This window comes from Allobosea sp. P4_H5 (genome assembly GCF_056400825.1).
This window is the reverse complement of the sequence record NZ_JBFUKM010000003.1, coordinates 1-55,744: the sequence shown is the minus strand read 5'-3', so window position 1 is coordinate 55,744 and position 55,744 is coordinate 1. Positions and strand designations below refer to the sequence as shown.

The 55,744-nt window shown below is 66.7% G+C and carries 52 protein-coding genes, 1 pseudogene and 1 riboswitch (1 of these 54 cut by a window edge); of the genes and pseudogenes, 29 read left to right on the top strand and 24 right to left on the bottom strand.

Annotated elements, in window-relative coordinates; genetic code table 11:
* On the bottom strand, positions 1 to 573 hold the 5' portion of the coding sequence (aroC, locus tag AC1DS0_RS06755) for a chorismate synthase (RefSeq protein WP_476813610.1). Its footprint begins 546 nt before the window's first position; 573 of the gene's 1,119 nt are visible here — the first part of the coding sequence; its start codon is at positions 571 to 573; the stop codon falls past the left edge of the window.
* 387 nt (positions 574 to 960) lie between these two features.
* Between aroC and AC1DS0_RS06750 the strand changes: the two genes are divergently transcribed.
* Positions 961 to 1,722 (top strand): pseudouridine synthase, encoded by a 762-nt coding sequence (locus AC1DS0_RS06750; protein WP_476813609.1) that lies wholly within the window; start codon positions 961 to 963, stop codon positions 1,720 to 1,722.
* 7 nt (positions 1,723 to 1,729) lie between these two features.
* Here the strand turns inward: AC1DS0_RS06750 and AC1DS0_RS06745 are convergent, their stop codons facing one another.
* Both AC1DS0_RS06745 and AC1DS0_RS06740 read right to left on the bottom strand, forming a co-directional pair.
* Positions 1,730 to 5,737 (bottom strand): Pls/PosA family non-ribosomal peptide synthetase, encoded by a 4,008-nt coding sequence (locus AC1DS0_RS06745; RefSeq protein WP_476813608.1) that lies wholly within the window; start codon positions 5,735 to 5,737, stop codon positions 1,730 to 1,732.
* 223 nt (positions 5,738 to 5,960) lie between these two features.
* On the bottom strand, positions 5,961 to 6,557 hold the full coding sequence (locus AC1DS0_RS06740; RefSeq protein WP_476813607.1) for a histidine phosphatase family protein: 597 nt from the start codon (positions 6,555 to 6,557) through the stop codon (positions 5,961 to 5,963).
* A 144-nt stretch (positions 6,558 to 6,701) separates the two neighbouring features.
* On the opposite strand from AC1DS0_RS06740, the gene folP reads away from it, so the two are divergent.
* Genes folP through folK form a run of 3 tightly spaced genes read left to right on the top strand, consistent with a single transcriptional unit; the run spans position 6,702 to position 8,421 of the window.
* The gene (gene folP / locus AC1DS0_RS06735; RefSeq protein ID WP_476813606.1) at positions 6,702 to 7,535 is read left to right on the top strand and encodes a dihydropteroate synthase; all 834 of its coding nucleotides are present in this window, start codon (positions 6,702 to 6,704) and stop codon (positions 7,533 to 7,535) included.
* On the top strand, positions 7,532 to 7,900 hold the full coding sequence (gene folB / locus AC1DS0_RS06730; RefSeq protein ID WP_476813605.1) for a dihydroneopterin aldolase: 369 nt from the start codon (positions 7,532 to 7,534) through the stop codon (positions 7,898 to 7,900). The genes folP and folB overlap by 4 nt, the downstream gene beginning before the upstream one ends.
* Complete coding sequence (gene folK / locus AC1DS0_RS06725; RefSeq protein ID WP_476813604.1) at positions 7,897 to 8,421, top strand: 2-amino-4-hydroxy-6-hydroxymethyldihydropteridine diphosphokinase; 525 nt, start codon at positions 7,897 to 7,899, stop codon at positions 8,419 to 8,421. The genes folB and folK overlap by 4 nt, the downstream gene beginning before the upstream one ends.
* Here folK and AC1DS0_RS06720 read toward each other — a convergent pair.
* The 5 genes from AC1DS0_RS06720 to AC1DS0_RS06700 all read right to left on the bottom strand — a co-directional run bounded on the left by AC1DS0_RS06720 (position 8,409) and on the right by AC1DS0_RS06700 (position 11,472).
* Positions 8,409 to 8,729: a type II toxin-antitoxin system PemK/MazF family toxin gene (locus AC1DS0_RS06720; protein WP_476813603.1), complete on the bottom strand. Its 321-nt coding sequence runs from the start codon at positions 8,727 to 8,729 to the stop codon at positions 8,409 to 8,411. The two genes, folK and AC1DS0_RS06720, sit on opposite strands and share 13 nt — an antisense overlap.
* On the bottom strand, positions 8,723 to 8,977 hold the full coding sequence (locus AC1DS0_RS06715; RefSeq protein ID WP_476813602.1) for an AbrB/MazE/SpoVT family DNA-binding domain-containing protein: 255 nt from the start codon (positions 8,975 to 8,977) through the stop codon (positions 8,723 to 8,725). The genes AC1DS0_RS06720 and AC1DS0_RS06715 overlap by 7 nt, the downstream gene beginning before the upstream one ends.
* A 109-nt stretch (positions 8,978 to 9,086) precedes the next feature.
* Positions 9,087 to 9,926, bottom strand: coding sequence for an enoyl-ACP reductase FabI (fabI, locus tag AC1DS0_RS06710; protein WP_152015450.1), 840 nt, complete (start codon positions 9,924 to 9,926; stop codon positions 9,087 to 9,089).
* A gap of 106 nt (positions 9,927 to 10,032) precedes the next feature.
* Entirely contained in the window at positions 10,033 to 10,947 is a 915-nt protein-coding gene (locus tag AC1DS0_RS06705) for a DnaJ C-terminal domain-containing protein (RefSeq protein WP_476813601.1), read from the bottom strand.
* A gap of 84 nt (positions 10,948 to 11,031) precedes the next feature.
* Complete coding sequence (locus AC1DS0_RS06700) at positions 11,032 to 11,472, bottom strand: RT0821/Lpp0805 family surface protein (protein WP_476813600.1); 441 nt, start codon at positions 11,470 to 11,472, stop codon at positions 11,032 to 11,034.
* A gap of 160 nt (positions 11,473 to 11,632) precedes the next feature.
* On the opposite strand from AC1DS0_RS06700, the gene pdxH reads away from it, so the two are divergent.
* From pdxH to AC1DS0_RS06675, 5 genes are all read left to right on the top strand, one after another.
* Entirely contained in the window at positions 11,633 to 12,235 is a 603-nt protein-coding gene (gene pdxH / locus AC1DS0_RS06695) for a pyridoxamine 5'-phosphate oxidase (protein WP_476813599.1), read from the top strand.
* A 71-nt stretch (positions 12,236 to 12,306) separates the two neighbouring features.
* Positions 12,307 to 13,029, top strand: a complete 723-nt coding sequence (locus AC1DS0_RS06690) for an SDR family NAD(P)-dependent oxidoreductase (protein ID WP_476814016.1) — start codon at positions 12,307 to 12,309, stop codon at positions 13,027 to 13,029.
* Positions 13,026 to 13,520, top strand: a complete 495-nt coding sequence (locus tag AC1DS0_RS06685) for an NUDIX hydrolase (RefSeq protein WP_476813598.1) — start codon at positions 13,026 to 13,028, stop codon at positions 13,518 to 13,520. The genes AC1DS0_RS06690 and AC1DS0_RS06685 overlap by 4 nt, the downstream gene beginning before the upstream one ends.
* Positions 13,517 to 13,963, top strand: a complete 447-nt coding sequence (locus AC1DS0_RS06680; RefSeq protein WP_476813597.1) for a TIGR02301 family protein — start codon at positions 13,517 to 13,519, stop codon at positions 13,961 to 13,963. Before AC1DS0_RS06685 ends, AC1DS0_RS06680 begins: the two co-directional genes overlap by 4 nt.
* A gap of 287 nt (positions 13,964 to 14,250) precedes the next feature.
* Positions 14,251 to 14,520, top strand: a complete 270-nt coding sequence (locus AC1DS0_RS06675; protein ID WP_244543908.1) for a hypothetical protein — start codon at positions 14,251 to 14,253, stop codon at positions 14,518 to 14,520.
* On the opposite strand, the gene AC1DS0_RS06670 is transcribed toward AC1DS0_RS06675, so the two are convergent.
* Positions 14,521 to 14,868, bottom strand: coding sequence for a winged helix-turn-helix transcriptional regulator (locus tag AC1DS0_RS06670; protein WP_476813596.1), 348 nt, complete (start codon positions 14,866 to 14,868; stop codon positions 14,521 to 14,523).
* A gap of 84 nt (positions 14,869 to 14,952) precedes the next feature.
* Between AC1DS0_RS06670 and AC1DS0_RS06665 the strand changes: the two genes are divergently transcribed.
* Complete coding sequence (locus tag AC1DS0_RS06665) at positions 14,953 to 15,930, top strand: NAD(P)-dependent oxidoreductase (RefSeq protein WP_476813595.1); 978 nt, start codon at positions 14,953 to 14,955, stop codon at positions 15,928 to 15,930.
* 31 nt (positions 15,931 to 15,961) lie between these two features.
* On the opposite strand, the gene AC1DS0_RS06660 is transcribed toward AC1DS0_RS06665, so the two are convergent.
* From AC1DS0_RS06660 to AC1DS0_RS06645, 4 genes are all read right to left on the bottom strand, one after another.
* Positions 15,962 to 17,230 carry an RNA polymerase sigma factor gene (locus AC1DS0_RS06660; protein ID WP_476813594.1) on the bottom strand — a complete coding sequence of 423 codons (1,269 nt, stop codon included), beginning with the start codon at positions 17,228 to 17,230 and terminating at the stop codon, positions 15,962 to 15,964.
* Between the two features lie 42 nt (positions 17,231 to 17,272).
* Positions 17,273 to 17,695 carry a YciI family protein gene (locus AC1DS0_RS06655; RefSeq protein ID WP_476813593.1) on the bottom strand — a complete coding sequence of 141 codons (423 nt, stop codon included), beginning with the start codon at positions 17,693 to 17,695 and terminating at the stop codon, positions 17,273 to 17,275.
* Between the two features lie 81 nt (positions 17,696 to 17,776).
* Positions 17,777 to 18,199, bottom strand: coding sequence for a YciI family protein (locus AC1DS0_RS06650; RefSeq protein ID WP_476813592.1), 423 nt, complete (start codon positions 18,197 to 18,199; stop codon positions 17,777 to 17,779).
* Between the two features lie 118 nt (positions 18,200 to 18,317).
* A complete protein-coding gene (locus AC1DS0_RS06645; RefSeq protein WP_476813591.1) occupies positions 18,318 to 18,980 on the bottom strand; it encodes a dihydrofolate reductase family protein in 663 nt (220 codons plus the stop codon).
* A 289-nt stretch (positions 18,981 to 19,269) separates the two neighbouring features.
* Here AC1DS0_RS06645 and ygfZ point away from each other — a divergent pair, with 289 nt between their 5' ends.
* From ygfZ to AC1DS0_RS06630, 3 genes are read left to right on the top strand one after another with little or no spacing between them, the layout of a single operon-like run.
* The gene (gene ygfZ / locus AC1DS0_RS06640) at positions 19,270 to 20,157 is read left to right on the top strand and encodes a CAF17-like 4Fe-4S cluster assembly/insertion protein YgfZ (protein ID WP_476813590.1); all 888 of its coding nucleotides are present in this window, start codon (positions 19,270 to 19,272) and stop codon (positions 20,155 to 20,157) included.
* Positions 20,154 to 20,789, top strand: coding sequence for a DNA-3-methyladenine glycosylase I (locus tag AC1DS0_RS06635; protein ID WP_476813589.1), 636 nt, complete (start codon positions 20,154 to 20,156; stop codon positions 20,787 to 20,789). Before ygfZ ends, AC1DS0_RS06635 begins: the two co-directional genes overlap by 4 nt.
* A 16-nt stretch (positions 20,790 to 20,805) precedes the next feature.
* On the top strand, positions 20,806 to 21,405 hold the full coding sequence (locus tag AC1DS0_RS06630) for a YfbR-like 5'-deoxynucleotidase (protein ID WP_476813588.1): 600 nt from the start codon (positions 20,806 to 20,808) through the stop codon (positions 21,403 to 21,405).
* 188 nt (positions 21,406 to 21,593) lie between these two features.
* Here AC1DS0_RS06630 and AC1DS0_RS06625 read toward each other — a convergent pair whose 3' ends face one another.
* Entirely contained in the window at positions 21,594 to 21,881 is a 288-nt protein-coding gene (locus AC1DS0_RS06625) for an SH3 domain-containing protein (protein WP_476813587.1), read from the bottom strand.
* A gap of 198 nt (positions 21,882 to 22,079) precedes the next feature.
* Here AC1DS0_RS06625 and aceB point away from each other — a divergent pair, with 198 nt between their 5' ends.
* Entirely contained in the window at positions 22,080 to 23,687 is a 1,608-nt protein-coding gene (gene aceB / locus AC1DS0_RS06620; protein WP_476813586.1) for a malate synthase A, read from the top strand.
* Between the two features lie 216 nt (positions 23,688 to 23,903).
* Here aceB and AC1DS0_RS06615 read toward each other — a convergent pair whose 3' ends face one another.
* Positions 23,904 to 24,881, bottom strand: coding sequence for a quinone oxidoreductase family protein (locus AC1DS0_RS06615; protein ID WP_476813585.1), 978 nt, complete (start codon positions 24,879 to 24,881; stop codon positions 23,904 to 23,906).
* 83 nt (positions 24,882 to 24,964) lie between these two features.
* On the opposite strand from AC1DS0_RS06615, the gene AC1DS0_RS06610 reads away from it, so the two are divergent.
* The gene (locus AC1DS0_RS06610; RefSeq protein ID WP_436151380.1) at positions 24,965 to 25,534 is read left to right on the top strand and encodes a CGNR zinc finger domain-containing protein; all 570 of its coding nucleotides are present in this window, start codon (positions 24,965 to 24,967) and stop codon (positions 25,532 to 25,534) included.
* Positions 25,535 to 25,964: 430 nt separating this feature from the next.
* Entirely contained in the window at positions 25,965 to 26,939 is a 975-nt protein-coding gene (argC, locus tag AC1DS0_RS06605) for an N-acetyl-gamma-glutamyl-phosphate reductase (RefSeq protein WP_476813584.1), read from the top strand.
* An 83-nt stretch (positions 26,940 to 27,022) separates the two neighbouring features.
* Here the strand turns inward: argC and AC1DS0_RS06600 are convergent, their stop codons facing one another.
* From AC1DS0_RS06600 to AC1DS0_RS06590, 3 genes are all read right to left on the bottom strand, one after another.
* Positions 27,023 to 27,526 (bottom strand): hypothetical protein, encoded by a 504-nt coding sequence (locus AC1DS0_RS06600; protein WP_476813583.1) that lies wholly within the window; start codon positions 27,524 to 27,526, stop codon positions 27,023 to 27,025.
* Positions 27,527 to 27,751: 225 nt separating this feature from the next.
* Positions 27,752 to 28,126 carry a hypothetical protein gene (locus tag AC1DS0_RS06595; RefSeq protein WP_476813582.1) on the bottom strand — a complete coding sequence of 125 codons (375 nt, stop codon included), beginning with the start codon at positions 28,124 to 28,126 and terminating at the stop codon, positions 27,752 to 27,754.
* A 13-nt stretch (positions 28,127 to 28,139) separates the two neighbouring features.
* Positions 28,140 to 28,508, bottom strand: a complete 369-nt coding sequence (locus AC1DS0_RS06590; RefSeq protein WP_476813581.1) for a hypothetical protein — start codon at positions 28,506 to 28,508, stop codon at positions 28,140 to 28,142.
* 485 nt (positions 28,509 to 28,993) lie between these two features.
* On the opposite strand from AC1DS0_RS06590, the gene AC1DS0_RS06585 reads away from it, so the two are divergent.
* The 3 genes from AC1DS0_RS06585 to AC1DS0_RS06575 all read left to right on the top strand — a co-directional run bounded on the left by AC1DS0_RS06585 (position 28,994) and on the right by AC1DS0_RS06575 (position 31,654).
* Complete coding sequence (locus AC1DS0_RS06585; protein WP_476813580.1) at positions 28,994 to 30,025, top strand: DUF3616 domain-containing protein; 1,032 nt, start codon at positions 28,994 to 28,996, stop codon at positions 30,023 to 30,025.
* Positions 30,026 to 30,074: 49 nt separating this feature from the next.
* Positions 30,075 to 30,638 carry an NUDIX hydrolase gene (locus tag AC1DS0_RS06580; RefSeq protein ID WP_476813579.1) on the top strand — a complete coding sequence of 188 codons (564 nt, stop codon included), beginning with the start codon at positions 30,075 to 30,077 and terminating at the stop codon, positions 30,636 to 30,638.
* 119 nt (positions 30,639 to 30,757) lie between these two features.
* Complete coding sequence (locus tag AC1DS0_RS06575; RefSeq protein WP_476813578.1) at positions 30,758 to 31,654, top strand: hypothetical protein; 897 nt, start codon at positions 30,758 to 30,760, stop codon at positions 31,652 to 31,654.
* A gap of 3 nt (positions 31,655 to 31,657) precedes the next feature.
* Here the strand turns inward: AC1DS0_RS06575 and AC1DS0_RS06570 are convergent, their stop codons facing one another.
* Positions 31,658 to 32,773, bottom strand: coding sequence for a PLP-dependent cysteine synthase family protein (locus tag AC1DS0_RS06570; protein WP_476813577.1), 1,116 nt, complete (start codon positions 32,771 to 32,773; stop codon positions 31,658 to 31,660).
* Positions 32,774 to 32,871: 98 nt separating this feature from the next.
* Positions 32,872 to 35,259 carry an AI-2E family transporter gene (locus AC1DS0_RS06565; protein WP_476813576.1) on the bottom strand — a complete coding sequence of 796 codons (2,388 nt, stop codon included), beginning with the start codon at positions 35,257 to 35,259 and terminating at the stop codon, positions 32,872 to 32,874.
* Between the two features lie 141 nt (positions 35,260 to 35,400).
* On the opposite strand from AC1DS0_RS06565, the gene AC1DS0_RS06560 reads away from it, so the two are divergent.
* The 9 genes from AC1DS0_RS06560 (at position 35,401) to AC1DS0_RS06520 (ending at position 48,298) form a co-directional block, all read left to right on the top strand.
* On the top strand, positions 35,401 to 36,156 hold the full coding sequence (locus AC1DS0_RS06560; protein ID WP_476813575.1) for a GntR family transcriptional regulator: 756 nt from the start codon (positions 35,401 to 35,403) through the stop codon (positions 36,154 to 36,156).
* 49 nt (positions 36,157 to 36,205) lie between these two features.
* A riboswitch (cobalamin riboswitch) is annotated at positions 36,206 to 36,403 on the top strand.
* A 120-nt stretch (positions 36,404 to 36,523) separates the two neighbouring features.
* On the top strand, positions 36,524 to 38,467 hold the full coding sequence (locus AC1DS0_RS06555; RefSeq protein WP_476813574.1) for a TonB-dependent receptor plug domain-containing protein: 1,944 nt from the start codon (positions 36,524 to 36,526) through the stop codon (positions 38,465 to 38,467).
* Positions 38,464 to 39,324 (top strand): ABC transporter substrate-binding protein, encoded by an 861-nt coding sequence (locus AC1DS0_RS06550; protein WP_476813573.1) that lies wholly within the window; start codon positions 38,464 to 38,466, stop codon positions 39,322 to 39,324. Before AC1DS0_RS06555 ends, AC1DS0_RS06550 begins: the two co-directional genes overlap by 4 nt.
* A complete protein-coding gene (locus AC1DS0_RS06545) occupies positions 39,321 to 40,346 on the top strand; it encodes a FecCD family ABC transporter permease (RefSeq protein ID WP_476813572.1) in 1,026 nt (341 codons plus the stop codon). Before AC1DS0_RS06550 ends, AC1DS0_RS06545 begins: the two co-directional genes overlap by 4 nt.
* A complete protein-coding gene (locus tag AC1DS0_RS06540) occupies positions 40,346 to 41,137 on the top strand; it encodes an ABC transporter ATP-binding protein (protein WP_476813571.1) in 792 nt (263 codons plus the stop codon). The genes AC1DS0_RS06545 and AC1DS0_RS06540 overlap by 1 nt, the downstream gene beginning before the upstream one ends.
* Positions 41,134 to 42,141, top strand: coding sequence for a DUF6925 family protein (locus tag AC1DS0_RS06535; protein WP_476813570.1), 1,008 nt, complete (start codon positions 41,134 to 41,136; stop codon positions 42,139 to 42,141). Before AC1DS0_RS06540 ends, AC1DS0_RS06535 begins: the two co-directional genes overlap by 4 nt.
* A gap of 88 nt (positions 42,142 to 42,229) precedes the next feature.
* The gene (locus AC1DS0_RS06530) at positions 42,230 to 43,837 is read left to right on the top strand and encodes an FMN-binding glutamate synthase family protein (protein ID WP_476813569.1); all 1,608 of its coding nucleotides are present in this window, start codon (positions 42,230 to 42,232) and stop codon (positions 43,835 to 43,837) included.
* A 164-nt stretch (positions 43,838 to 44,001) separates the two neighbouring features.
* Entirely contained in the window at positions 44,002 to 45,159 is a 1,158-nt protein-coding gene (locus AC1DS0_RS06525; RefSeq protein ID WP_476813568.1) for an efflux RND transporter periplasmic adaptor subunit, read from the top strand.
* 4 nt (positions 45,160 to 45,163) lie between these two features.
* Positions 45,164 to 48,298, top strand: a complete 3,135-nt coding sequence (locus AC1DS0_RS06520) for an efflux RND transporter permease subunit (RefSeq protein WP_476813567.1) — start codon at positions 45,164 to 45,166, stop codon at positions 48,296 to 48,298.
* Between the two features lie 24 nt (positions 48,299 to 48,322).
* Here AC1DS0_RS06520 and AC1DS0_RS06515 read toward each other — a convergent pair whose 3' ends face one another.
* The 3 genes from AC1DS0_RS06515 to AC1DS0_RS06505 form a co-directional block, all read right to left on the bottom strand.
* A complete protein-coding gene (locus AC1DS0_RS06515; protein WP_476813566.1) occupies positions 48,323 to 48,721 on the bottom strand; it encodes a hypothetical protein in 399 nt (132 codons plus the stop codon).
* A gap of 370 nt (positions 48,722 to 49,091) precedes the next feature.
* Positions 49,092 to 50,504 carry an RtcB family protein gene (locus AC1DS0_RS06510; RefSeq protein WP_476813565.1) on the bottom strand — a complete coding sequence of 471 codons (1,413 nt, stop codon included), beginning with the start codon at positions 50,502 to 50,504 and terminating at the stop codon, positions 49,092 to 49,094.
* Positions 50,505 to 51,354: 850 nt separating this feature from the next.
* Positions 51,355 to 52,914, bottom strand: coding sequence for an RNA-binding protein (locus tag AC1DS0_RS06505; RefSeq protein ID WP_476813564.1), 1,560 nt, complete (start codon positions 52,912 to 52,914; stop codon positions 51,355 to 51,357).
* A gap of 219 nt (positions 52,915 to 53,133) precedes the next feature.
* Here AC1DS0_RS06505 and rtcR point away from each other — a divergent pair, with 219 nt between their 5' ends.
* Positions 53,134 to 54,741, top strand: coding sequence for an RNA repair transcriptional activator RtcR (rtcR, locus tag AC1DS0_RS06500; RefSeq protein ID WP_476813563.1), 1,608 nt, complete (start codon positions 53,134 to 53,136; stop codon positions 54,739 to 54,741).
* A gap of 51 nt (positions 54,742 to 54,792) precedes the next feature.
* Here the strand turns inward: rtcR and AC1DS0_RS06495 are convergent.
* Positions 54,793 to 55,744, bottom strand: a pseudogene (locus tag AC1DS0_RS06495) (IS3 family transposase); the annotation flags it as partial.

The following is a 55,744-nucleotide window of genomic DNA, read 5'->3' as shown; positions in this document are numbered from 1 at the left end:
GGCAGCCTTGGCATCCGGACAGAAGAACGGGTTGTTGCCGACCTCGGCCCAGTCCCAGTTGCCGCGATCGACCTTGTGCGGCCCCATCTGCACGAGGGCGCCGCGCACCACCATGCCCGGCACGACCTTGCGGGCGATCGCCCCGGCCGCGACCCGCATCGCCGTCTCGCGCGCCGAGGAGCGGCCGCCGCCGCGATAGTCGCGGATGCCGTATTTCACGTCGTAGGTGAAATCGGCATGACCCGGCCGGTACTTGTCCTTGATCTCGGAATAGTCCTTCGAGCGCTGGTCGACATTGTCGATCATCAGGCCGATCGAGGTTCCCGTCGTGACCTGCTCGCCATCGGCCTCGCGCGCGAAGACGCCGGAGACGATGCGGACCTGGTCCGGCTCCTGGCGCTGCGTCGTGTAGCGCGACTGGCCGGGCCGGCGCTTGTCGAGGTCGCGCTGGATCTCGGCCTCGACAAGCGGGATCAGCGGCGGGCAACCATCGACGACGCAGCCGATCGCAGGCCCATGGCTCTCGCCGAAGGTGGTAACGCGGAAGAGATGGCCGAAAGTGTTGTGCGACATGGGAGCCCGGAACCTTGCTGGAATGGCTCATAAGCCGGATCGCCGCGGCGCGAAACCCTGCCTTGCCGGGTTCCGCGGCCCCTGCGGAATTGACAGGCCGGCCATGGCGCGGCTTCTAGCGCCCATGCGACGCAAGGGCTGCATCCTCCTGCGCTCCTGGCGCCCCGGGAGCGTCATCATCGCGGGCACCTAGCCCCGGGCCGGCGACAGCGCCGCTCGGGGACCGTGGCGCTGGACCAGCCACGATGCGCGCAGCGGCATCGCAACAGGTCCAATCCGGTATCCGATCGACAGGCCCGCAAGCTTCGCTTTTGCACGCCGCCGCTCGGTCTCTGTCCTGCGCCTCCCAGCGGCGCCGGCAGCCTGCGCTGCCGTCCGGAATCGATCATGTCCAGACATCCCGGCCCGGGCCCGGCGCCCGTCAGCCTCGCGCGCGCCCTCTCCAAGCTCGGCTATTGCTCGCGCACCCAGGCCGAGCAACTGATCGTCGAAGGCCGCGTCCGGGTCGACGGTCGGCTTACCCGCTATCCGTCCCTGCGCCTGCAGATCGGCCGCGCCCGCATCTCCGTCGACGGTAAGCCGGTCTCCGCCGAGCAGCGCGTTTACCTGATGCTCAACAAGCCGCGCGGCATGCTGACGACGCGGCACGATCCGCAGGGCCGCGCGACGATCTATGCCTGCCTCGACGGCATCGACCTGCCCTTCGTCGCGCCGATCGGCCGACTTGACCAGGCAAGCGAAGGCCTGCTGCTCCTGAGCAATGACAGCCGCTGGGCGAGCACCATCCTCGACCCCGCCTCGGGCGTCGAGAAGACCTACCATGTCCAGATCGACACGGTTCCGGACGAGGCCATGATGCAGCGCCTGCGGGCCGGGGCCATCGACGGCGGCGAGAGGCTGACGACCAGGGCGGCCAGCCTGCTGCGCCATGGCCAGCGCAATGCCTGGATCGAGATGGTGATCGACGAAGGCCGCAACCGCCAGATCCGGCGGATCGTCGAGGCTGCGGGCGGGCAGGTGCTGCGCCTCGTGCGCGTCGGCATCGGCGCGCTGCCGCTCGGCGAGTTGCCGAAGGGGGCGGTGCGCTCGCTTCAACCCGCAGAGATCGAGCTGCCGTTGCGTGGCACACACCGCCACGCAGCCGAGTGACGGCGATCTAGTGCCCCGCCGCCGGCACGGCCGGCGCACCTTCCCAGCGGGTGTTTGCCGGCAGGTTCTCGCCCTTCATGATCACGGTGAGCAGGCCGATCTGGGCGTAATCGCCAACATGGGTGTCGTAGAGCACGGTCGCCCCGGCGCCGACGCAGACGCCCTTGCCGAGCGTGACCTTGCCGACCTTCATCACCCGGTCCTCGTAGAGATGCGTCTGCAGGGCCGAATGGGCGTTGACGGTGCAGAAGTCGCCAACCTTGATGCAGTCGAACTCGGTGATATCCGTCGAATCCAGCCAGACGCCCTGGCCATATTGCGCGCCGAACAGGCGCAGGAACCAGGGCAGGAACGGCGTGCCGCGCAGATAGTCGAACAGCACCTTGCCGCCCAGACCCCAATAGAGCACGGCGATCGCCTCGGTGCGCATCGCCCAGAACGACCACATCGGCTTCATCACCGGCTTGTAGACGCCCATCAGCAGCCATTTCATCAGCGCGCAGATCAGCGCCTGCGTGATGGCGATCAGCACGGCGCAGCCCATGAAGGCGAGCGCCAGGCCGGTCCAGTCGCGGTCGAATATCTTCTGCTGCAGCACGAGGTCGACGGCGAGCGTGCCGAAGGTGATGAACAGCATCGCCGGAAAAGAGGTGTGCAGCGCCTCGAATACGGCGCGCGCCAGCTTCTTGCCCGTCGAGGGCTTGTAGGTCCAGTCGGCACCGAGATCGACCTTCTGCCGCGTCGGCAGCTTGATCGGCGGCGAGCCGAACCAGGTGTCGCCGGCGCTCATCAACTCGTTCGAGGGCGGCTTCGACTTGATGCCGATCAGCACTTTGTCGGGAATCACCGCACCTGGCGGCACCACTGCATCGTTGCCGACGAAGACCTGCTCGCCGGTGCGGGTCATGTCGAGGCGCATATAGCCGCGCCGCATGTCTTCGTCGCCGAAGATCACCTCGTCGGCGATGAAGTTGCCAGCGCCGATCCCGGTGATGTCGTAGCGCCCCGAGAGGTTGGTCGAGATCTCGGCGCCCTGCCCGATCCTTGCGCCCATCATCCGGTACCAGAAGCGCATATAGATCGTCGCGAACAGCGAGGAGAGCGTCTCCAGCGTCACCTCGGTCGCCAGCGCCACCGTCCATTTGCGGGCGTAGAAGCCCGAATGGATCGAATAGGTGCCGGAGGAGACGCGCGGCAGGATCGCCCAGCGCAGCGCGCAGATCAGGAAGACGGTGACAGTGATGAGCCCGATCGCCGTCGGCCAGGTCAGGATCGGCAGATACCAGAGATAGCTGACGTCGGACCAGGTCGCGACCCAGTTGTCGATCCTGTCGAACAGCCAGAAGGCCGGGAAGATCGGCAGGAGGCTGATCGGCGGCAGCACGATCAACATGACGATGTAGAACAAGGTCATCGCCGCCCGCCGCCCGGCGCTCGCCTCGGCTTGCGGCGGCAGGGCCTCGATATTGGCCGTGCCGGTCTTGCGGGCGGGCGAACCGTCCCAGATTTCGGCCGTACCGATCTGCGCGCCTGGCGCAATCGCCGTGAGATCGCCGATCTCGGCGTGGTCGCCAACGGTGCAGCCATGGCCGAACACCACGGAGGACCCCGCATAGACGTCCTTGCCGATGGTGATCTTGCCGATGATGAAGTCTGCCCCGATCGCTTCAGCATTGGCGAAGGTGGTCTTCGATCCCAGCGTCGTGCCGTCGCCGAGCGTGACCAGGTCGATCGCGCCGGCCTCGTAGTCGGAGATGATGACGTCGCGCCCGACCTTGGCACCGAGCAGGCGCCAGTAGAAGCGCATCACCGGCGTGCCCTGCAGCCATTTGATGTGCACGAGCCCGGCGACGCGCGAGGCGAACCACCAGCGGAAATAATAGACGCCCCAGAGCGGATAGGTGCCGGGCTTGGTCCGGCCGAGCACAAGCCATTTCAAGCCGATCGCGATGAAGCCGGTGACGAGCGTGACCGCGACATAGATGCCGAGCAGCGCGAAGACCTGCGCCATCGCCGACAACTCTTCGCCCGAAAGCAGCATGTAGCTGACGAAGATGCCGAGCCATTGCGCCGTCGACAGGCTGATGATGATCGGCAGCGCGATCGCCTGCGCCAGGCCGCAGAGGAAGCGGCGACGCAGCGGCGGCGGCGTGAAGGAGAGATCTTCCTCGGCGCGCACGCCGCGCGCATCGAGCAGTTCCGCCATCGCCCGCAAGGTGCGCGCGCCATAGACGTCCTGCAGGGTAATGCCGGCATAGGCCGGCGTCTCGCGCACGATCGAGATGAAGCGCGCCGCCAGCAGCGAATGCCCGCCGAGATCAATGAAGAAATCCGCCTCCAGCGGCAGCGCCTGCGCGCCGAGCACGCGCTTGGCCGCATCGAGCAGGGCGGCCTCGGTCTCGTTGCGCGGCGGCTCCTGCTCGCCGCTCGCGGCCGGCGCCGTCAGCGGCGCGGCCTTCAGCATCTTGCGGTCGACCTTGCCGGAGATCATGCGCGGCAGCGAGCCGACCGGCTCGAAATGCGCCGGGATCATATAGGGCGGCAGCTTCTCGCGCAGCGACGCCCGCAGCACCGAGCCTTCCATCTGCACGCCGGGCTCGCCGACCAGGAAGGCGACGAGCCGCTCGATGCCGTCGTCAGTGCGCAACACCACGGCGGCCTGGCTGATGCCTGCCTCGTCCGACAGCGCCGTCTCGATCTCGCCGAGCTCGACGCGGAAACCGCGGATCTTGACCTGGTCGTCGATGCGGCCGTGGAAGACGATGTTGCCGTTCTCGTCGAGGCTGACGGCGTCGCCGGAGCGATAGAGCACCGGGTCGCTGCCGCTGCCGCCGAACGGGTTGACGATGAACTTCTCGGCCGTGAGCTCGGGGCGCAGATGATAGCCCTTGGCGACGCCAGGACCGCCGATCAGCAGCTCGCCCTGCTGGCCGACGCCGGTCAGCTTCATCTCGTCGTCGACGATATAGGCGGTGTAGTTCGGGATCGGCCGGCCGATCGTCACCGTCTCGCCCGGCTCGACCGGGGCGGCCGTCGCCACCACCGTCGCTTCCGTCGGCCCATAGGTGTTGAAGATGCGCCGGCCGGGCTTCGACCATTTCTGCACGATCGAGGGCGGCAACGCCTCGCCGCCGAGCAGGATCAATGTCAGCGAGGGCACGTCGGAGGGCAGGATGCCGAGCAGGGTCGGCACCGTGTCGATCACGGTGACGCCGGCGTCGTTCAGGATCGACGGCAGCTTCTCGGCATCGCCCATCATCTGCGGCGTCGCCACGAACAGGGTCGCGCCGACGAGATAGGGCGTCCAGATCTCCTCCATCGACAGGTCGAAGGCGACCGAGGCGCCCTGGAAGACGACGTCCTCCGGACCCATACCGTAGAGCGCGTTCCCTGAGCGCAGGAAATGGCAGATGTTGCGTTGGCTGATGACGATCGCCTTGGGCACGCCGGTCGAGCCCGAGGTGTAGATCAGATAGGCCGGGTGATCCGGCGTCAGCCCGGCGGGCCGAGCCGGCATCGGCTTGCCGTCGCTGGCCGCCGCGAGCTGCGATGGGCACCAGATGGTGCGCCCGGTTGCCGCCGCCCGCGCCTTCCAGTCGGTCTGTGTCACCAGCCCCTTGGCGCTGGCATCCTCGAGGCAGATGGCGATGCGCTCGACCGGCGCTTCCGCGTCGAAGGGCAGCCAGGCGGCGCCCGACAGCGTGATCGCGATCTGCGCCACCAGGAGCTCGATGCCGCGTGACATCCACAGGCCGACCATGTCGCCCGGGCCGATGCCGGCGAGTGCGAGGCCGCGTGCCTGGGCCTGCGCCTGCTCCCAGACCTGCGCATAGCTCAGCCGGTGTTCACCGCAGATCATCGCCGGGTGATCGGGACGTGCGGAGACGCTCGCTGCGAAGATCTCCGCGAGCACTTCGTCGCGCAGCAAATCGGGCCGCTTCTCGCCGGCCAGCATCGCAAGCGCCGTCACGCCCGAGCCGGCTGTACCGGCCGAAACTGTGGTGATGTCGTTCATCCTGCTCCGCCGCAGGCCCCGGCGGCACGCCTGGGCTGCACCTCATGCCGGGCGGCCGCCACCCCATGACGACACGTCCATCAAACCTAGGCCGGACACCCCGCAGCCGCGCGGAAGCTCGCTTGCCGGCCGTATATCAGCAGATGTGGCTTAACCGCGGCTGAACGGCAAGCCTGAAGACCCGGGTGCGTTTACGTGTCCGCCGGCGTCTGGCGGTCGACTGTCACATCCATGTCGCCTTGCCGCCTTCGACCACGAGGATCTTGCCTTGCCAGATCTCGACACGCGCCGCATCCGCCGTGCCGACGGCGCCGATCAGCGCCAGCACCGCCCGCGCCACGCCGCCATGGCTGACCATCACCGTGTCCGGCGCCAGCCCCTCGAGCACCGGGCGGATACGCTCCGCCAGCATGCGATAGCTCTCGCCACCGGGCGGCACGAAGCCCCATTTGTCGCTTTCGCGGGCCTGTGCGAGCTCGCGCTCGCTCTTGCGGATCTCGCGCCAGGTGAAGCCTTCCCAGTCGCCGAAGGTCAATTCGCGCAAGCGGTCATCGATGCGGAAACCGTCTGATGGCAGCTCGAGTTCGCGGCGCAGGATCGTCATCGTCTCGCGCGCCCGCTCCATCGGCGAGCAGACATAGTCCACGGTGGCGTAGTCCGGCGTCAGCGCCTTGAGCCGGCGCGCCGCCTCCTCGGCCTGCATGCGACCAAGCCCGTTGAGCGGAATGTCCTTCCCGCCCTGCAACCGGCCCTCGCGATTCCAGTCGGTTTCACCGTGGCGAACGAGGAAGAGGCGGCCGGGAATCGTCAGGGGAGTCATGCCCCGCCTCATGCACGCTGCAGGCCGGCTCGTCAAAGGGGCGAAAGCGCCGCAGGGGCCGCCCTCACTGCCTCGTGAGCTTTGTGGTGGCCGCGCCCCGCTGCCCTGTGTAAGAGGCAGGCTCTCGCATCGCTCGACAGTCGCATGAACGCCACGCTGACATTGCCGGATGGCCGCAAGCTCGACCTGGGCACCAGGCCCCTGCTGATGGGCGTGGTCAACGTCACCCCGGATTCCTTTTCCGATGGCGGCCTCTTCGCCGCCCCCACCATGGCGGTCGCGCATGGGCTGACGCTAGCGCGGCAGGGTGCCGATATCGTCGATGTCGGCGGCGAGTCGACGCGGCCGGACCATATCCGCCTCGATGCGGAAAGCGAGCTCGCCCGTGTCCTGCCGGTGATCGCCGGCATCGCCGCCCAGAGCGACATCCCGATCTCGATCGACACCTACAAGGCTGAAGTCGCCGAGGCCGCACTCAAGGTCGGCGCCTCGATCGTCAACGACGTCTGGGGCGCGCAGCGCGAGCCTGCCATCGCCGGCGTCGCGGCCCACCATGGCGCCCCGATCGTCCTGATGCACAACCGCGAGGAGGTCGATCCCGGACTCGATATCCTCACCGACGTCATGCGCTTCCTCGAACGCTCGATCGAAATCGCCACCGAAGCCGGCGTGCCACGCAGCCAGATCGTCGTCGATCCCGGCATCGGCCGCTTCGGCAAGACCGCGGAGCAGTCGCTTCTGCTGATGAGAGAGCTCCGCCGCCTCGGCGAGCTCGGCTGCCCGGTCCTGCTCGGCGCTTCCCGCAAATCGGTACTCGGCCACGTGATCGGCAAGGCGGTGCCGGCTGAGCGCGTCGCGGCCAGCATCGCAGCCCATCTCTACGGCGTCACCCAAGGCGCCGCCATCATCCGCACTCATGACGTCGACGAGCATGTCGACGCCTTGAAAATCTGGGCGGCGATCGGAGCAGCACAATGAGCGCGACCGGGCAGATCTTCATCGAGGCGCTCGACCTCTACGCCTATCACGGCCATTTCGCCGAGGAGGGCCGGCTCGGCCAGCGCTTCTCGATGGACCTGGTGCTCGACTGCGACCTGCGGGCATCCTCGCTCAGCGACGACATCGCCGACACCGTCGACTATGGCGAGGTCGTCGGCCTGGTGACGCGCACCTTCTCGGGCAAGCGCTTCAAGCTGCTGGAAGCGGCGGCGCGGGCACTGGCCGAGGCGATCCTGGCGGGATACCCCGCCGTGACCAAGGTCGCGGTCACGCTGCGCAAGCCCGCCCCACCCATTCCCGGCCGCATGGATTCGGTCGGGATCAAGCTGGACTTCACGCGGTGAGCATCGAGGCGACGCTCGGCCTCGGCGGCAATCTCGGCGATCCCGTGGCGGCCTTCGCGGCGGCGCTGGCGCGGCTGCGCGCGCATGCGGCTGCCGAGCTCAAGGCCGTCTCCTCGGTCTGGCGCACGGCGCCCTGGGGCAAGCTCGACCAGCCGGAGTTCCGCAACATGGCGGTGCTGATCGAGACCTCGCTCACCGCAGACGACCTACTTGCGCTCTGCCTTTCCATCGAGCGCGAGAGCGGCCGCGAGCGGCGCGAGCGCTGGGGGCCGCGCACGCTCGACATCGACATCCTGACCTATGGCGCAGAGACGATCGACCGGCCGGGCCTGCAAATCCCGCATCCGCGCATCGCCGAGCGCGCCTTCGTGCTGGCGCCGCTGGTGGAGATCGCGCCGGCGATCATGATCGGAGAGCGCAGCGTCACCGATCTGCTGATGGCGATCGCGAGTCAGGATGTCAGTCTGGATGAGGACGGAACGCATCGACTGCGCGCCGCCTCACCGGCTCAATCCGCGTAGAGCTCCCGCAGGGTCTGCAGCACTTGTCCGAGGGTCGCGTTGGAAACGCTGCCGAGCTTCTTCCGAAGTCTTTGCTTGTCGAGCGCGCGACTCTGCTCGAGCAGGATCAAGCCATCGATGCCCTGAAACTGCACCGGCACACGGAAGCCGGCAGGCCGACTGCCGGACGTCATCGGCGCGACGATGACGGTCCGCAGATAATCGTGGATTTCCGGCGGCGAGATGATGAGACAGGGGCGTGTCTTCTGGATTTCGCCGCMGATCGTCGGGTCGAGCGCGGCCAGCCAGATCTCTCCACGCTTCACCATGCCAAGGCCGCGTCTTCGCTATTGCCGAATTCCGGCCAGACGAGTTCGTCGTCCTGTTCCCGTGCGAGACGCTGCGAATCTTCGGCCCAGCCAGCGCGCGCCGGGCGGATGACCGGCTCGATCACGATGCGTCCGCCTTCGACCTTGAGCTCGACGCTGTCGCCGGCTTTGGCGCCGATCTCGGCCAGCAGAGGCTTGGGAATCAGCACGCCGGCCGAGTTCCCGAATTTCTTGACTGCGCTCAGCATGGCCCTCTCCCGCTCTCGCGAGCAAGATAGGCGACGCGTCACCTCGTTACAACAAAGTAGCTACAGAAACTTCGTCTGCAGTCGCGCCGTTGCGGGCGGGCCTCAGCCCTCACTCGCCCTTGTCGAGCGAGATGTCCGGCGCGGTCGGCACCTTCATGCCGACGACATGATAGCCGGCATCGACATGCATCACCTCGCCGGTGATGCCGCGCGACATGTCGGAGACCAGGAAGACCGCGGTCTCACCGACCTCCTCGATCGTGACCGTGCGGCGCAGCGGCGAGTTGTACTCGTTCCAGCGCAGGATATAGCGGAAATCGCCGATGCCAGAGGCCGCCAATGTCTTGATCGGCCCGGCCGAGATCGCGTTGACGCGAATCTTCGACGGGCCGAGATCGGCGGCGAGGTACTGCACGCTCGATTCCAGCGCCGCCTTGGCGACGCCCATGACGTTGTAATGCGGCATCCACTTTTCGGCGCCGTAATAGGTCAGCGTCAGCAGCGAGCCGCCATCCGGCATCAGCTTTTCGGCGCGCTGGGTGATCGCCGTGAAGGAATAGCAGGAGATCAGCAGCGACTTCGAGAAATTGGCCTCGGTCGTGTCGACATACCGGCCGGTCAACTCGTCCTTGTCGGAGAAGGCGATGCAGTGGACGACGAAGTCGAGCTTGCCCCAGAGCTTCTCGATCTCGGCGAAGACCGCATCGATCGTCGCCCCGTCGGTGACATCGCAATGGCCGACGACATGGCCGCCAAGCTGCTGCGCCAGCGGCTCGACCCGCTTCTTCAAGGCATCGCCCTGATAGGTGAAGGCGAGCTCGGCGCCAGCATCCGCCGCCGCCTTGGCGATGCCCCAGGCGATCGAGCGGTTGTTGGCGACGCCCATGACGAGACCACGCTTGCCCCGCAGGAGGTTGGCGGTCGGGGCGGCGCTGCTGGATTCAGGCATCTGAGACCTTCGAACTGGACGAACCGGCAAAAGGGAACCGGACGGTCTCATAACTGAGGCGGCCGAAGGGTGGAAGCGCCGTCTGCCGAAATCCTGTTCAGGCGTCTCAGCCGGCCCGCGCCTTCATCAGCGCGGTCAGCTCGGCATCCTCGCTGGGCATCTCGATGTCGATCGAGACGAAGAGGTCGCCATGCTCGCCCTTCTTGGCGCCGGGCAAGCCCTTGCCGCGCAGGCGGAACTGGCGCGCCGTGCCGGTCAGCGGCGGCACGTTCATCTCGACGGCGCCCGACAGCGTCGGCACATGGATCGGCCCGCCCAGCACCGCCGTCGCCAGCGGCACCGCAACGCGCGCGCGCAGGTTGATGCCGTCGATGGTGAAGCGGGAATCCGGCTTCACCTTGATCGTCATCAGCACGTCGCCGGCCTCACCGGTGAGCGGATGGGTCTGGCCGAGACCGCGCAGGCGCATGACCTTGCCGTCGGCGACACCCTCGGGGATCGTCACCTCGACCTCGCGCCCGCCGGGCAGCTTCACCCGGCGCGTGCCGCCATTGACCGCTTCAGCCAGGCCGACCTCGAGGCTGAAGCTCTGCTCCGGCGGCTTCTGCGGCTGGCTCTGCCGGCCACGGCCGCCACCGCGCCTGGCCGCCTCGCCGAAGAGCGAGCCAAAAATGTCGGCCGGATCGAAGCCGGGATCGCCGCCACGGCTAGGGCCGCCGCCGTCGAAATGGAAATCGAAGCCGCCATGCTGCGCGCCGCGACGCCCGGCGCCCATGCCCTCGAAGCCGGAAAAGCGCGGCTTGCCCTCGGCGTCGATCTCGCCGCGATCGAACTGCTTGCGCTTGTCCGCATCGCCGAGAACTTCGTAGGCGGTGTTCAGCTCGGAGAATTTCTCCTGCGCCTTCGGATCACCCTGGTTGCGGTCGGGGTGCAGGTCCTTGGCGCGGCGGCGATAAGCCTTCTTGATCTCGGCCTCGTCAGCCGATTTCGCCACGCCCAGAACCTGATACGGATCACGCATTCAAACACACCCCCGGAGGCTTCGTATTCCGGCGTAGCGGAACCGCATCCTAGATGGGAAGACTGTGGCGCAGTTGCAACAGGCTTAAACCGTGCCTTTCCACGGCTTGGCGTCGGTCACCGCCCACTCGCCGCCAGACGGCCGGCAGGCGGTGCCCTGCAGCTTCACGGGGCCGGTCTGCAGGCTCATCGAGGCCAAGAAGGCGCGGCAGATCTCGTCCGATTTCAGGAACGGCCCGCCGACCGGGGTGAACGTACCCTTCATGCCGCTCTGGGCGTTGTCCCAGGAGACCGGCGCGCCATTGCCCTGCGGATCGAGCGCCAGTGCCATGGCGCCTTCCGCCCGGCGCCAGTCCTCGGGACCGAGATCGGGCGCGAGCCCGACGAGCGGGCTCTTGCCTTCGACGGCGCGGGCCGGCAGCACCGAAGCGGTCGTCATCGCGATCTCGTCCTCGGCCTTGCTGGAGAGGCCGATGATCGGAAAGGAGATCGAGCAGCCGGCCGAGGCCAGTCCGAGCAGGAGCACGCCGACGAGGGATGCCCCCGATGCAAGGGGACTGCGCTCATGCGGCCTCTGGCTCCGCTGCGCGCGGGGCTTATATATGACTACCAAATCAAACCGCATTGCGGATCGCGCTCGCCCAACGCTTCCTGAAACTCCGAGGATTAAGCACGTGAATGCGTTAATGAGCGGTGACTTCACCGAAGCGAGCGAGCCCTTCGCCCTGTTCGAGAGCTGGCTCGATGAGGCCAAGGCCTCCGAGCCGAACGATCCGAACGCCATGGCGCTCTCGACGGTCGACGCCGACGGCATGCCCAATTCCCGCATGGTCCTGCTCAACGGCCGCAGCCCCGAGGGCTTCGTCTTCTACACCAACACCCAGAGCCAGAAGGGCGAGGAGCTCGCCGGCCAGCCCAAGGCGGCTGCACTGTTCCACTGGAAGAGCCTGCGCCGGCAGGTCCGCATCCGCGGCCCGGTCAGCCGCGTCAGCGACGCCGAGGCCGACGCCTATTTCCAGTCGCGTCCGCGCGACAGCCGGATCGGCGCCTGGGCCTCGCAGCAGTCGCGGCCGCTGGAGAGCCGGTTCGCCCTTGAAAAAGCCGTGGCGAGCTATGCGCTGAAATTCGGCGTCGGCGAGGTGCCGCGCCCGCCGCACTGGACCGGCTTCCGCATCGCCCCGGTCTACATGGAATTCTGGCGCGACGGCGCCTTCCGCCTGCACGACCGCATTACCTTCCGCCGCGCCACGCCCGGCGACGCCTGGACGAAGGCGCGGCTCTACCCCTGAGGAAAGTCACAACGCCAATGGCCATGCCCACATTCGACTTTCCGAAGACGGAGCCCGGCAAGCGCCCGGTGATGCTGCTGACCGGGGCCAGCCGCGGCATCGGCCATGCCACGGTGATGCAGTTCGCCATGGCCGGCTGGCGCATCCTCTCCTGCTCGCGCCAGGCCTTCTCGAATAAGTGCCCCTGGCCATCCGGCGCGGACGACCATGTCCAGATCGACCTCGGCGATCCCGAGGACACGATGCGCGGCATCGCCGAGATCAAGAAGCGCCTCGCGGCCGAGGGCGGCAAGCTCAACGCGTTGGTCAACAATGCCGGCATCTCGCCCAAGGGCCCCAAAGGCGGTCGGCTCGGGGCGGCCACGACATCGTTCAACGACTGGCACCAGGTCTTCCAGGTCAACTTCTTCGCGCCGATCATGCTGGCGCGGGGCCTGCTCGACGAGCTGGCCGCCGCCAAGGGCGCGATCGTCAACGTCACCTCGATCGCCGGCTCGCGCGTCCACCCCTTCGCCGGGGCGGCCTATGCGACCTCGAAGGCGGCGCTCGCCAGCCTGACCCGCGAGATGGCCGCCGATTTTGGCCCGCTCGGCATCCGCGTCAATGCGATCTCTCCGGGCGAGATCGACACCGCCATCCTCTCCCCCGGCACGGAGAAGATCGTCGAGAAGCTGCCGATGCAGCGCCTCGGCAGGACCGAGGAGGTCGCCAGGTCGATCTATTTCCTCTGCACCGATGCCTCGAGCTACGTCACCGGCGCCGAGCTCCACATCAATGGCGGGCAGCACGTGTGAGCGGGCAGGACAACGGCCAAGACAACAATCGAGTCATCCGCTTCCCCAATCCCGCCCGCGCCGCGGCGCGCCCGGTGCTCGCCGCCTCGATCGCCGTCTTCCGCGACGGCAAGGTCCTGCTGGCGACGCGGACCAAGCCCCCGGCCGACCAGCTCTGGTCGCTGCCCGGCGGCAAGGTCGAGGCCGGCGAGAGCCTGGAGGAGGCGGCGCTGCGCGAATTGGAGGAGGAGGTCGGCGTCAGCGCGCGGATCGTCGGTTTCAACCGCCATGTCGAGATCGTCGGCCGCGATCCCAAGGGCGCGGTGACCCATCATTTCGTCATCGCCTCCTTCGTCGGGGAATGGCTCTCCGGCGAGCCGCAGCCGGGCCCCGAAGCCGGTGCCGTGATGTGGGCAGATCCCCTCAAGCTCGGCGGCCTGCCGACGACGCGCGAGCTTAGCGACGTGCTGCGCCGCGCTGCCGCCATTGTCGCTCGCGACGCTGGCGTATGACGAAAAGCGCGCTCGCAGCCCTGATGCTCGCCGGACTGGCCGCGAGCCCGCAGGCGCTGCTGGCGCAGGCCCGGCGGCCCGCCCCGCCGCAACAGCAGCAGCGCCCCGCCGAGCCGGCCCCGCCGGAACCTGAATCACCCGCCCCGCCCTATGAGCCGCAATTGCTGCAGCTCGCCGAGATCATCGGCTCGCTCGCCTATCTGCGCACGCTCTGCGAGACCCGCGAGGCGCAGGACTGGCGCGAGCGCATGGCAACCCTGCTCGAGTCGGAAGGGCGCTCACCGCAGCGGCGCGAGCGGCTGGCCAGCGCCTATAATCGCGGCTACCGCGCCTATTCGGCGACGCATCGCACCTGCAGCGATGGCACCCAGGAGGCTTCAGCTCGTCTGGCGCAAGAGGGCGAGAAGCTCGCCAAGGCGCTGGCGAGCCGCTTCGGCGGCTAGGAGATCTACCGGAACAGGATGCCCGTTTTCGGGACAATCAAAGATTTTGGCACAGGATGAAATTCCCGTTTTGCATCCTCCGGGAGGCTTGGCGACGCGGTTTCGGCACGAGCTTGCGCCATTCTTAAGCAGAATTGTCCCCCGAGAATTAACCTTTCTTAAAGACCGTGATGGCGCCCGCCGTCGACGGATCGTATCCTTACCAGGCAAATCACTGGAACAGTCGCGGCTCATGCGCGGCTGCTCCGTCCGACAGGTTCCTTTCGACGCCGGATACCGCAGCCTTCATGTCCGCTCTCTCCGACGACCTGCCGCTCGACCCGACCCTCGCCGAGGACGTCAAGGACGCGCGCCGCGTGGCCTACTGCTATGTCGAGGACGCCTTCATCGAGGCGCGCCAGGACGGGCTCGACTCCGACTCGCTCGCCCATGCCGCCCTGTTCGCGGCGATGCGCACGCTGGTCGAGACCTATGGCGAAGAAGCAACCGCCGTCTTCGCCGAGGCCCTGCCGGAGAAGATCCGCTGCGGCAACTTCACCACCGGCACGCGCCACTGATCATTCGGCGGCAACCGGGAGTTCACCGCGACTGGCATGGGCGAGCCCCCATAGTGCCAGAGTATGCGCGGCGTCGTTGAGCGCCGCCCCGGCCGGCGTCAGCGAATACTCGACCCGCAGCACCGCTTCCTCGAAAGCTTCGCGCCTGACGACGCCGTCGCGCTCCATCTCGCGCAATTGCTCGTAGAGCACCTTCTCGCTGACCCCGGGCAGGCGCCGGCGCAATTCGCCGAAGCGCAGCGCCCGCTCATGCAGCTCCCACAGGATCGCCGACTTCCAGCGGCCACCGATCACCGACAGCGCCTGGCCGAGACCGCATTCGTCCGGCAAGTTGACCCTGACTGGCATAGCCTTCTCCAACCGACTACTTACCTGCATGTAAGTAATTGAAATAAAAAATAAAACTGAGAAATCTCCCGCGAAGCCGCCGGCATGGGCCGGCGTCAGCCAAACCCCAGAGCGAGCGCGACGCTGCGCGGTCGAAGGCCTGCCTTCTATCGCAGTCGTGCTCCCGCCCTGTCAGGAGAGCCATCGATGAGTGCCACTGTTTCCGTCATCGGCCTCGGCCGCATGGGCGCCGCCCTCGCCCAGGCCTTTTTGAAGGCCGGCATCCCCACCCATGTCTGGAATCGCTCGCCCGGCAAGGCTGCAGCTCTTGCAGACCAGGGCGCGAGCGTCGCGTCGTCGGTCGCTGCCGCCGCGGCGGCAGCCGACATCATCGTCGTCTGCGTCAGCACCTACGCCGATTCGGACCGACTGTTCCGCTCGCCCGAAGTCGCGGCCGCCCTACGCGGCAAGCTGATCATTCAGGTCTCTTCCGGCTCGCCGAACCAGGCGCGTGCGCAGGAGAAATGGGCGGCCGACAACGGCACCAGCTATCTCGACGGCGCGATCATGGCGACGCCGGACTTCATCGGCGAACCCGGCGGCACCATCCTCTATTCCGGGCCTCGGGCCCTGTTCGAGGCCAACCAGGCCATCCTCCTGGCGCTCGGCGGCAATCCGCAATTCGTCGGCGAGGATGTCGGCCACGCCTCGGCCCTCGACCTCTCCCTGCTCGGGCAGATGTGGGGCGCGCTCTTCGGCCAGTTCCAGGCGGCCGCGATCTGCGAGGCCGAGGGCATCGCGCTCGACCTGTTCGAGGAACACCGGCAGGCCTTCCTGCCCGTCGTCGAGGGCGCTGTGGTCGATCTGGTCACCCGCATCCGCGATCGCCGCTTTGCCGCCGACGCGGAGACCCTCGCCTCACTCGACGTCCATTACGGCGCCTTCGGCCTGCTCTTGCAGCTCTGCGCCGAACGCGGCCTAAATGATCTCGTCCCCAAGGCGCAGGACAGCCTCTTCCGCGAGGCGATCGCCGCCGGCCATCGCCAGGACGATTTTGCCGCCATCGCGCAGTTCATGCGCTGAAGAACGGCCCGCCAGGCGGCTGCGCTCGGTTTCAGCCGGCCGCCTTTCGCGCCGTCTCCGCCCGGCCGAGCAGCAAATCGCGCTCGCGCCGGTTCCGGGTCATGCCGGCGGCGCGGGTGAATTCGGCCTCCGCCTCGCCATGCCGGCCGAGCTTGACCAGGAAATCGGCGCGCACGCTCGGCAGCAGGTGGTAATTCTTCAATGCCGGTGCGGAAGCGAGCGCATCGACCAGCACCAGCCCCGCCGCCGGCCCCTCCGCCATCGAGACCGCCACCGCCCGGTTGAGCTCGATCACCGGCGAGGGCGTCAGCTCGCCGAGGGCGCCATAGAGGGCCGCGATTCTGCGCCAGTCGGTCTCCGCGGCGGTGTTGGCGCGGGCATGGCAGGCAGCGAGCTCGGCCTGCAGGACGTAAGAGCTGGGCCCGGCGGAAAGCCGGCGCGCCGTCTCCAGCGCCTTGAGGCCGTGATTGATCAGCAGCCGGTCCCAGCGTGCCCGGTTCTGGTCGAGCAGCAGCACCGGCTCGCCATCCGGCCCGATCCGGGCGCGCAGGCGCGAGGCCTGCAATTCCATCAGCGCGACGAGGCCGTGCACCTCCGGCTCCTGCGGCGCGAGGCCGGCGAGGATGCGCCCGAGCCGCATCGCCTCCTGGCAGAGCGCGGGTCGCACCCAGTCTTCGCCGCCGGTCGCGGCATAGCCCTCGTTGAAGATCAGATAGACCACCTCGAGCACCGAGGCGAGGCGGTTCGCCAGCTCGGAGCCATGTGGCACCTCATAGGGCACCTTGGCCTCGGCCAGTGCCTTCTTCGCCCGGACCAGGCGCTGGGCCATGGTCGGCTCGGGCACCAGGAAGGCACGCGCGATCTCCTCGGTGGTGAGGCCGCCGATCAGGCGCAATGTCAGCGCGAGGCGTGCCTCGACCGCGAGCACCGGATGGCAGGCTGTGAAGATCAGCCGGAGCAGGTCGTCGCCGAGCTCGTCGTCGAGCGCCTCCTCGATCCCGGCGATCGGATCGTCTTCCTCGTCGAGATCGCGGCCGATCTCCTCATGCTTGCGCTGCAGCATCCTGGCGCGCCGGAGGCCGTCGAGCGCGCGGTGCTTGGCGGCCTGCATCAGCCAGGCGCCGGGATTGCGTGGCACGCCCTCATCAGGCCATTGCTGGAGCGCTGCGACGAGCGCGTCCTGCGCCAGCTCCTCGGCCCGGCCGACGTCGCGGGTGACGCGAGCTAGGCCCGCGATCAGCCTGGGAGCCTCGATCCGGAAGACCGCCTCGATGGCGCGGTGTGCATCGCTTGCCGTCATCGCCTGCGATACACACCATCAGCATGGAGGCTGGCAAGCGGCTCAGCCGTTGCCGACCTCGCTCTTCAGCCGATCCCAGGTCGCGGCGGCCTCGGGCGAGACCATCTCGCCGAAATCGGCGATGTCGACGACCGGGCGGATCTCGATCTCGGACGGGCCGGGCATCGGGTTGGGGCAGCGCTTGACCCAGGCGATGGCTTCGTCGAGCGACTTGCACTCCCAGAGCCAGTAGCCGGCGACCAGCTCCTTGGTCTCGGCGAAGGGCCCGTCGACGACGGAGCACCTGGCGCCGTCGAACTGCACGCGCGCACCCTTGGCGCTCGGCTGCAGGCCGTCGCCGCCCTTCATGATGCCGGCTTTCACCAGCTCCTCATTATAGGCCATCATCGCATCGACCAGTTCCCGGGTCGGCGGCGCGCCGGCTTCGCTGTCCTTGGTCGCCTTGACCATCACCATGAAACGCATCGATCTTCTCCGTGTGGTTGGAGAGGTGCAGGCCTCGCCTCGCACCCTCCGGGTTGATTGGAATTGAAAGCCTTGGTCCGGTCAGCCGGCGTTCTTGGCCGACTCCGCTCGCACGCGCTCTTCCTGCTCGCGCAATTCCGGCGTGATCGCCTCGCCGAAATCCTCCATCTCGAAGATCGGGCGCAGCTCGATCTCGGTGCCCCCGTCGAAGGGCGCGCGCTTCAGCCACTCGACGGCCTCGTCGAAGGAGCGGACCTGCCAGATCCAGAAGCCGGCTAGCAGCTCCTTGGTCTCGGCGAAGGGGCCATCGAGGACCGTCCGCTGCGCGCCCGAGAAGCGCATGCGCAGCCCCTTCGCGCTCGGATGGAGCCCGTCCATCGCCAGCAGCACGCCTGCCTTCACCAGTTCCTCGTTATAGGCACCCATCTTGGTGAGGAGGGCCTCGTCCGGCATCACGCCGGCTTCGCTGTCCTTGTTGGCCTTGACCAGAACCATCACACGCATCGGTCTTCTCCCATCTCTACGCGTTGATTTCGCTGCGGTATGGAGCGGGAGAATTCCCGCCCTCTGTCTTCACGTCGAACGAGGCAGGCCCCCGATCGACAGGCCGTCGAAATTTTTTTCAGCCCTTGGCCGCATATTTTTCGCGGCGGGCGATTTCAGCGGCGCTCGGCTCGGCGAACTCGAAGGAGCCGGTCGTGACCTCGCCCTCGCGGCGATAGGTCGCCATGAGCACGCCGGTGCTGGACGCGCTGCTTTCGACCAGCTTGAACGCGGCGGGCATGGCGCCCGAGCCGAACAGCCGCTTGCCCTTGCCGAGCACGACCGGGAAGGTCAGCAGCGTGATCTCGTCGATCAGGTCTTTGGCGAGCAGCGCCTGGATCAATTCGCTCGAGCCCTGCAGCAGAAGCTTGCGCCCGTCCTGACGCTTCAGCGCCGCGACTTCGGCGGCAGGATCGCCACGCAGCGCGACGCTGTTCTGCCAGGTCAGAGTCTGCGGCTCCGAGGTCGCGACATATTTGGTGATGGCGTTGAACTTGACCGCGATCGGATCGTCGCCGGCATAGGGCCAGTGCGCCGCGAAAATGTCATAGGTCCGGCGGCCGAGCAGCAGGTCGAACTCGTCGGACAGGGCCTTGTCCATGACCTTGCCCATCGCCTCGTCCCAGTAGTGGAAGGTCCAGCCGCCATGGCTGAAGCCGCCCTGCGGATCCTCCTGCGGGCCGCCCGGCGCCTGCATGACACCGTCGAGGGACACGAAGGTGGCAGCAACGACTTGTCTCATCTGATCTCTCCCGAACTCGCGGGAACCTGGTCCCGCATCGCGTCTTTCGAAGCTCGGGCGAAGGCGGCAGTTGCCTGCGACCTCCGCTGCTTCTTGCTGACACGTCGAATGGGAAAACGCCGGATCGACAGCTCCCCCAAAAAAATTTCACCGGGACGGCCGCGCGGCATACGGCACCCGTTTCCTGGGTCCATCGCCGCATCGGTTGAGCCTTTGGCCGAAGCACCCTAACTATCGGGACGAACGGCGCCCGCGCCGAAACTAAAGATCGCTCAGAGAGCCCCCCGCCATGCCGGCAACCAGACTGGTCGACCGCGGCGTCATCCGCGTCAGCGGCGACGACACCCGCGATTTCCTCGACAACATCGTCACCAACGCGATGGAGACCGTCACGCCCGAGCGCGCCGGATATGGCGGGCTGCTGACACCGCAAGGCAAGATCATCGACGATTTTCTGGTTGTCGCCGTGCCGGACGCGGAGGGCGGCGGCTTCCTGCTCGACACGCCCCTGCTCCAGATCCCCGACCTGATGAAGAAGCTGAAGCTCTACAAGCTGCGCGCCAAGGTCACGCTCGACGATCTCAGCGAGAGCGCGGCGGTGATCGCCGCGACCGATGGCGGCAGGCTGCCGGCCGATGCCGGGCTGGTCTATGCCGATCCGCGCCTGCCCGAACTCGGCGAGCGCGCCATCGTCGACCGTGACGGCGCCGACGAGCTCGTCGATGCCAGCATGGACGATTACCACGCTCGCCGCATCGGCCTCGGCATCCCCGATGGCGGACGCGACTTCCTCTATGGCGATGCCTTCCCGCACGAGGCGCTGTTCGACCAGCTCGGCGGCGTCTCCTTCAAGAAGGGCTGCTATATCGGCCAGGAGGTCGTCTCGCGCATGCAGCACCGCGGCACTGCGCGCTCGCGCATCGTGCCGGTCGTCTTCAGCGAAGGCATCAACCCCGATGACGGCGTCGAGGCCAGCGCCGGCGGCAAGACGCTCGGCCGTGTCGGCTCCTGCGCCGGCGGCCGCGGCCTTGCTTTGCTCCGGCTCGACCGAGTGGCGGATGCGTTCGCCGCCGGCCACAGGCTCGACGCCGGCGGCCTTGCTTTTACGCTGGCGCCCAAGCCGTCCTTCATCCGCTTCCCCTATCCCGGCGAGCCGGAATTCGGAGCAGCGGCATGAGTGACGTCACCGGCGGGCGTGAGGCGGTCGAGGGTCCCGACGGCAAATATCGCTGTATCTGGCCAGGGAGCGATCCGCTCTATCTTGCCTATCACGACACCGAATGGGGCGTGCCGGAATATGATTCCCGCACGCTCTGGGAAAAGCTGATGCTCGACGGCTTCCAGGCCGGCCTGTCCTGGATCACCATCCTGCGCAAGCGCGATGCCTTCCGCGCCGGCTTTTCCGGTTTCGAGCCGGAAACGGTCGCCCGCTTCGGCGAGGCCGATGTCCAGCGCCTCCTCGCCGATGCCGGGATCGTGCGCCATCGCGGCAAGATCGAGGGCACGATCCGCAATGCGCAGGCCTATCTCAGACTGAGCGAGAAGGGCCCCTTCAACGATTTCCTCTGGAAGCACCTCGACGGGCGGGTGATCCAGAACGCCTTCCGCACCCATGAGGATGTTCCGGCCGAGACCGCCGTCTCCAAGGCAATTTCGAAGGAGCTCAAGGCCGCCGGCTTCACCTTCTGCGGCCCGACCATCGTCTATGCGGTGATGCAGGCCTGCGGCATGGTCAACGACCACCTCACCGGCTGCTTCCGCCGGCAGGAATGCGCGGCGCTCGCCCGCGACACGCGCCCCGCCGCCTGATGGCGAAGAATCTCTGATGGTGAAGCCTCCCGCTCCGCCGCGCGCCTGGCAGCGCATGCTCTCGGGCCGGCGGCTCGATCTGCTCGATCCCTCGCCGCTTGATGTCGAGATCGAGGACATCGCCCATGGCCTTGCCCGCGTCGCCCGCTGGAACGGCCAGACGCACGGCGCGCATTCCTTCTCGGTGGCGCAGCACTCGCTGCTGGTCGAGGCGATCGCCGGGCATCTCAACCCGGACTGGTCGCGGGAATGGCGGCTGATGGCGCTGCTGCACGATGCGCCGGAGTACGTGATCGGCGACATGATCTCGCCGTTCAAGGCGGTGATGGGCGATGCCTATAAGGGCGTCGAACTGCGCCTGCTTGGTGCGATCCACCTGCGCTTTTCCCTGCCGGCGACGACGCCGGCGATCGTCAAGCGTAAGACCAAGGACGCAGACAAGATCTCGGCCTTCCTCGAAGCGACTGAGCTCGCCGGCTTCGAGCGCGAGGAAGCCCTGCGCTTCTTCGGCCGCCCGCAGGCGCTGCCGCGCGAGGTACTGGCGCTGATCGAGCCGCAGACGACGGAGCAGGCACAAGCGGCGTTCCTAAAGCGCTTTGGCGAACTGGCAGGATAAGGCGCGGGATCCCCTCTCCTGGAAGGAGAGGGGTAGGGGTGAGGTGTTCGAACTGGAAACGTTGGCCTGAACCTAACCGCGCGGTCAGGTCTCGCGGAACTGGTCTGATCTCCCACACCTCACACCGCCCTCTCCTTCCAGGAGAGGGTTCCCCGCGCTTAAGTCGTCAGCGAGTCAGCGCACCCGTCTCAATAACAGGACACGAACTCGCGGTAGACCCACCCCACCACGTGGGTACGCCCGCGAGGGCTAATCAGGGCCCAGGCCCGGCCGCGCTCGTCCGACGAGGTGTTGATCACGCGGATGCCGGCGCCATTGGTGACGCGGCCGATGATCTCGCCATTCGGCGTCTCGCGGATGTTGAGCGGCGTGCCCGTGGGATCGGTGACGGCGCAGCGGTTCTGGGCAAAGGCCGGCGTCGTCATGAAGCCGGCAGCGAAAGCGGCAGCGAGCAGGCCGAGGCGGGTGGCGGTCATGAACAAATCCCCTGATCGTCAACCGGCACGCCCCGCGCCGTGACACGCAGTTGCAATGGCAGCATCAGGGTCGGTTTCGCCTCCGCCGGGGATTGTTTCCATTCCTGATCAGATCATCTGACATTCTCTGCGGTTCCGGCCATAATCATGAAGCCCCATAATGCACCCATCTGATCGCTGCCTTGGGAGATGACAGCCATGACCGCCCCGACCAGCCTGAAGCTTCCTGCCGGCGTCGTCGTCAAGGGCGCGCTCGCCGAGCGCTATGACGAGATCCTGAGCCATGATGCGCTCGCCTTCGTCGCCGACCTGCAGCGCCGCTTCAACGAGACCCGCAAGCGCCTGCTCGCTGTGCGCAAGGAGCGCCAGAAGCGCTTCGACGCCGGCGAGACCCCGGATTTCCTGGCCGAGACCAAGCACATCCGCGAGGGTGACTGGAAGGTCGCAACCATCCCGACCGATCTGCTCGACCGCCGCGTCGAGATCACCGGCCCGGTCGACCGCAAGATGATCGTCAACGCGCTGAACTCCGGCGCCAAGGTCTTCATGGCCGATTTCGAGGACGCCTCCTCACCGGTCTGGGCCAACATGGTCGAGGGCCAGATCAACCTCAAAGACCGCTGGGCCGGCAGGATCGACTTCACCGACGCGACCTCGGGCAAGGCCTACAAGCTCAAGGACAAGCCCGCCGTCCTGATCATCCGGCCGCGCGGCTGGCACCTGCCCGAGCGCCATATCGAGATCGACGGCGAGATCGCCTCGGGCTCGCTGGTCGATTTCGGGCTCTATGTCTTCCATAACGCCAAGGCAGCGCTGGCGCAGGGCTCGGGCCCCTATTTCTACCTGCCCAAGCTCGAGAGCCATCTCGAGGCGCGCCTCTGGAACGACGTCTTCGTCGCCGCCCAGATCGCGCTCGGCCTGAAAGTCGGCACGATCAAGGCGACCGTGCTGATCGAGACCCTGCCGGCCGCCTTCGAGATGGACGAGATCCTCTACGAACTGCGCGAGCACATGGCCGGCCTGAACTGCGGCCGCTGGGACTACATCTTCTCCTTCATCAAGAAGCTCGCCCGCAACAAGGCCTTCGTCCTGCCCGACCGCTCGCAGGTCGTGATGACCAAGGCCTTCCTGCGCGCCTATTCGCTGCTGCTGATCAAGACCTGCCATCGCCGCGGCGCCTTCGCCATGGGCGGCATGGCGGCGCAGATCCCGGTCAAGAACAATCCCGAGGCCAATGCCGCCGCCTTCGCCAAGGTCAAGGCCGACAAGGAGCGCGAGGCCGGCGACGGCCATGACGGCACCTGGGTCGCCCATCCCGACCTCGTCCCCGTCGCGATGGAGGTGTTCGACCGGCTGATGCCGCAGGCAAACCAGCTCGGCAAGCTGCGCGAAGATGTACAGGTCGGGCGCGAAAACCTGCTCGAAGTGCACGAGGGTACCCGCACCGAGGAGGGTTTCCGCGAGAACATCCGCGTCGGCGTGCAGTATCTCGAAGCCTGGCTGCGCGGCCGCGGCGCGGTGCCGATCTACAACATGATGGAGGACGCCGCGACCGCCGAGATCAGCCGCGCCCAGATCTGGCAGTTCGTCCAGTACGGCGTCGCGCTCGAAGGCGGCGCCAAGGTCGATGCCGAGCTGTTCAAGCGCTGCTTGCCCGAAGAAATGGCGCGGGTGAAGAACGAGCTCGGGGCCGAAGCCTATGACAAGGGCCGCTTCCCCGAGGCGATCGACCTGTTCTCGAAGCTCTCGTTGGCACCGGAATTCGAGGAGTTCCTGACCGTGCCGGCTTACGGGAAGCTGGGCTGAGTTGACGTCCCGCGCCGCTCATATGGGCGGCGCGGGGCTGCTTTCTGTTCTGATCGTCGATGTCAGCGCTTGTCCGCAACGGGTGGAAAGCTGCCATTCCGGTTCGAGCGAAACATCGGGGTGAACTCGCGAGTGCTGCCCATCACCAGAACGGGGGCGGAGCCACTTAGGAGAACGAGGCGGAGGATGGGAGCGGCATTAAGAGAGCCCACGCCTTCATGACCCGACAGTGAGAAGAATCTTGCCCCGGGTTTCGTTCGATTCGATCCGCCGATGCGCCGCAGCCGCATCAGTGAGCGGAAAACGTTGATCGATCGAAACGACAAAGCGACCCGCGGCGACAAGATCGAGCAGAGCAATAAGATCAGGGCGCGGATTCCACCCAAGTCGTTGCAGGTTGGTGAACTGAAAGCCGAATATGGTGACATTCTTCGGATAGAAATCGCGTGTGTCGATAGTACTTGGTGTCAAGGCGACATTGGCCATCGCCACGACGCGGCCGCCCTGCGCCACGGCCCGCACGCTCTGGGCGAACGCTTCACCACCAGCAAGGTCGAGAACGACATCGGCGCCGCGCTTGTCCGTTAGCCGCATAACCTGTTCAACGAGGTCTTGGTCGCCTCTCAACACGACATGGTCGGCACCGAGATTACGGACGAACGCCTCCTTGTCCGATGAGCCGACCACGGCAATCACTGCTGCGCCCGCGTGCTTGGCGACCTGGATCGCGGCGCTTCCCACGCCGCTGGCAGCGGCATGGATCAGCACGACATCGCCCTTGCGAACGCGCGCCAGCTCATTGAGGCAATAGCGCGCCGAGAGCCATGTGACCGGAAGCGCCGCCGCGACGTCAAAATCCACGCTCGGCGGAAGGAGAACAACCTTCTTGGCCTCCGCTACGACAAGCTCCGCGTAAAAGCCAGGCACGCCCCACGCCACAACCCGATCACCGATTGCAAAGCCGTCGACGCCCGCGCCAAGCGCCTCAACGAAACCTGCCCCCTCGGTTCCCGGCGTCACCGGCAGAGGCGGCAAGATATGATAGCCGCCTGCCCGAAGCAGCGCGTCCGCACGATTCACCGAGGCCGCCGCGAGGCGAATCAAAATTTGACCGGCGCCTGGACTGGGATCGGGAACCTCGGCCGCTACCAACCGGTCCGGGGGGCCAAATTCCGTAACTTGCACAACGCGCATCGTCCACCTATTTTTGACACCATATGAATAGGTGTCGATATTTACACTAGTTCAATCGGTGTCAAGTGAAATAGAGTGGGGAAATGGAAGCGACGGAATTTAGATTCGTCGGCGGTAGATCGAGCCTCGATCTGATCGCTACACTGGGAAAGCGCCACGTAAAGCCGATTGAACGGCTCGCGGACAGCGCTGCCGCAGAGGCGTGGCTTGAGCTTGCGGGTGTATTGCCGCGCGGATCCGGCGCGAGAGTCAGCATCGTGCAGCTCGGTGCCCTGAGGAAGCTCCGCGAGACGATTTATCGCCTGGTCCGCGCCGCGATGACCGGCACCCGTTTCGAGCCGAGCGATCTGGCGGCACTCAACGCCGCCGCCACGGCTCCCGATCTCATCCCGCAATTGAATGGGCATGGCGCCGAAACCGTGAAATGGAACAGTCGCGATCCGGTCGATGCCGCGACCTCTTCGATTGCGCGCGACGCCGTATTGCTGCTCGCCCGCGTGTCGGCGAAACGGATCAAGGAATGTGAAGGCCCGGATTGCTCGCTTCTGTTTCTGGACGAGTCGCAGTCAAGCCGGCGGCGCTGGTGTTCGATGGACCGATGCGGCAACTTGTCGAAAATTCATACCTATCGCCGCCGCAAGCCGCAGGGCTAGACGGAGTGGCCGCGCCCGACGCTAGCTAGCGCGGGACTAGGTCCGGTCTGAAACGGTGAATCGCCCTGTCATGCGGGCGAAGAGCCACCGCCCGCTACCGTGAACATGTGTCCAATAATGCGCGGAACCAGGTGGGCATGCGCCCGCCAATGTCCGCAACGGGTCGTCGGCAGACATTCCACTTGACGATAAATGTGGGTCGGGACAGTGTCCCGGGGCATGCTCAGGAACCGGACCCTTTGCGACCGACGCCGACGCCGCTTCATCCAAGCGGCGGCTTCCTGGCTGCGCGTCGATCAGCGTCCTCCCGCGTGGTGACTGCCTCATTGTAGGTCCCACTCGTCGGAACGGCCCCGACCCGCGTTTCTGAACCCCCGCAGCCCTCGGCTCCGGGGGTTTTCTTTTGCCCGAACCCCAGAAGGACATCACCATGAGCATTCGCGTCGGCATTGTCGGGATCAGCGGTTTTGGCGGCGGCGAGGCGCTGCGCTTGGTCGCGAGCCACCCGTCTTTCGAGCTGGTCTACGCCGCAGGCGAGAGCAGCGCTGGTAGCCGCTTGGTCGACCGTTTCCCCGGTGTGCCGACCAAGCTCGCCGAACTGGTGATCGAGAAATGGGACCCGGCAACCCTGCCGAAGCTCGACGTGCTGTTCGCGTCGCTGCCGACGGGCGCCTCCGCCGAGGCGCTGTCACGCGTCCCAAAGGATGTGAAGATCGTCGATATCGGCGGCGACCACCGCTATGTCGAGGGGTGGGCTTACGGCTTGGCCGATATCTGGCCGGCTCAGATCGAAGGTCAGACCCGCGTCGCCAATCCCGGCTGCTTCCCCGCAGCGACGCTGACCGCGCTGGCGCCGCTGCTGGCCGACAGGCTGATCGAGCCCGGCAATATCGTGATCGACGTCAAGACGGGCATCTCCGGCGCCGGCCGGGGCGGCGACAGCAAGTTCGGCTACGCCGAGAGCAACGAGAACCTGGTGCCCTACGGCCTGCTCAAGCACACCCACATGCCCGAGATCGCCCGGACGATCGAGCGGCTGAGCGGCGGCAGCGCTGCCGGGCTGGTGTTCACGCCGCATCTGGTGCCGATGACCCGCGGCATCCTCGCCACTATCTACTGCCGCGGCCGCGCCACCACGGATCAGTGCCTGGACGCGGCCCGGCGCTTCTATGCCCGGCGCTCGTTCGTCCGCGTGACCGACAAGCCGCCGCAGACCAAATGGGCGACCGGCTCGAACCTCGCATTCGTCAGCTATGCGGCCGATCCGGAGCGCAACCTGGTGATCGCGATGGGCGTGGTCGACAATCTCGGCAAGGGAGCGGCGGGCCAGGCGGTGCAGAATGCGAACCTGATCTGCGGCCTGCCGGAAACCGCAGGGTTGGACGGCGCACCTGTCTGGCCATGATGAAGGCGGACCTCCGGACAGCTATTCGATCTGCTTCGGAGGTCCGCTCAGGCCAGAGGCGGGCATGGCGTCGGCGTCGCGACTCAAAAACCGTACATCGCGATCATGATCGCAAAGGCGAGAGTGAACAGGACGCCGGCTGCGGTCGGCGCGGTCACGATGAAGGCGGCCAGGATCGGATGGCGGTTCCGCCACGCCAGCGCCGCCGCCGAGACCGCGATTACGAGCAACGCGATGAAATAGACCAATATGCGCCGCGCTTCGGCGTTGAGGTCGAGCCCGTTGCGGACGACGGACGGCAGCATCCCGAGCCATCCCAGCATCCAGCACGCGGCCACGGCGAGGGTCGCGCCGCGCAGGTCGCGCCGCATGACGAGCATGAAGGCGGCCGCGGCGGCCATGAGCTGGAGGGCGCCCGTTGCGGGAACGATCCAGCGCTCGATCCCCGTATAGAGGTTCGGCACCCCGAAGAACGGCAGCAGCAGCGAAGACAGCCCGAAATAGGCCGCAAACGCGGCCGACAGGATGAGAAGCAGCCGAGCCGCCCTGCCGAAGGGCGAGTTGCCGCCGGGCTCGACGTTCACCACCGCCACCTCGCTCGATCACAAGCGCGCGGAACCTCCGGAAGGTTGCGGCTCAAGCGCCCGCCCAACGTGGTCCATCTCCTAGATAATGGCCGACGCACGCACCTGCCAAGCTCCGCCTGCCGACGCTCGGGTTGGATAGTGACGATCTGAGCTATGCTACCGCCCCTGTAAGCGGTTCGACGACTTAACTTACGGCGCTGCGTCGAATCCAGCGCCCACCTGCTCTCAGTCGATGCCAATAAAGACATGCTCCGGCCAGCGATGATCGCTGAGCCATATCTTGATGGCCGTCGTCTTTGACGGCACCTCCTGGCGATGGACGAGCTCTTCGTCGACGGTATCGATGATCAGGGCATGGGCTGGTGTCTCGATCATGCCTGCAAAGGCCTCTGCCCACCCCGGATCGACGTCTTTGGCCGCACCGATATGAAGCTGCGTCGGGCCGTCGATCTCAGGGAACAGCCCGACGATGAGACAGCTGGGCGAGGCAGCCACCAGACTGACCTTGGGTTCGAAGTTCTCCGACGGGACATCGAAATCCCCACCGCCGTGCACGGACACGATCGAGTTGACCGGTCGAATTGCGACAATGCGGTGCATGATGAATACCTGATCAGTCGATCCCGATCATCACCTTTTCCGGCCAACGCGGATGGCTGAACCAGATTCGGACCTGCGTAACAGCTGAGCGAACCGGCTGGTCAAAAACAATCTCGTCGTCGACCGTCTCGACGAGGATACGTAGTCTTGGTGTTTCGAGTTGACCAACGAAACCCGGAGCATAGACGGGGTCGACGTCAGCCGCCGGACCTATCGTCAACTCGGTATCGCCATCCACTTCCGGCATGCAAGCCACCAAGAGGCAGCTCGGCGATGCGGCGACCGGCTCTATCGGCTGATCCGATGGCACGTCAACAGGACGGCCACCCGAGATGATGATCATTGAGTTGATGGGGCAAATCGTTGCTTTCCGGATCATCATCATCGTCTCCACTTCATGCCGGTAATGCGGCCGCCTTGCCTCAAACTGCAGCTCAGGCAGTGCGGAAACAGTCGTTGCGAACCGCCTGGCGTCACTATTGCGTTTGGAAGCTGATGATCACCGATGAAGTTCCCGGCCTTTGTTCCAGGCTGGGTCGTACCACAGGTGTGACAACCATAAGTCGACCCTATTCGGTTTATCTCCTGGACGCGATCGAGGTCCGAAACCGGCTGACAAGCAGATCGCGTCGCAACTCCAGCAGTGCCAGGGCGATCCGCTCGACACCGAGCCGCATGTCGAACAATGCAGTTGCGAAACCCGCTTGCGCCATGGCCTACTCCCTCGCCCGAAGCGCATTATCGGGCCGGCCAGAGCACCGGTGATAAGATCTCCCCGTATCCCCGTGGGCAGGCGCATTCGGCTTCGTCGGCCTTTGCAACCGCCATTGCGCGCCCTATGTCCGCTTTTTCCATCGGAGCAAGACCATGCGGCTCGCGATCCTCTCCGCCCTCGCGCTCAGCCTGCTGGCGACCAATACGGCCCTCGCCCAGCCCCTGACGCCCGAGCGGACGCTCAACGCCACCTCCGACTTCTCCGGCAAGAAGCCGCGCAAGACCGCCAAGGACATCAGCGGCATCGCCTGCCGCCCGCCCGCCGGCGGCGAATATCGCTGCCTCGTGATCAATGACGAGAACAAGGCCGCCCAGTTCGCGACGCTGAAGCAGGGCGCGATCATCCCCGGCCCCAGCCTGCAATTGATTAAGGACAGCGCCCCCGCCGCCGCGAGCGGACGCCAGCCGGCGATCGGCTGCCCCAAGCAGGGCGATTTCGAGGATTTCGACGGCGAGGGTGTCGCCTTTGCCGATCGCACTTTCTACGTCGTCGGCTCGCATGGCTGCTCACGGCGCAGCGGCGAATATCGGCCCTCCTCCTTCCTGCTGGCCCGGATCGCAGCCAGTAACGGTGAGGCCGGCACCTCCGAATTGAGCTGGCGCGTCGCCGATCTGCTCGGCGCGGCCGGCGAGGTCGCCCCCTTTGTCGGCAAGGCGCTCGACGAGACGAGCAACGGGCTCAATATCGAGGGCCTCGCGGTGGTCGGCGACCGGCTCTGGCTCGGCCTGCGCGCGCCAGCACTTGGCGGCCGCGCCTTCCTCGTCGGTGGCAGCGTCGCCGACCTGTTCAAGCCGGGCAGCGAGCCGGCAGCGAGCAAGCCGCAGCTCCTCGCCTTTGCGGCCGGAGCTCAGCGCGGCGTGCGCGATCTCGCCCCGCTCGCCGATGGCCGCCTGCTCGTCCTCGTCGGCCCGGCGCAGGAGCAGGACGTGCCCTATGCGATCCTGCTGCTCGACACAGCCGACCCCGCCGCCGTCCGTGAGCTCGGCCAGTTGCCTCGACGCAAGGACGCCAAGGCGGAGGCGCTCGCCGTGCTGGCACAGGAGCGTGGCGAACTGCGCGTCCTCATCGGCTATGACAGCGTGAAGAATGGCGGCTTCGAGGAATACCGGCTGAAGCTGCCCTGATCGGAAGGTGGCCTTCCCGGCTGGCTCCGGACATGCGATGCGCGTGGCCATGAGCTTCCTTGCGCGCCTCGATTCGACCGTCTCCCGCTATCTCGCCGAGGTCGCAGGCCCGCGCGAACGGCTGGCGCTGCTACGCTGGCAGATCGCCGAGCACCATATCCTCGACCGGCGCGAGACCATGCCGGGCCATGTCACCACCAGCGCCTTCGTGCTCTCGCCCGACCATGCCCAGGTCCTGTTGATCGACCATGTCGTGATCGGCCGCTGGCTCCAGCCCGGCGGCCATTACGAGCCGGCCGCGAGCTTCCACGATTCGGCGCTGCGCGAGGCGGTGGAAGAGACCGGCGTCGCCGCTCCCATCCTGCATCCTTGGCATCGCGGCGGCGATCTGCCCTTCGTCATCGACAGCCACGAGGTTCCGGGCAATCCGCGCCGCAGCGAGCTGCCGCATATCCACCACGACCTGCAATATCTCTTCATCGCCGATCCGGCCCTGCCGCTGATCGCCCAAGAAGAGGAGGTCCACGCCGCTGCGTGGAAGCCCATCGCAGCTCTGGCGGAGATCGCACCGGTAGCGTTCGCGCGGCTGCGCACCGTGGGCGTGCCCGGCTGAGCCGGCAGCGCCTGTTGCATTGCAGCAACAATACGCTGGTATAGCGCGGCGACCGAAGAGTCCATGTTGCGACTCATTTGCATTTGCTTAGGGTGGATGCATCAACAGGATCGCCAGCCATGCTGAAGTCAGCCTTCGTCGCTCTCGCCGCTGCGAGCCTGCTCTCGCCCGCCTTCGCCGCCGACCTGCCCTCACGCAAGGGCGCCCCGGCCGCGCCGCCGGTGCTTTCGGCCTGCAGCGAGAGCGAAGGCATTCCGACCGACGCCTTCGGCTTCACCACCGGCTCGGATGTCGCCGATCCCGGCTCCTTCGGCGCCAGCCTGACCTATAATGGCGGCTTCGGCGTCCGCAACGGCCGCCAGGCCGCGCATGGCCTGCAATTGCAGGGCTCCTACGGGCTCTTCCCCTGCTTCGAGGTCGGCCCCTACCTCCTCGGCGGCTACACCGACGCCACCATCGCCGGCGCCAAGGCCGACAGCCGCAGCGCTGGTGCCGGCGTCGAGATGAAGTACCGCCTGCTCGGCCGCGACCTGCACGGCGTCGGCCTGACGGTCATCGTCGATCCCAGCTTCAACCGCACCGATCCGACCGGCGCCAGCAATTTCACCACCTACAACACCGGCCTGCGCATTTTCGCCGACAAGACGCTCGTCCCTGGCAAGCTCTACGCCGCGCTCAACTTCTCGCATGACCTGACCTGGACGGGGCCGAGCTCCTATCTGCGCTCCTCGACCTTCACGGTCGGCGGCTCGCTCGCCTGGCAAATGCTCGACGGGCTCTATCTCAGCGGCGAAGTGCGCCATCAGCGCCGCCACAACGAGCTCGGCTTCGGCAAGGAAGCCGGCTACGCCACCTTCGCCGGCCCCGGCATCTTCTGGCAGGCGAGCAAGCAGCTCGCCATCTCCGCCGCCTACAACGTCCAGATCGCCGGCAAGGCCAAGGGCGTGCCGGGTGATCTCGACGTCACCAATTTCAGCCAGCACCTGCTGAAGGTGAAGGCGGCCTACAGCTTCTGAAGCTCACGCCTCTTCGAGCGGGCACTCCAGCCGCTCGCCGGCAAGAGCAGCCTCGATCCGGCGTTCGTAAGGGGCGGGATCGAGCCCGCGTTCGGCCAACCAGCCGGCATCGTAATAGGTCCTGAGATAGCGCTCGCCGGAATCGCAGATCAGCGTGACCAGCGAGCCCTGTTCGCCCTTTGCCCGCATCGCATCGGCGAGCCAGCATAAGGCGAAGAAATTGGTCCCGGTCGAGCCGCCGACGCGGCGCCCGAGCCGGCGCGAGAGCACGTTCATCGCCGCGATCGAAGCGGCGTCCGGCACCCGCACCATCCCGTCGATCACGCCGCGGACGAAGGAGGGCTCGACCCGCGGCCGCCCGATGCCTTCGATCAGCGACGGCCGCTCGCAGCGGCAATCGGCATTGGCGGTACGATAACCGTCGAAGAAGGCGGAGTGCTCGACATCGGCGACACAGAGCCTGGTGGCATGGCGCTTGTAGCGCAGATAGCGCCCGAGCGTCGCCGAGGTGCCACCCGTGCCGGCGCTCATCACCATCCAGGCCGGCGCTGGATGGGGCTCCTTGCCCATCTGCTGGAAGATCGATTCGGCGATGTTGTTGTTGCCGCGCCAGTCGGTCGCCCGTTCGGCGAAGGTAAACTGGTCCATGTAGTGGCCGCCGAGCCGGCGGGCGAGCGCCTCGGCCTCAGCATAGAGCGTGCGGCCATCGTCGATGAAATGACAGGTGCCGCCATGATGCTCGATGGCGGCGACCTTCTCGGCCGAGGTCGAGCGCGGCATCACCGCATAGAAGGGCACACCGATCATCCGGGCGAAATAGGCCTCAGACACCGCCGTCGAGCCGGATGAGGCCTCGATCACCGGAGTACCCTGGCGGATATGGCCGTTGCACAGCGCATAGAGGAAGAGCGAGCGCGCCAGCCGGTGCTTCAGGCTTCCGGTCGGATGGGTCGATTCATCCTTGAGATAGATGTCGATGCCCGCAAGCGCCGGGCAGTCGAGCTTGAAGAGATGAGTGTCGGCCGAGCGGTGCTGGTCGGCTTCGAGCGCAGCGATGGCGCGGTCGGTCCAGTCACGGGAACAGGGTGTCCGGACTGCAGGAGAAAGCTCGGCATCCATCGCGAAGACCTGTGCGCAGGGGCGGATACGCCATTATGCGCAAGCTCGCCTTCGGTGCCAGCATCGGGCTCGTCCTTGTAGCCGCGAGCCATCCAATCTTACTCCGGCACCGGCTGGCCGACCGTCGCGCTCGCTTCGGATTCCGCCTCGGCCGGCCGTTGTCGCGAGCCGTCGGCATCGATCCGGCTGATCGTCTCGACGACATCGGCCGCAAGCTTCTCCAGCAGCTCGCGCTCGCGCGGATCGAGGCTGCGCGCTTCCGCATCGAGGATGCAGAGCGCTCCCAGCACATGGCCGTCCGACGAACGCAGCGGCGCCCCGGCATAGAAGCGCAAGCCCCAGGTCTTGGCGACAGGATTGTCGGTGAAGCGGGCATCGCGCTCGGTATCGGCGACCACCAGCGTCTCACCGCTGGCCACGACATGGTCGCAGATCGCCGCCCGACGTGGCAGGATCGGCCGCCCGGCCGCGTCCCGGCCGAAGCCCGACAGGTCCTTGCTACCGCCGATGACGATCTCCTGCTCGGCATCGATCGCCGAGATCATCGCCACATCGACGTCGAAGGCATCGGCCGCACGCTTAGCGATCGCGTCAAGATCGTCACGCAGCGCCTCGTCGAGGAAACCGGTGCCGTGGAGCGCCGCCACGCGCTCGGCATCGTCGGCCGGCATCTCTGCCACAGCCGGTTCGCTCGCCGTCTCGGGCAACAGGCGCTGGACCCGGCCGATCGTCTCCTGGATCGAGGCTGCGATCTCGTCGGCACCGATCTCCTTGCTCGCTTCGCCCGCCAGCCTCTCGGGCGGCACCGTCCAGAGAACCACGATGATCGTCAGCTCCGGCCAGCGCTGCCGCAGGCGCCGGCAGAACTGCCGGGCGGCGTTGTCGGGCTCGCCGCTGAAATAGTTGAGACAGACGATCGGCACCCCATCTAGATCGAGCCTGGCGACCGAACCCGTCGTGACATGGGCGATCCTGCGCACCTGCGCGGGGACGCCTTCGAGGTCGAGCGCATGGGCCAGCATCTGCGCGGCGATCCCGTCGATCTCCCATTTGCCGCCGATGCAGACCACCTTTGGGGGCAAGCCCTCTGCAGCCGCGACCGGGTGCTCCTCGCGCAACTCCTCCAGCAGCGCCTCCATTCCCTCCGCGATGCGCAATCGATGCGCCGCAGTCGCCTGCCGACCATAATCGTCGCTGGCGAGGCGCAGCACCGCGACGCCGACGGTGTCATAGAAGGGCACCACGGAGAGCGTCTCGATCTCGCTTTCGGCGATCTCGATGGCTTCGTCGACATCGCCGGCGAGCAAGCGCTGGTAGATGCGTTCGGTCGGACTGAGCACCGGCACCGAGCCGAGCAGCGTGTCGAGGAACTGCAATTGCGGCAGCGTCTTGCCGAGGACCAGCAGGCAGACCGTCAGCGGCGTCGACAGGATCAGGCCGACGGGCCCCCAGAGCGCGGTCCAGAAGGTCGCGGCGGCGATCAGCGAGATCGCCGAGAGCCCGGTGCTGGTGCCGTAGAGCATGGGCTCGATGATGTTGTTGCTGATGAGCTCGAGCCCCGCGATCAGCACCAGCGTCCACAGCACCATGTGCCAGCCGGGATCGACCGCGAAGGCCAGCGCCAGCGGGAAGACGGCGGAGATCAACGCGCCGACATAAGGCACGAAGCGCAGTACCGCCGCGACGACCCCCCAGAGCAAAGCGCCCGGCACGCCGATCAACCACAGGCCGAGCGCCAACGGGATGGCGAAGGTGGTGTTCACCACGAGCTGCATCAGAAGGTAGCGGCTGATCCGCCTGCCGGCATCCTCGATCGCATCGGTCGAGCGGTGCAGGTTGCCGCCGAGGATGCGCAGCAGCCGGTCACGCAGGTCGGTCCGGTCGAGCAGCGCCAGCACCACGAAGACGAGAATGATGCCGGCCGTCGCCAGCGGTTCGAGCGCCCGCCCGAGCCAGACCAGCGCCACCTGCAATTGCGTGCCCGGCGCCGGCACGATCTCGACGCGCTGCGCCCCGGCGCCCTGCACCGACTCCACTTCCTTCTGGAGGGACGCGATCGCGTTCAGCGCACCATCGAGCATCCCCGGCGCCCTGAACTGCGCTTTGAGATCGTTGAGCTTGTTATGGATCGTCGATTGATAGCTCGGCAGTTGCTCGCCGAGCGAACGCAGCTGCGTGCCGAGCACGAGGAAGAGCCCGGCCAGCAGCACCAGCACCACCGTCATCACCGCCGCGATCGCGACCAGCTTCGGCAGGCCGCGCCGCCGCAGCCACATCACGGGGGGATTGAGCGCGAAACCGATCAGGAAGGCGAAGGCGAGCGGGATCAGGATGTCCTGGCCGTAATAGAGCGCCGCGATGATCACTGCCGCCGAGACGAGCGTCGCCGCCACCTTGACGATGTCGGCGCCGCCCAGATCGCCCGCGCCGATGCCGCCCGCCTCCGGCTGGACCGCTCTTCGGCTCGGAGCCGGTGTCGTTGCCATGCGCGAAGCCCCCCGGCCCCCTATTGGGTCGCCTTAAGAACGTGAGACGGACCACCCGGTTCCGCCTGCGCCCCAAGCCGCATTGCGAACTGCAAGCCGTAGACGCTAAGACGAAACGGTCTTCAACCATTGGTGTCAGCGATGGCGCGGGAAGAAACCGGAAACGGCGTTTCGGACAAGGCGGGGATGATCTGCCGGGCACTGCGCCGCGCGATCATCGAGCGCGCGCTCGAACCCGGCGCGACCTTGCCGGAGGATGCGCTCGGCGAACGCTTCGGCGTCAGCCGCACCCTCGCGCGCCATGCCCTTGCCCAGCTCGCCGCCGAAGGGCTGGTCGAACTACGCCGCAACCGCACTGCCGTCGTGGCAACGCCGAGCTGGCAGGAGGCGCGCGACACCTTCGACATCCGCATCGAGCTGGAGCGCCTCGTCGTGCGCCAGCTCGCCGGCCGGCTGAGCAAGGCGCAGCTTGCGACCCTGCGCGCCCATGTCGATGCCGAGGACGCGGCGCGTGGCGGCCCCGACGCGGTCTCGATCCGGCTCGCGACCGAGTTCCATATCCTGCTCGCTGAGATGACGGAGAGCCCGATCCTCGTCCGCTATGTCAGCGAGCTCGCCTATCGCTGCTGCCTGATCCTGTCGCTCTACAGCCGGCCGCATTCCTCGGAATGCGGCATCAACGAGCACCGCCTGCTGATCGACGCGCTCGCAAGCGGCGACGCCGGAAAAGTCACGAGCCTGATGCACCACCATCTCGATTCGGTAGCGGAACGCGCATTGGTGGCAGAGGCCAAGCCACGCGGGCGCGACATCATGGCGATCCTCGCGCCCTATGCGGAGGCGCCGGCTCCGGCTGCGAAGGCGGCGCGAAAGCGACCGCTCAAAGCGGCCGAATAAATCCCGTCCTGCAGGCTGCGGGCGAATTGACGCTGCCGCATTTCCGCCCTACTCGTGAACGCGACGGTTCCCTCACGGGATCAAAAGGGAACGCAGTGCGGATGGCTTGGCCATCTCATGCTGCGGCTGCCCCCGCAACTGTAAGCGGCGAGCCTTTCGCCATACGCCACTGGGACCTCGGCCCTGGGAAGGCGGCGAAGGGCAGCGACCCGCGAGCCAGGAGACCTGCCGTCAGCCGTGGTCACACGCGAACACATCGGCCGGGGTGCGCTGATGGGTGGTAGAACTGCGCGCACCCGGTTTCGGGAGCGGGTGGGGACATCTCGTTCGCGGTGACGTGCCACTGACGTTACCGCCGAGGTTTCCCGTGTTCCGTTTGCCAAAGCCCGCCAAGAGCGGGCGTTCGCCCCTTGCCTTCTCCCTGCTTGCCGCTTCAACGATGCTGATATCGCCCTCTGCACTGGCGCAGTCGGGCGAGAAGCCGATCGCGCTCGACGAGATCGTCATCAGCCCGACCGGCGTGCCGACCCCGGCCAGGGAGATCGCCAGCTCCGTCACCGTCGTCACCGCCCAGGAGATCGAGCGCCAGCAGCGCCGCACCCTGCCGCAGGCCCTTGCCGCCGTCCCAGGCCTCAACCTCGTCCAGACCAACGGGCCGGGCGGCCTCACCTCGGTCTTCATGCGCGGCACCAACTCCAACCACGTCAAGGTGCTGATCGACGGGATCGAGGTGAACGACCCCTCGACGCCGAACCGCTCCTTCGATTTCGGCCAGATGCTGACTACCGACATCGAACGCATCGAGGTGCTGCGCGGCCCGCAGAGCGGCCTCTATGGCGCCAATGCGCTCGGCGGTGTCATCTCGATCACCAGCAAGCGCGGCGAAGGTCCGCCCAAGGTGACGGGCTCGGTCGAAGCCGGCTCGCACGGCACCTTCAACCAGAGCCTCGGCGTCAGCGGTGGCAATGACCGCTTCGACTACGCTTTCGGCATCAGCCATTTCCGCGCGGAGGCCACGCCGGTGACGCCGCCGGAGCTCGTGCCCGCCGGACGGCGGCGCAATCCCAATTCCTATGACAATTGGAGCTATTCCGCCCGCCTCGGCGCCCGCCTGACCGACACGCTGAGCGTCAACTGGGTCGGCCGCTATATCGACGGGCAGTTGCTGTTCACCAATGATTCCGGCTTCCCAAGCCTGCCGGATGCCTTCCGCTCCAGTCAGAACTACCGTCAGGCTTTCACCCGCGGCGAGATCGTCTGGGATCCGCTCGACGGGCGCTTCGTCAACCGCTTCGGCGTCTCCTACAGCAACCAGGATCGCTCCAACCGCCGGCCGAACGCCGCAGGCATCCTCGGTTTGCCCAGCGAGAACCTCGGCGAGCGCATCAAATACGACTGGCGCGGCGACCTGAAGCTCACCCAGAGCCAGACCCTGGTGATGGGCCTGCAATATGAGAACGAGCGCTTCGACACACCCAACAAGACCGTCTCGAACGGCAACAGGGGCGCCTTCGTCGAATTGCAGTCGAACTGGACCGACCGCTTCTTCACCGTCGCCAATATCCGCTATGACAGCGACGACAAGTTCGGCCGCCACACCACCTATCGCATCGCACCGGTCTTCATCGTGCCAGGCACCGACACCAAGCTGAAGGCGAGCTACGGCACCGGCTTCAAGGCGCCGACGCTGAGCGAGCGCTTCAGCGATTCCCGCCCGGCCTTCAACTTCTACGGCAACCCGGCCCTCAAGCCGGAGGAAAGCCGCGGCTGGGATGTCGGCTTCGAGCAGCCGCTGCTGAACGGGCGGGTCAACTTCGGCGCGACGTACTTCCACAACGACATCGACAACCTGATCCTGACCAACGCCGCGCGCACCTCCTATACGAATATCGGCCGCGCCACGACCAAGGGCGTCGAGGCCTTCGCGGCGCTCGAGCTGACGCCGCAGTTCAAGGTCCGGGCCGACTACACCTTCACCCTCGCCAAGGACGAGACCGCGCATCAGGAGCTGCTGCGCCGGCCACGCCACAAGGCCAGCATCACCGCGAGCTGGATGCCGATCGAGAAGCTGACGCTGTCGGCGACGCTGATTTATGTCGGCGAGCGCATGGACGGGAACCGCGACTTCTCGATCTCGCGGATGCGCGCGCCGGGCGCCGCCATCGTCAATCTCGCCGCCGACTATAAGATCGACGAGAAGCTCACCGTGTTCGGCCGCGTCGATAACCTGTTCGACAAGCGCTACGAGAACCCTGTCGGCTTCCTGGTGCCGGGCCTCAGCGCCTTCGGCGGGATCAGGGTGAGCCTGTGAGGCAACTGGCTGCCCTCGCGCTCGGCCTCTGGCTGGCGGCGTTCGGCGGCCCCGCCCATGCGGACGATGCGCCGGGCAAGCCGCAGCGCATCGTCTCGCTCAACATGTGCACCGACGAGCTGGTGCTGCGGCTGGCGTCACCGAAGCACATCGCCTCGGTGACCTGGCTGTCGCAGGATCCGCGCAACGCCAACATGGCTGCGCGCGCCCTGACGATCCCGGCCAATCACGGGTTGGTCGAGGAGGTGCTGGCGCAAAAGCCCGACCTCGTCGTCGCCGGCGCCTATACGACGCGCTCGACCGTCGCGCTGCTGAAGCGCGTCGGGGTGCCGGTCCGCGAGTTCGGCGTGCCGGGCGACCTCGCCGAGATGCGCGCGCAGATCCGCGATATGGCCAAGCTGCTCGGCGAGCGGCAGAACGGCGAGGTCCTGATCGCGGAGATCGACAAGCGCCTCGCCGCGCTGGCGGATCGTCCTCGCCCCGCGCATCCGCGCGCGATCGTCCTGCGCCCGAACGGCTTCACCACCGGGCGCGGCTCGCTCGTCGACGAGATCCTGACGGCGGCGGGGCTGATCAACCTCGCCGCCGAGCTCGGCATCGACAATTACGGCCAGATCGCGCTCGAGACCGTCGCGCTCGGAAAGGCCGACATCCTGATCCTCAACACCACGCCGGACGGCCCACCCTCGCTGGCCCACGAGATCCTGCATCACCCTGTCCTCGCCCGGCTCGGCGACCGGCTGAAGCTCGTCGCTTTGCCCTCGAAGCTCTGGACCTGCGCCGGCCCGGCGGTGATCGACGCGATCGAATTGCTGCTCGACGCGGCCGCGCCGATATCAGCCGGGAAAAGCCCATGAGCGCTGCGATCATTCCATCTTCCGCATTCGAACGAATGTCCTATTGGCGGCTCGTCGCTCTGCTCGCGGCCGCGACGCTCGTCATGGCGGTGCTGTCGCTCGCAGTCGGCTATGCCCGGCTCGACCTCTTCGCCGCGCTCAGTGACTGGCTTGCCGGCCGGCAGAGCCTGCCTGCGCTTGTGCTTGTCGAATTGCGCCTGCCGCGCGCCATCCTCGGCGCGCTCGTCGGCTTCAGCCTAGGCCTGGCCGGCGCCGCGATGCAGGGCCTGCTACGCAATCCGCTGGCCGAGCCCGGTATCGTCGGCATCTCCAGCGCTGCCGCCTTCGGCGCCGTCACCGTGTTCTATTCCGGTTTTGCCGGCGCTTTCGCACTCGCTTTGCCGCTCGGCGGCATCGCCGGAGCGCTACTCGCCGTCCTGCTGCTCTTCGCGCTCAATGGCCGCGGCGCCGGCACGATGACGCTGATCCTCGCCGGCGTCGCGATCAACAGCTTTGCCGGGGCGATGACCTCGCTGGCGCTCAACCTCGCGCCCAATCCTTATGCCGCGCTGGAGATCGTGTTCTGGCTGATGGGCTCGCTCGCCGACCGCAGCCTGATCCATGTCTGGCTTGTGCTGCCGCTGATGCTGATCGGCTGGGCCCTGCTGCTCTCCAGCGCGCCGGCGCTCGACGGGCTCACGCTCGGCGAGGACACGGCGCGCAGCCTCGGCTTCGACCTGAGCTGGCTGCGGGTGCGATTGATCGGTGGGGCCGCGCTTGCCGTCGGCAGCGCCGTCGCGGTCACCGGAGCGATCGGCTTCGTCGGGCTCGTCATGCCGCACCTGCTGCGCCCGCTGGTCGGCCACAAGCCGGGACGGCTGCTGCTGGTCAGCGGCTTCGGCGGCGCGATCCTGCTGCTCGCCGCCGACACGGCGCTGCGGCTGATGCCGATCCGGCCCGAGCTCAAGCTCGGTGTCGTCACCGCCTTGATTGGCGCGCCCTTCCTGTTCAGCCTGATCCAGCGCCTGCGGCGGGAGGCGTGATGCGTATCGAAGCGAACGGCATCGCGATCGCCTTCGACGGCAAGCCGATCCTCACCGGGATCGACCTTGCCCTGCGGCCCGGCGAGCTCGTCGGCCTGATCGGCGCCAATGGAGCCGGCAAGACCACCTTGCTGCGCATCCTCGCCGACCTGCTGCCCCCGGCCGCGGGCACGGTCCTCTATGACGGCAAGCCGGCAGGGACGCTGGGACGCCGCACACTGGCGCAACGCCTCGCCTTCCTCGCCCAGGGCGGCAGCGTGCAATGGCAGATGCGCGCCGAAGCGGTGGTCGCGCTCGGCCGCCTGCCACATCGGCGCCCCTTCGCCGACCTGACCGAGACCGATCGCACCGCGATCAGCAATGCTTTCGCCGCGACCGATGCCAGCGCTTTCCGCGAACGCAGCCTGGGTAGCCTCTCGGGCGGCGAACGCATGCGGGTGCTGCTGGCGCGGGCGCTGGCGGTCGAAGCGGAGATGCTGCTCGCCGACGAACCCCTGGTCGGGCTCGACCCGCGCCATCAGCTCGAGGCGATGGCGCTGTTCAGGCGCATCGCCGCTGCCGGCACCGGCGTGGTCGTCGTGCTGCACGATCTCGCGCTGGCCGGACGCTTCTGCGACCGGCTGGTCCTGCTCGAGGGCGGCCGCATCCTCGCCGACGGCTCGCCAGCCGCGGTGCTCGACGACGGCAACCTCGCCCGCGCCTTCGGCATCGCGGTCGCGCGCGGCAGCCGCGATGGCGAACAATTCGTCCTGCCCTGGCAGGCTCTGACTAACGAGGAAGCCAGCCGATGACGGCAGACGACGTGACCAGCCTGATCCATCAGGAACTCGCCACCGAGACGACGCAGTGGAATCTCGGCACATTCGGCGCAATCGCCGAATTCCTGCGCGATCCCGGCGAGCCGGTCGAACTCGGCGACAGGCCGGACCGGCTCTTGGCCGTCACGAATCGCGGCGGCATCGGCTTCGACGACCTCTCAAAGGTCAGGCTCTTCGCCTCCGAGACCGCGGTCGGCCAGGGCTGGAGCCATCGCATCGCGCTCTGCCTGCCGGAAGCGGCCTGCGCGATGAACCGGCGCACGGCCCTGACCGAGCTCGGTCCCGACGAGGCGGCGCTGCGACTCCAGGACCGCGGCGGCATCCTCTTCGACATGGGCCTCGGCACCTTGCAGGTCGACATCTGCATCCGCACTGGCGACCCCGAGCTGATCGCCGCCTTGCGCACCGTCGCCGGCCGGAGCCTGTTCGAGGCCGGTAATCCGGCGATGGGGGCGATCATCGCGAAGGGACCGCATCGCGTCTTCATCGCGCGCGCCGGACGCTGCGAGGTCTACCAGCCGATCCCGCCGGCCGACGGCAAGAGCCCGGAAGGGCCGCACACCCATGTCCTGCCGCAATTGCTGCGCAACGGCCGCACCCATGCGGCGACCGAACCGTTGCCCGAGGGATGGGTGCCTTTCGCCCATCTCGTCCCGGCCCACCCGCTGAAGGACGCGATGGCCCGGCCGCGGCCCTGGGACGGCGCGGCACACGAGCACTTCCAGACACTCCTTGCCGCCACCGGCGACCCCGAACTCACGGCGCTGAAGCAGCAGGCTCTGGCGGCGATCCACTCCGGCTCCGACCCCGCGAGTTTCCGCGAGCCGGCGAACAAATTCGCCCGCCACACCTTGCGTGTCACACTGCGGCAGTTGCGGGCCGGCCCGCCGCTGCCCGGCCTGTCGCGCTGGCTCGAAACCTTCGACCGGCAGGAGCCGGCGAGCGAAGACGGCGCCGATGCCTATGGCCATGCCTAGCCGGCAAGGCCGTCCGCTCATCTGGTCGATCGTCTTTCGAATCTGTCAAAGCTAGAAGGAAAGGACCTCGTTCGGACAGGTGTCGGATATGACGTTGCGACTGAGCCGTTTCACCACGCTGATCGTCTGCATTCTTGTCGCGCTCATCACGGTCCCACTGGCCTTCCGTTACAGCTGGTTCTGGCTGCCCGGCCTGCTGGCGATGGCGTTGGCCTTGCTCGGCCTCTGGGACCTCGCCCAGACCGAGCATGCGATCCGACGCAACTACCCGGTGATCGGCCATATCCGCTGGTTCGCCGAGCTGGTCCGGCCCGAACTGCGCCAATACCTGTTCGAGGCGGACGAGGAAGCAGCACCGTTCTCGCGCTCGCAGCGCTCGCTGGTCTATCGCCGCGCCAAGAACCTCGCCGGCGATCACCCGTTCGGCACGTTGCTCGACGTCTATCGCGAGGGCTACGAGTTCATTGGTCATTCGACCCGGCCGGCGCCGGTCTCCGACCCCGAGAGCTTCCGCATCACCATCGGCAACGACCAGTGCCGCCAGCCCTATTCGGCTTCCGTCTTCAACATCTCGGCAATGAGCTTCGGCTCGCTCTCGGCCAATGCGATCAGGGCGCTCAACACCGGCGCGCGCCTCGGCCGCTTCAGTCATGACACCGGCGAGGGCAGCATCAGCCCCTATCACCGCGAGGGCGGCGGCGACATCATCTGGGAGCTCGGCAGCGGCTATTTCGGCTGCCGCGACGACAAGGGTCGCTTCGATCCCGAGCGCTTCGCCCGGCAGGCGACCGAGCCACAGGTCAAGATGATCGAGATCAAGCTGAGCCAGGGCGCCAAACCCGGCCATGGCGGCATCCTGCCGGCGCCGAAGGTGACGCCCGAAATCGCGGCGACCCGCGGCGTGCCGGTCGGGCAGGATTGCATCTCGCCGCCGAGCCACAGCGCCTTCTCGACGCCGTTGAAGATGATGGCCTTCATCGCGCAGTTGCGCGAGCTCTCGGGCGGCAAGCCCGTCGGCTTCAAGCTCTGCCTCGGCCACCCCTGGGAGTTCATGGGCATGGTCAAGGCGATGCTGGAGAGCGGCGTCGTGCCCGATTTCATCGTCGTCGACGGTGCCGAGGGCGGCACCGGCGCCGCCCCGGTCGAGTTCAGCGACCATATCGGCCTGCCTATGCGCGAAGGCCTGCTCTTCGTCCACAATGTGCTGGTCGGCGCCGGGCTGCGCGACAAGGTCAAGATCGGCGTCGCCGGACGCATCGTCAGCGCCTTCGACATCGCCAGCGTGCTCGCCATCGGGGCCGACTGGGCCAATGCCGCCCGCGGCTTCATGTTCGCGCTCGGCTGCGTCCAGTCGCTGTCCTGCAACACCAATCGCTGCCCGACCGGCGTCGCGACGCAGGATGCCGTCCGCCAGCGGGCGCTGGTGGTGCCGGACAAGGCGCAGCGCGTCCATCGCTTCCACGCTAACACGCTGCACGCGCTCGCCGACATGCTGGCGGCGGCCGGCCTGACCCATCCCGAAGAGCTCGGCCCGCACCATCTCGTGCGCCGCGTCAGCGCCACCGAGATCCGCCTGTTCTCCGATCTGCACGTCTTCCTGCAGCCGGGCGAATTGCTGACCGGGCTCTGCGAGCACGCCTTCTATCGCCGCAACTGGGACCTCGCGCGCACCGACAGCTTCGACAGATTGTCGTGAGCGCATTCACGCCAGGGCAATGATGAAAACCGGGCACGCAACGCAGGCGCGTAACAAGACCGTAGCGTTTTCGGAGGAATGTGCCCAGTATCGACGCAGGATATGGATAGCTCGCTCCGTGCCTTCTGATTGGACGGAGCGAACAATGGCTAAGGGGTCAACGAATGTCTGAGCGGTCTCGGATGGCGCATGCGCAGCGCTCCACGGCCTTGCGCCTTTCCTCCCCGACGCTCGCGGTGTTCCTCATCTTCGGCCTCGGCGCGGGCGCCCTCGCCCAGCAGCCGGCGCCCACCGCCGTTCCCGTCGGCACCGTGATCGCCGAGAAGCGCGCCATCACCCAGACCGCCGATTTCGTCGGGCGGATCGAGGCGGTGAACCGTGTCGACATCCGTGCCCGCGTCACCGGCTATCTCGAAGAGGTCCTGTTCAAGGACGGCGCGACCGTCGCCGCGGGGGCTCCGCTCTTCCGCATCGAGCGCAGTCCGTTCGAGGCGGCAGTCGAGCAGGCGCAAGGCGCACTTGAGAAGGCCCAGGGCGCCCTCCAGAACGCCACGGTGCAGCGCCAGCGTGCCGAGGACCTGCTGAAGACCAATGCCGGCTCGGTCGCCATCCGCGACCAGCGTGTCGCCGAGGAGAAGGGCGCGCAGGGCGACGAGACCACGGCCGCCGCCAATCTGAAGACCGCCCAGATCAATCTCGGCTACACCGAGATCAAGGCGCCGATCGCCGGCCGCATCGGCCGCACCAAGGTGACCAAGGGCAATGTCGTCAGCCCCGACAGCGGTGTGCTGGCCCAGATCGTCAGCGACGACCCGATGTATGTCACCTTCCCGGTCAGCCAGCGCGAATTCCTGGCGCTGAAGACGAACCGCCTGCCGGCGGACGGCCAGGCCCCGCTTGTCAGCCTGAAGTTCTCGGACGGCTCGACCTACGACCAGAAGGGCCGCGTCGACTTCGTCGATGTCTCCGTCGAGCGTTCAACCGACACCGTGCTGGTCCGCGCCACTCTGCCTAATCCGGCGGGCAAGCTCCTCGACGGCACGCTCGTTCGCGTCGGCGTCCAGGCGCCTCAAAGCGAGGAGAAGGTGCTGGTCCCGCAATCGGCGCTGATCGCCGACCAGCAGGGCTCCTATGTCTTCGCCGTCGAGGACGGCAAGGCGGTGGTGAAGCGGGTCAAGGTCGGGGCCGAGGCCGGCTCCTATGTCGCGATCGACCAGGGCCTTTCCGGCAACGAGCAGATCGTCATCCAGGGCCTGCAGAACCTCCGGCCCGGCGTGCCGGTGCTGGCCTCGCCCGTGACCCTGACGACCGGCCGGAGCTGACCTCATGCTGAGCTCCGTCTTCGTCGACCGGCCCCGGCTGGCGATCGTCATCGCGCTCGTCACCACGATCGCGGGCCTGATCTCCCTCTTCGCGATTCCCGTCGCGCAATATCCCGACATCGTGCCGCCGCAGATCTCGGTACGGGCGTCCTATCCCGGCGCTTCGGCCGCCGTGGTCGAGCAGACCGTCGCCCAGCCGATCGAGGCCCAGATCGTCGGCACCGACAAGATGCTCTATATGAAGAGCGTCAGCGGCAATGACGGCAGCTACTCGCTGCAGGTCTCCTTCGAGCTCGGCACCAATCCCGACATCAACAACGTCAACGTCAACAACCGCGTCCAGCTCGCTCTGTCGAAGCTGCCGCAGGAGGTCCAGCGCAGCGGCGTCGTCGTCAAGAAGCAGTCCTCGGCCCTGCTTGGCGTCATCGCCGTCTATGCGCCGAAGGGCAATTACGACACGCTCTTCGTCTCGAACTACGTGACCATCAACCTGCTCGATGCGATCAAGTCCACGGCCGGCGTCGGCGACGCCTCGCTCTTCGGCGCGCAGGACTACGCCATCCGCGCCTGGGTCCGCACCGACGCCCTGACCGGCCTCAACATCACCACCGGCGACATCATCGCCGCCATCCAGGGCCAGAACGCGCAGGCCGCGGTCGGCCGCATCGGCGCCCGCCCGATCTCCGACGACCAGCAGCTCCAGCTCAATATCCAGACCAAGGGCCGCCTGACCTCGCCGGAGGAGTTCGGCAAGATCGTGCTGCGCACCAATGCCGACGGCTCGGTCCTGCGGCTCTCCGACGTGGCGCGCCTCGAGCTCGGCGCCGCCAATCTCGACCGTGACACCCGCCTGAACGGCGGCCCGGCCGTGCTGATCGGTGTCTACCAGGCGCCCGGCGCCAACGCCCTCACAGCCCTCGAATCCGTCAAGAAGACGATCGGCGATCTCGAGAAGTCCTTCCCCGACGGCCTCGCCTGGAAGGTCACCTACGACCCGACCGCCTTCGTCACCGCCACGATCCACGAGGTCCAGAAGACGCTGATCGAGGCCTTTGTCCTCGTCGTGCTCGTCGTCTACATCTTCCTCGGCAATCTCAGGGCGACGCTGATCCCGACCATCGCCGTGCCGGTGAGCCTGGTCGGCGCCTTCATCGTGCTCAACGCCATCGGCTATTCCGCCAACACCGTCTCGCTGCTCGCGGTGGTCCTCGCCATCGGCATCGTCGTCGACGACGCGATCGTCGTCATCGAGAACGTCGAGCGCGTGATGGAGGAGCATCCGGAGCTCTCGCCGGCCGAGGCGACCAAGCGCGCCATGGGCGAGATCGTCGCCCCGATCATCGCGATCACGCTGGTTCTGCTCTCGGTCTTCGTGCCGGTCGCCTTCATTCCCGGCATCTCCGGCGAGCTCTTCCGCCAGTTCGCCGTCACCGTCGCGGTCGCGATGGTGCTCTCGGCGATCAACGCGCTGACCCTGTCGCCGGCGCTCTGCGCCATCCTGCTGAGGCCGCATCACGGACCGCGGCGCGGGCCGATCGGCCATATCATGCGCGGCATCGACTGGACGCGCGACCGTTACGGCAACGGCGTGGCGCGTCTCGTGCGCATCTCGGCCATCAGCCTTGCCCTGACCGCGGCCTTCGGTGCCGGCATCTACGCCATGAGCCGGGTCACGCCGACCGGCTTCCTGCCGGAGGACGACCAGGGCGCCTTCTTCGTCGTTGCGCAATTGCCCGACGGCGCCTCGATCGGCCGCACATCGACGCTCGCCGCCGAGGTCGAGGGCATCCTCAAGACCGAGAAGGCGATCGCCGATTATTCCACGGTCATCGGCCTCAACTTCATCGACAATTATTCCCAGCCCAATGCCGGCTTCTTCGTCGTGACCCTGAAGCCGTTCGACCAGCGCACCAGCCCGGAGGATTCGGCCTCGGCCGTCATCGCCCGGCTCGCCCAGAAGTTCCGCAGCGTGCGCGACGGCAATGTCGTCCCGGTCGCGCCTCCGCCGATCATCGGCCTCGGCAGCGGCGGCGGCTTCAGCTACGTGCTGATGGACATGGGCTCCTCCGACGCCAAGGCGCTCGGCCAGGCGCTGCGCGGCCTGACGGTGGCCGCCAATCAGGACCCGCAATTGCGGCGGGTGTTCTCGACCTTCTCGGATTCGGCGCCGTCGATCTATCTCGACATCGACCGCGACAAGGTCCAGATCCTCGGCGTCGCCCTGAGCGACGTCTTCCAGGCCCTCCAGGCCTCGCTCGGCGGCTACTACGTCAACGACATGAACCTCTTCGGCCGCACCTGGCAGGTCCAGGTCCAGGCCGAAGGCACCGACCGCGCCTCGGTCAACGACATCTACCGCATCAATGTCCGCAGCAAATCCGGTGACATGGTGCCGCTGCGCTCCTTCGTCGAGGCCAAGGTCGTGGTCGGCCCGCAGGCGCTGATCCGCTACAACAACCGCCTGGCGGTGACGCTGCAGGGCTCGCCCGCCCCTGGCGTCTCCTCCGGCCAGGCGCTGAAGGCGATGGAGGCGGTCGCAGCCAAGACCCTGTCGCCGGGCTATCGCGGCGAATGGACCGACGTCTCCTTCCAGGAGAAGCGGGCCGAGGGGCAGACGGGGATCATCCTCGCCTTCGCGCTGCTCTTCGCCTATCTCTTCCTGGTCGCGCTCTACGAGAGCTGGACGATCCCTGTGCCGGTGCTGCTCTCGGTCGCAGTCGGCGTCCTCGGCGCCTTCATCGCGATCGTCCTGGCGAAATTGACGCTCGATCTCTACGCCCAGATCGGCATCGTCGTGCTGATCGGTCTCGCCGCCAAGAACGGCATCCTCATCGTCGAGTTCGCCAAGGAGCTGCGCGAGAAGGGCCACCCGCTGCTGCACGCGGCGACCGAAGGCGCGCGCCTGCGCTTCCGTCCGGTGATGATGACCTCCTTCGCCTTCATCCTCGGCCTGCTGCCGCTAGTGATCGCGGAAGGGCCGTCGAAACTCGCCCGGCGCGATGTCGGCACGCCCGTCTTCGGCGGCATGCTCGCGGCATCCTTCATCGGCATCTTCGTGATCCCGGCGCTCTATGTGATCTTCCAAGGGCTGCGCGAGCGCCTGCGGCCATCGACGCGCCCGAAGGAGGAGCAGGCCTGAGCCGGCCCGGGCGCCGACGGGCCGTCACGCCGGCCCGTCGATGACGATGCAATCCTGTCCCGCGGCCGCCATGGCCTTCAGCTGAGCCAGCGCGATCGGAAGCAGTTCGGGACGAGCGCCGAAGCGGAACCGGACGAGACGCGGCAGCTGCAGCAGCCGCGCGCCTTCCTCGCTCAGCACGAGCTCGACACGGTCGAGACGCGCCGCCAGCCGGATCACCTCGCGGCCGTCGCAGGCCAGATCCTGGTCGGTGCGTTCGAGGTAGAGCAGGCCTTCGACCCGCGGCGGCTGGCGGCCGCCGCGCTGCCGGCCACATGCGACATGCAGGATATCAAACGGATCGCCCGCCGACGCGAAGCCCAACGAGAGCACGAGGAGGTCGCCGTCCTCGGTGAAGACCTCCTCGATCTCGAAGCCGTCCACTCCGTTCTCCAAATCGGCGGGTCTCCCGTGCTGTCGCTCGATATGGGGCACTCTGGTGCGGGACCGGTCCCGCAGCGTGAACCGCATCATCGCAAATCCCGCATTGCCGAAGCAGCGGGGATCGGCTATCCAGCCTCCACGGAAAGCGCCCGTAGCTCAGCTGGATAGAGCGTTGCCCTCCGAAGCTGGGTTTCGTCGCCTAACGACTCCAATTTCTTCCTTTGAAATCAACGACTAACTGAGCGCCGAACCTGGTTTGCGCTCATGGTCGCGACTCAAGGCACAACAGGGTCACATCCTGCACGCACAATAGCGCGGCGACGGTGTTGGCGCCGCCGCGCTATCTCAACTTCTGATATGGCCGAACGTGTCAGGCTCGGCCGGCGCCCTGCTCCTGCTGTCGCTGCTTCTTCTTCCGCCAGGGCGCATCCTTCTCCCAGTCACCAGCCATGATGCAGCCATGGGGCAGCACCTCGTCGACGACCTCCGCCAGGCCGTAGTGCTCGATCTGCCGACGCACCGAGGCCGCGCTCTTGTAGGCGCTCGGCAACTCCGAGATATCGGTGACGCCGGAGAAGAAGCGTGCATCGATACCCTTGGTCTCCTCCGCGAATATCTCCGTGTCGGTGCGTCCCGCCAGCCGCCTCTTGTGCTGGGTGCGTGAGAAGTTCCGCCCAGCGCCATGCGGCGAGAAGCCGAGACCGCTAGCCGCATCCTTGCCGCGCACGATCAGCACCGGCTCCGCCATGTTCAGCGGAATCAGCGTGAGATCGGTCGCGTCTTCAGCCCAGCCGTCGAAGGCAGGGGTCGCCCCCTTGCCGTGGTAGAACAGCCCGTCCGAACGCCGGAAGACGAAGTTGTGTTCGTTCCAGAAGCGGTCAGCGGCGCGCGCCGACAGCCGCTCGGCCGCCATGTCGTGGATGACGAGATGGTTCTGCTTCGTCCATTCGCGAATGGCCTGCAGCGCGTCCCAGTATTCGTCGCCTTCGCGCGTATCAGCCGGAATCCAGGCGTTCTGTGGCGCCGTCTCGGGCGAGAGCAGCCGGCGGAAACTCTCCGCCGCCCGCATGCCCTTGCTGTAGAGCCGGGCGCCGGGGCCACGCGAGCCGTGATGCGTCACCAGCGCCGTCTCGCCGCTCGACTTCAGTGTCCCGACATAGGCGAAGTGGTTGCCGTCGCCCTGCGTGCCGAAATGCTCGATCGCGGCGCTGGTGATGTCGCTCAGCAGCGGGTTCGCCGCAAAGCGCGCCATCACCTCAGCCGGCGGCCGGATCTGCTGGCCGCGCGGACGCCCGCCCGGACCGAAATGCGTGACGGCCTGGACCGTATCCAGCAGCGTCGCAGGCGCGACGCCGGGAAACACCGAGATCGCCATCGAGCAGCAGATGTCGGCCGAATGCATGCCGGGATGGATGCCTTCGGAGACTGCGACGCCGCCGACCGGAATCGTGCCGACGGGGCCGGCTGGGCAGGCATCGGGCATCACCGCACCGGCGCGGATCACCGGGGTGCGCATCAACTCGGTCATGCTGAGCACCACGGACTCGACGTTCGCCGCCTCCTCCGGCGTCTCCGCTTCGATGTTCAGATGAAACGGCACAGTCCCTGCCGCGTAGAGCGGCGTCGCCGGAGGCGGCTCGAAGCTGCGTGCAACCGCGATCGCCTCCTCGAAGGAGCCGCCCTTTTCCAGCAATGCGTTTCCGGCCGCGAGCGCGCGGCCGAACCACTTGCCCTGCTTCACGCCGGCATCGATCAGATCCTGCCCACTCAGAACGTCAGTCATCATCTCTCTCTTTCCGCCTGCCTCCGCCGTGCGGCGGCATGCACTCCAGTAGTCATCTCAGCTTTCGATCGGATCAGCTGACGAGGGTCACGAGACAATTTCCGCCACCTCGCCGGAGCGAGGGAAGGATTGGAACCTTCACGCCTTTCGGCACCTGCCGGAGCAGGCCGCGTCTACCTGTAGTCCCGTCTGCATTCAGCCGTTCCGAAGCGGTCATGGCGACCAGGATTTGCGAGACAATTCCGCAAGCCCGAAGGCGAGCGGGGCGGATTCGAACCACCAATACCGATGTAGTCCCGCAGGCATTCGCCATGTCGTTCGGTCCCGGCGACGAGGGGCGGCAAGATGCTTTTACTGAGCTACCGAACCTTCCGGTGAAGATCGGGGACGATTTGAACGTCCGACCCGCCGCGGCCCTTGCCGCGGTTGCTCTCCCTGTAGTCCTGCCTGCATTCGCCGGGTGTTGTCTGGTCTTCGTCTCCAATCTCGTTCGAGGTCATGACGACAAGTGGTGATGAAACATCGTCCGTCTTGCGACGGACACCTGCTCTTCCGCTGAGCTACGGGCCCTCAGATGGCGGACCCGGCGGGGATCGAACCCGCGACCTGGAGGGTTACAGCCTGTAGTTCCATCGGCATTCGTCATGCCCAATTGTTACCTTCTTCTCGATCCGGTTTTTCGTCATGACGACAAGGGAAGACGAGACGCACGCTCTACCACTGAGCTACGGGCCCGCAGATGATGGACCCGACGGGGATCGAACCCGCGACCATGTAGTCCCATCGGCATTCGTCATGCCTCGTTCGAAATCCTTCCCGAAACCCCGGCGGCCGGATTGCCGCCGGGGGCCTATAGCGTGATGGCCTCGATCTGCTCGACCCAATGGTCGGCGCCGGTCTCGGCCTTGGCCATCGTGGCGATCACCTCGAAGACCTGGTCGGAGAAGCCGCCGACATTCAGGATGTCGCTTCGGCTCTTCGCCTGCGTCGTGGCGTAGAGCTGGATGTCGATGCAGACGAGCTTCGCCTGCGGGTTCGTCATCTTCACCTTGTTCCACGCCTGCATCGTCGCGGTGCCCTGATGTGCATGCGCGGAGGCATCCACCCAGGACTGGTTGTCCGAGACGAAGACGACGAAATCGACTTTCGCCTTCTCCTGCGCCAGCCGCTCCAGCGGAGCGGAACAGTTCGTCCCGCCGCCGCCGATCGCCGCCAGCCTGGCCGCGTTGGTCATCACCGCATCGCGCGGGTTGAGGTCTATCTCGACCACATCCTGCTCGAACGGCAGCACCCTCGCCATGCGGTTGGCTCGCAGAAACGCCGCCGCCACCAGGGCCGCGACATCGATGCAGCGCACCTTGCTCGAAGCGCCCTGACGGTGCCCCGTCACGGGCGAGCTCATCGAGCCCGACACGTCCGGGCAGACCACGACACGGCCGTCGATCTCGGGAACGTTGGCGAGCGCGATCTCCATCGCGTCCTGCAACGCCTCCTTCACGACCTTGGGCACCGCCGCGTCAGCCATGGTGAAGGCCACCATCAGCTGATACGGGAACACCCTAGCGCGCCGGATCTCCTCCGGATCGCGCAGCCGCCTCGCCAGCTGCTCGGCGAACCCCTCGACCTCGAACACGCCGTTGCGGGCGAAGCTGTTGAGGTTCTGGCGCAGCATCTGCCAGCTGGCCGTCCCAGCGATCTGGACCCAGTGCTCCCTAGTCAGGGGCAATGCGGTCAGCATCTGGAACGGCACCGCTGGCACCGGCAGCGACGGGTCGCGCTTGAACGCCTCGAAGGCTTTGACCAGCTCGGGCAGCGCCAGCACGTCGTGCGGCTTGCCGATCAGGTAGCCATAGAGCGCCGCACGCGCTGCCGATGCCGGCTTCGGGTGCATCATCTTGATCACATCGGCCAAAGACGGCTCGTTACCGACCGCGGCGCGCATGATCTCGACATCACTCGCCTGCTCGAACCAGGCCCGGACGAAGCGCTTAGGCCGCGTCCCGAGCGATTTACGCCCAGTCGCGCCGGACCGCATGACCTGCACGAAGTTGCGCAGCATCTTGCCGTTCCGGACGATGCGCGGGAATGCGCGGCCGAACTCGTCGCCATGCAGGCAGGACAGCACTGCGAGCAGCAGCGCCGGCATGTCCTTCATGTAGCCCTTCTCGAAGGCGAACACCGCGGTCTTCGCCAGGAACTCCGGCTCGACCTGCCAGGCCAGCTCCAGCACTTCGGTCAGCTGCTCCCGCGCCCCGGCATAGAAGGTCGCGTTGAACGTTCCCGTCGCCGCCAGCTGCGCCAGGACCTGCCGAGGCGACAGGCCGTAAGCCAGCGCCCCTTCATGGTTCCTGGCGTCGGTGTGCGGGAGCAGCTGCCCTGCCATCGTCGCAAACACGGATTTGTTTGCCATCGTCTTCATCCTTCGTTTTCACGAGCCGATCACTTCAGGCTTCGTGCCAACTCTGGATCGGAGGCGATGAATTTACGGCTGAGAGCCAATCAAACCATTGAAAACAATGATGATAAAAATTTTCATACTGCACACACATTGCAGTTGGCGAGGGCACTGTCGCCAGAATAATTTATCTCATAAGATAAAATTGTAGAGCATGAGATAAGGTCAAAAATCGTGCGCCGCCGCGTCGCCATCAGCATTCTGGGAACCACCCTCGACGCCGGCCGGGGCGAACGCTGGAAGCGCTGGCGCCCGACGATCGGGCTCTGCCAGCAGCAGAGGCTCTTCATCGATCGCCTCGAACTGCTCCACGGCGCCAATTCGGCCGGGCTGGCGCGCGAGATCATCGCCGACATCGAGAAGGTATCGCCGGCGACGGAGGTCCGGCAGCATTTGATCGAGATGGCCGACCCCTGGGATTTCAGCGAGGTCTATACCGGTCTGCGCGATTTCGCCCGCGCCTACGCCTTCGATCCCGATCGTGAAGATTACCTAGTCAACATCACCACCGGCACCCATGTCGCGCAGATCTGCTGGTTCCTCTTGACCGAGGCCCACTACATCCCGGGCCGGCTGATCCAGCTCTCGCCGCCGCGCGGGCGCCCGGAGACCAGTGACTATGCCGGCAATCATTCGATCATCGATCTCGACCTCTCGCGCTATGACGCCATCGCGACGCGGTTCGCGGCCGAGCATGAGGAAGCGACCTCCTTCCTGAAGTCTGGCATCGCGACTCGCAGCGCCGCCTTCAACGCGATGATCGACCAGATCGAAAAGGTCGCGATCCGCTCGCGCGCGCCGGTGCTGCTTACGGGGCCGACCGGAGCCGGCAAGTCGCAACTCGCGCGGCGCATCTACGAGTTGAAAAAGGCGCAGCATCAGGTCCCGGGCGAGTTCGTCGAGGTCAATTGCGCGACGCTACGGGGCGACCAGGCGATGTCGACCCTGTTCGGCCATGTGAAGGGCGCCTTCACCGGCGCCCAGAGCGACCGGCCGGGGCTGATGAAGGCTGCCGACAAGGGCGTGCTCTTCCTCGACGAGATCGGCGAGCTCGGGCTCGACGAACAGGCGATGTGCCTGCGCGCCATCGAGGAGAAGCGCTTCCTGCCGATGGGCTCCGACCGCGACCGGACCTCGGACTTCCAGCTTATCGCCGGCACCAACAAGGATCTTTCCCTGTGCGTGCGCGAAGGCACCTTTCGCGAGGACCTGTTCGCGCGGCTCAATCTCTGGACCTTCCGCCTGCCGGCTTTGCGCGACCGCAAGGAGGATATCGAGCCCAATCTGGATTTTGAGCTGCGCCGCTTTGCCGAACGCGAGCGGCAGAACGTGACGTTCAACAAGGAGGCGCGCGAGCTCTATCTCAAATTCGCCGTCGCGCCTGACGCCGCGTGGCACGCCAATTTCCGCGACCTCTCGGCGTCGATCACGAGGATGGCGACGCTGGCCCCGCAAGGGCGCATCAACGAGGCGACCGCACGCGATGAGATCGACCGGTTGTCTGCGCATTGGCGCGCGGGCCAGACGAACACTCTAGACCACGAGACGCGACTGGCCGATATCCTCGGCAGCGCGCGGGTGGAGGAGATTGACCTGTTCGACCGCGCCCAGCTGGCGGCGGTCATCGCAGTCTGCAGCGAGAGCCGCACGCTCAGCGCCGCGGGGCGCAAACTGTTCTCGGTCTCGCGCACGACCAAGGCGAGCGGCAACGACGCCGACAGGCTGCGCAAATACCTGGCACGCTTCGGACTGAAGTTCGAGGATGTGTCCGGTGTGATCTGAGCCCCTTTTCTCCTCCGAGCTGAGGGAGAGTCCTGGGTTTGATTTCTGGGCTCAGGCGGCCTGTTTTTCCAACGCGGATTTGATTGCGAACTCGGCGGGCGTGATGTTGCCGAGGGCCGAGTGGGGTCGGTGCCGGTTGTAGTCCTCCTTCCATGCGGTGGTGGCGCTGCGGGCCTCGGCGAGCGTCGAGAACAGCGTGTCATTGAGACACTCGTCCCGGAAGCGCCCGTTGAAACTCTCGACGAAGGCGTTCTGCGTCGGCTTGCCGGGGGCGATGTAGTGCCACGCGACGCCGGTCTCCTGGCACCAGCGCAGGATTGCCAATGAGGTGAGCTCGGTGCCGTTGTCGGACACGATCGTCTCCGGCCGGCCGCGCAGGCGAATGACGCCATCCAGTTCCCGAGCCACGCGCAGGCCCGAGAGCGAGGTGTCGGCGACGAGCGCGAGGCACTCGCGCGTATGGTCGTCGACGATGGCGAGCGCCCTGAAGCGGCGACCGTCTCTGATCGTGTCGGAGAGGAAATCGAGGCTCCAGCGCGCATTGGCCCGATCCGGCACGAGCATGGGCCTGCGCGTGCCCAATGCCCGTTTGCGGCCGCCGCGCCGGCGCACCTGCAACTTCTCCTCACGATAGAGCCGCCGCAGCTTCTTCTGGTTCATCACGATGCCCTGACGGTCCAGCATGATGTGGATCCTGCGGTCGCCGAACCGCCGGCGCTCTCCTGCCGCGGTCCTCATCGCCTCGCGCAACAGGGCATCGTCCGGCCCGGTGCTCGTGTAGCGCACCGTCGAGCGGTCGATCGTCAAGGCCAGGCACGCCTGACGCTGGCTCACCGCATGCACCGTGCAGGCATGAGCCACCGCCTTCCGCTTCGCATCGGGCGTCACCATTTTTTGCGGCGACATCCTTCAGGATCGCGTTGTCGAGCATCTGTTCGGCCAGCAGCTTCTTGAGGCGGGCGTTCTCATCCTCGAGGGTCTTCAGCCGGCGCGCATCCGACAC

Excerpts from the sequence above, each read along its gene's own strand:
- AC1DS0_RS06750 (WP_476813609.1), top strand. The coding sequence starts at position 961 with ATGTCCAGACATCCCGGCCCGGGCCCGGCGCCCGTCAGCCTCGCGCGC.
- AC1DS0_RS06745 (WP_476813608.1), bottom strand. The coding sequence starts at position 5,737 with ATGAACGACATCACCACAGTTTCGGCCGGTACAGCCGGCTCGGGCGTG.
- AC1DS0_RS06740 (WP_476813607.1), bottom strand. The coding sequence starts at position 6,557 with ATGACTCCCCTGACGATTCCCGGCCGCCTCTTCCTCGTTCGCCACGGT.
- folP (WP_476813606.1), top strand. The coding sequence starts at position 6,702 with ATGAACGCCACGCTGACATTGCCGGATGGCCGCAAGCTCGACCTGGGC.
- folB (WP_476813605.1), top strand. The coding sequence starts at position 7,532 with ATGAGCGCGACCGGGCAGATCTTCATCGAGGCGCTCGACCTCTACGCC.
- AC1DS0_RS06715 (WP_476813602.1), bottom strand. The coding sequence starts at position 8,977 with ATGCTGAGCGCAGTCAAGAAATTCGGGAACTCGGCCGGCGTGCTGATT.
- fabI (WP_152015450.1), bottom strand. The coding sequence starts at position 9,926 with ATGCCTGAATCCAGCAGCGCCGCCCCGACCGCCAACCTCCTGCGGGGC.
- AC1DS0_RS06705 (WP_476813601.1), bottom strand. The coding sequence starts at position 10,947 with ATGCGTGATCCGTATCAGGTTCTGGGCGTGGCGAAATCGGCTGACGAG.
- pdxH (WP_476813599.1), top strand. The coding sequence starts at position 11,633 with ATGAGCGGTGACTTCACCGAAGCGAGCGAGCCCTTCGCCCTGTTCGAG.
- AC1DS0_RS06690 (WP_476814016.1), top strand. The coding sequence starts at position 12,307 with ATGCTGCTGACCGGGGCCAGCCGCGGCATCGGCCATGCCACGGTGATG.
- AC1DS0_RS06680 (WP_476813597.1), top strand. The coding sequence starts at position 13,517 with ATGACGAAAAGCGCGCTCGCAGCCCTGATGCTCGCCGGACTGGCCGCG.
- AC1DS0_RS06675 (WP_244543908.1), top strand. The coding sequence starts at position 14,251 with ATGTCCGCTCTCTCCGACGACCTGCCGCTCGACCCGACCCTCGCCGAG.
- AC1DS0_RS06670 (WP_476813596.1), bottom strand. The coding sequence starts at position 14,868 with ATGCCAGTCAGGGTCAACTTGCCGGACGAATGCGGTCTCGGCCAGGCG.
- AC1DS0_RS06665 (WP_476813595.1), top strand. The coding sequence starts at position 14,953 with ATGGGCCGGCGTCAGCCAAACCCCAGAGCGAGCGCGACGCTGCGCGGT.
- AC1DS0_RS06660 (WP_476813594.1), bottom strand. The coding sequence starts at position 17,230 with ATGACGGCAAGCGATGCACACCGCGCCATCGAGGCGGTCTTCCGGATC.
- AC1DS0_RS06655 (WP_476813593.1), bottom strand. The coding sequence starts at position 17,695 with ATGCGTTTCATGGTGATGGTCAAGGCGACCAAGGACAGCGAAGCCGGC.
- AC1DS0_RS06650 (WP_476813592.1), bottom strand. The coding sequence starts at position 18,199 with ATGCGTGTGATGGTTCTGGTCAAGGCCAACAAGGACAGCGAAGCCGGC.
- AC1DS0_RS06645 (WP_476813591.1), bottom strand. The coding sequence starts at position 18,980 with ATGAGACAAGTCGTTGCTGCCACCTTCGTGTCCCTCGACGGTGTCATG.
- ygfZ (WP_476813590.1), top strand. The coding sequence starts at position 19,270 with ATGCCGGCAACCAGACTGGTCGACCGCGGCGTCATCCGCGTCAGCGGC.
- AC1DS0_RS06635 (WP_476813589.1), top strand. The coding sequence starts at position 20,154 with ATGAGTGACGTCACCGGCGGGCGTGAGGCGGTCGAGGGTCCCGACGGC.
- AC1DS0_RS06630 (WP_476813588.1), top strand. The coding sequence starts at position 20,806 with ATGGTGAAGCCTCCCGCTCCGCCGCGCGCCTGGCAGCGCATGCTCTCG.
- AC1DS0_RS06625 (WP_476813587.1), bottom strand. The coding sequence starts at position 21,881 with ATGACCGCCACCCGCCTCGGCCTGCTCGCTGCCGCTTTCGCTGCCGGC.
- aceB (WP_476813586.1), top strand. The coding sequence starts at position 22,080 with ATGACCGCCCCGACCAGCCTGAAGCTTCCTGCCGGCGTCGTCGTCAAG.
- AC1DS0_RS06615 (WP_476813585.1), bottom strand. The coding sequence starts at position 24,881 with ATGCGCGTTGTGCAAGTTACGGAATTTGGCCCCCCGGACCGGTTGGTA.
- AC1DS0_RS06610 (WP_436151380.1), top strand. The coding sequence starts at position 24,965 with ATGGAAGCGACGGAATTTAGATTCGTCGGCGGTAGATCGAGCCTCGAT.
- argC (WP_476813584.1), top strand. The coding sequence starts at position 25,965 with ATGAGCATTCGCGTCGGCATTGTCGGGATCAGCGGTTTTGGCGGCGGC.
- AC1DS0_RS06595 (WP_476813582.1), bottom strand. The coding sequence starts at position 28,126 with ATGCACCGCATTGTCGCAATTCGACCGGTCAACTCGATCGTGTCCGTG.
- AC1DS0_RS06590 (WP_476813581.1), bottom strand. The coding sequence starts at position 28,508 with ATGATGATCCGGAAAGCAACGATTTGCCCCATCAACTCAATGATCATC.
- AC1DS0_RS06585 (WP_476813580.1), top strand. The coding sequence starts at position 28,994 with ATGCGGCTCGCGATCCTCTCCGCCCTCGCGCTCAGCCTGCTGGCGACC.
- AC1DS0_RS06580 (WP_476813579.1), top strand. The coding sequence starts at position 30,075 with ATGAGCTTCCTTGCGCGCCTCGATTCGACCGTCTCCCGCTATCTCGCC.
- AC1DS0_RS06575 (WP_476813578.1), top strand. The coding sequence starts at position 30,758 with ATGCTGAAGTCAGCCTTCGTCGCTCTCGCCGCTGCGAGCCTGCTCTCG.
- AC1DS0_RS06570 (WP_476813577.1), bottom strand. The coding sequence starts at position 32,773 with ATGGATGCCGAGCTTTCTCCTGCAGTCCGGACACCCTGTTCCCGTGAC.
- AC1DS0_RS06565 (WP_476813576.1), bottom strand. The coding sequence starts at position 35,259 with ATGGCAACGACACCGGCTCCGAGCCGAAGAGCGGTCCAGCCGGAGGCG.
- AC1DS0_RS06560 (WP_476813575.1), top strand. The coding sequence starts at position 35,401 with ATGGCGCGGGAAGAAACCGGAAACGGCGTTTCGGACAAGGCGGGGATG.
- AC1DS0_RS06545 (WP_476813572.1), top strand. The coding sequence starts at position 39,321 with ATGAGCGCTGCGATCATTCCATCTTCCGCATTCGAACGAATGTCCTAT.
- AC1DS0_RS06540 (WP_476813571.1), top strand. The coding sequence starts at position 40,346 with ATGCGTATCGAAGCGAACGGCATCGCGATCGCCTTCGACGGCAAGCCG.
- AC1DS0_RS06535 (WP_476813570.1), top strand. The coding sequence starts at position 41,134 with ATGACGGCAGACGACGTGACCAGCCTGATCCATCAGGAACTCGCCACC.
- AC1DS0_RS06530 (WP_476813569.1), top strand. The coding sequence starts at position 42,230 with ATGACGTTGCGACTGAGCCGTTTCACCACGCTGATCGTCTGCATTCTT.
- AC1DS0_RS06525 (WP_476813568.1), top strand. The coding sequence starts at position 44,002 with ATGTCTGAGCGGTCTCGGATGGCGCATGCGCAGCGCTCCACGGCCTTG.
- AC1DS0_RS06520 (WP_476813567.1), top strand. The coding sequence starts at position 45,164 with ATGCTGAGCTCCGTCTTCGTCGACCGGCCCCGGCTGGCGATCGTCATC.
- AC1DS0_RS06510 (WP_476813565.1), bottom strand. The coding sequence starts at position 50,504 with ATGACTGACGTTCTGAGTGGGCAGGATCTGATCGATGCCGGCGTGAAG.
- AC1DS0_RS06505 (WP_476813564.1), bottom strand. The coding sequence starts at position 52,914 with ATGGCAAACAAATCCGTGTTTGCGACGATGGCAGGGCAGCTGCTCCCG.